44 protein-coding genes (1 of these 44 running past the window's edge) are annotated in these 57,671 nt (G+C 47.2%); 27 read left to right on the forward strand and 17 right to left on the reverse strand.

Features of this window, described 5'->3' with window-relative positions:
* A partial coding sequence (locus H595_RS23800) for a transposase (protein ID WP_156885935.1) occupies positions 1-217 on the reverse strand: 217 nt, incomplete at its 3' end.
* Between the two features lie 120 nt (positions 218-337).
* Between H595_RS23800 and H595_RS0106990 the strand changes: the two genes are divergently transcribed.
* The 5 genes from H595_RS0106990 to H595_RS0107010 all read left to right on the forward strand — a co-directional run bounded on the left by H595_RS0106990 (position 338) and on the right by H595_RS0107010 (position 4,485).
* On the forward strand, positions 338-715 hold the full coding sequence (locus H595_RS0106990; protein ID WP_051219769.1) for a type 2 periplasmic-binding domain-containing protein: 378 nt from the start codon (positions 338-340) through the stop codon (positions 713-715).
* A gap of 8 nt (positions 716-723) precedes the next feature.
* On the forward strand, positions 724-1,968 hold the full coding sequence (locus H595_RS0106995; RefSeq protein ID WP_027670573.1) for a hypothetical protein: 1,245 nt from the start codon (positions 724-726) through the stop codon (positions 1,966-1,968).
* Between the two features lie 107 nt (positions 1,969-2,075).
* Positions 2,076-2,630, forward strand: a complete 555-nt coding sequence (locus H595_RS0107000) for an acyl-CoA thioesterase (protein WP_027670574.1) — start codon at positions 2,076-2,078, stop codon at positions 2,628-2,630.
* Between the two features lie 303 nt (positions 2,631-2,933).
* Positions 2,934-4,076 (forward strand): porin, encoded by a 1,143-nt coding sequence (locus H595_RS0107005; RefSeq protein ID WP_027670575.1) that lies wholly within the window; start codon positions 2,934-2,936, stop codon positions 4,074-4,076.
* A gap of 10 nt (positions 4,077-4,086) precedes the next feature.
* Positions 4,087-4,485: a type 2 periplasmic-binding domain-containing protein gene (locus tag H595_RS0107010; RefSeq protein ID WP_027670576.1), complete on the forward strand. Its 399-nt coding sequence runs from the start codon at positions 4,087-4,089 to the stop codon at positions 4,483-4,485.
* A gap of 46 nt (positions 4,486-4,531) precedes the next feature.
* Here H595_RS0107010 and ggt read toward each other — a convergent pair whose 3' ends face one another.
* The 4 genes from ggt to H595_RS0107030 all read right to left on the reverse strand — a co-directional run bounded on the left by ggt (position 4,532) and on the right by H595_RS0107030 (position 9,790).
* Positions 4,532-6,256, reverse strand: a complete 1,725-nt coding sequence (gene ggt, locus H595_RS0107015) for a gamma-glutamyltransferase (protein ID WP_027670577.1) — start codon at positions 6,254-6,256, stop codon at positions 4,532-4,534.
* Between the two features lie 93 nt (positions 6,257-6,349).
* Complete coding sequence (locus H595_RS0107020; RefSeq protein WP_027670578.1) at positions 6,350-6,745, reverse strand: acyl-CoA thioesterase; 396 nt, start codon at positions 6,743-6,745, stop codon at positions 6,350-6,352.
* A gap of 70 nt (positions 6,746-6,815) precedes the next feature.
* Complete coding sequence (locus H595_RS0107025; protein WP_027670579.1) at positions 6,816-7,496, reverse strand: Fe2+-dependent dioxygenase; 681 nt, start codon at positions 7,494-7,496, stop codon at positions 6,816-6,818.
* Positions 7,497-7,582: 86 nt separating this feature from the next.
* Positions 7,583-9,790, reverse strand: coding sequence for a TonB-dependent receptor (locus tag H595_RS0107030; protein WP_037053974.1), 2,208 nt, complete (start codon positions 9,788-9,790; stop codon positions 7,583-7,585).
* A 245-nt stretch (positions 9,791-10,035) separates the two neighbouring features.
* Here H595_RS0107030 and H595_RS21775 point away from each other — a divergent pair, with 245 nt between their 5' ends.
* From H595_RS21775 to H595_RS0107070, 7 genes are all read left to right on the forward strand, one after another.
* Positions 10,036-10,854 carry a DUF3450 family protein gene (locus tag H595_RS21775; RefSeq protein ID WP_084153508.1) on the forward strand — a complete coding sequence of 273 codons (819 nt, stop codon included), beginning with the start codon at positions 10,036-10,038 and terminating at the stop codon, positions 10,852-10,854.
* Positions 10,851-12,161 (forward strand): MotA/TolQ/ExbB proton channel family protein, encoded by a 1,311-nt coding sequence (locus H595_RS21780; protein WP_051219772.1) that lies wholly within the window; start codon positions 10,851-10,853, stop codon positions 12,159-12,161. The genes H595_RS21775 and H595_RS21780 overlap by 4 nt, the downstream gene beginning before the upstream one ends.
* Positions 12,158-12,559 carry a MotA/TolQ/ExbB proton channel family protein gene (locus H595_RS0107050; RefSeq protein WP_027670581.1) on the forward strand — a complete coding sequence of 134 codons (402 nt, stop codon included), beginning with the start codon at positions 12,158-12,160 and terminating at the stop codon, positions 12,557-12,559. The genes H595_RS21780 and H595_RS0107050 overlap by 4 nt, the downstream gene beginning before the upstream one ends.
* The gene (locus tag H595_RS0107055; RefSeq protein ID WP_027670582.1) at positions 12,544-12,948 is read left to right on the forward strand and encodes an ExbD/TolR family protein; all 405 of its coding nucleotides are present in this window, start codon (positions 12,544-12,546) and stop codon (positions 12,946-12,948) included. The genes H595_RS0107050 and H595_RS0107055 overlap by 16 nt, the downstream gene beginning before the upstream one ends.
* Before the next feature lies 1 nt (position 12,949).
* On the forward strand, positions 12,950-13,579 hold the full coding sequence (locus H595_RS0107060) for an energy transducer TonB (protein WP_027670583.1): 630 nt from the start codon (positions 12,950-12,952) through the stop codon (positions 13,577-13,579).
* 17 nt (positions 13,580-13,596) lie between these two features.
* A complete protein-coding gene (locus H595_RS0107065; RefSeq protein WP_051219773.1) occupies positions 13,597-14,952 on the forward strand; it encodes a tetratricopeptide repeat protein in 1,356 nt (451 codons plus the stop codon).
* Positions 14,953-15,077: 125 nt separating this feature from the next.
* Complete coding sequence (locus H595_RS0107070) at positions 15,078-15,782, forward strand: 2OG-Fe(II) oxygenase (protein WP_027670585.1); 705 nt, start codon at positions 15,078-15,080, stop codon at positions 15,780-15,782.
* Between the two features lie 139 nt (positions 15,783-15,921).
* On the opposite strand, the gene H595_RS0107075 is transcribed toward H595_RS0107070, so the two are convergent.
* Positions 15,922-16,377, reverse strand: a complete 456-nt coding sequence (locus tag H595_RS0107075; protein WP_027670586.1) for a GNAT family N-acetyltransferase — start codon at positions 16,375-16,377, stop codon at positions 15,922-15,924.
* Between the two features lie 79 nt (positions 16,378-16,456).
* Positions 16,457-19,315, reverse strand: coding sequence for a ligand-binding sensor domain-containing diguanylate cyclase (locus H595_RS0107080; RefSeq protein WP_027670587.1), 2,859 nt, complete (start codon positions 19,313-19,315; stop codon positions 16,457-16,459).
* Between the two features lie 225 nt (positions 19,316-19,540).
* Here H595_RS0107080 and H595_RS0107085 point away from each other — a divergent pair, with 225 nt between their 5' ends.
* Complete coding sequence (locus H595_RS0107085) at positions 19,541-21,550, forward strand: PhoX family protein (protein ID WP_027670588.1); 2,010 nt, start codon at positions 19,541-19,543, stop codon at positions 21,548-21,550.
* Between the two features lie 3 nt (positions 21,551-21,553).
* Here H595_RS0107085 and H595_RS21785 read toward each other — a convergent pair whose 3' ends face one another.
* From H595_RS21785 to H595_RS0107105, 4 genes are all read right to left on the reverse strand, one after another.
* A complete protein-coding gene (locus H595_RS21785; protein WP_084153510.1) occupies positions 21,554-23,992 on the reverse strand; it encodes a putative bifunctional diguanylate cyclase/phosphodiesterase in 2,439 nt (812 codons plus the stop codon).
* A gap of 5 nt (positions 23,993-23,997) precedes the next feature.
* Positions 23,998-25,188, reverse strand: a complete 1,191-nt coding sequence (locus H595_RS0107095) for a porin family protein (RefSeq protein ID WP_240474841.1) — start codon at positions 25,186-25,188, stop codon at positions 23,998-24,000.
* On the reverse strand, positions 25,178-25,585 hold the full coding sequence (locus H595_RS21790; protein WP_037053977.1) for a type 2 periplasmic-binding domain-containing protein: 408 nt from the start codon (positions 25,583-25,585) through the stop codon (positions 25,178-25,180). The genes H595_RS0107095 and H595_RS21790 overlap by 11 nt, the downstream gene beginning before the upstream one ends.
* A 162-nt stretch (positions 25,586-25,747) precedes the next feature.
* A complete protein-coding gene (locus H595_RS0107105; protein ID WP_027670590.1) occupies positions 25,748-27,004 on the reverse strand; it encodes a DEAD/DEAH box helicase in 1,257 nt (418 codons plus the stop codon).
* A gap of 278 nt (positions 27,005-27,282) precedes the next feature.
* On the opposite strand from H595_RS0107105, the gene H595_RS0107110 reads away from it, so the two are divergent.
* From H595_RS0107110 to H595_RS0107120, 3 genes are all read left to right on the forward strand, one after another.
* Positions 27,283-28,098, forward strand: a complete 816-nt coding sequence (locus tag H595_RS0107110) for an Npun_F0296 family exosortase-dependent surface protein (RefSeq protein ID WP_027670591.1) — start codon at positions 27,283-27,285, stop codon at positions 28,096-28,098.
* A gap of 181 nt (positions 28,099-28,279) precedes the next feature.
* Positions 28,280-29,368 (forward strand): methyl-accepting chemotaxis protein, encoded by a 1,089-nt coding sequence (locus H595_RS24680; RefSeq protein ID WP_027670592.1) that lies wholly within the window; start codon positions 28,280-28,282, stop codon positions 29,366-29,368.
* Between the two features lie 136 nt (positions 29,369-29,504).
* Positions 29,505-30,869, forward strand: a complete 1,365-nt coding sequence (locus H595_RS0107120) for a hypothetical protein (protein WP_051219775.1) — start codon at positions 29,505-29,507, stop codon at positions 30,867-30,869.
* Position 30,870: 1 nt separating this feature from the next.
* Here the strand turns inward: H595_RS0107120 and H595_RS24265 are convergent, their stop codons facing one another.
* The 3 genes from H595_RS24265 to H595_RS0107135 are packed head-to-tail and all read right to left on the reverse strand — an operon-like array spanning position 30,871 to position 33,275.
* Positions 30,871-31,023 (reverse strand): DUF5989 family protein, encoded by a 153-nt coding sequence (locus tag H595_RS24265; protein ID WP_169338543.1) that lies wholly within the window; start codon positions 31,021-31,023, stop codon positions 30,871-30,873.
* On the reverse strand, positions 31,023-31,427 hold the full coding sequence (locus H595_RS0107130) for an SxtJ family membrane protein (RefSeq protein ID WP_037053980.1): 405 nt from the start codon (positions 31,425-31,427) through the stop codon (positions 31,023-31,025). Before H595_RS0107130 ends, H595_RS24265 begins: the two co-directional genes overlap by 1 nt.
* Before the next feature lie 3 nt (positions 31,428-31,430).
* The gene (locus H595_RS0107135) at positions 31,431-33,275 is read right to left on the reverse strand and encodes a carbamoyltransferase family protein (protein WP_027670595.1); all 1,845 of its coding nucleotides are present in this window, start codon (positions 33,273-33,275) and stop codon (positions 31,431-31,433) included.
* A gap of 100 nt (positions 33,276-33,375) precedes the next feature.
* Here H595_RS0107135 and H595_RS21795 point away from each other — a divergent pair, with 100 nt between their 5' ends.
* Positions 33,376-35,094, forward strand: a complete 1,719-nt coding sequence (locus tag H595_RS21795; RefSeq protein WP_051219776.1) for an SGNH/GDSL hydrolase family protein — start codon at positions 33,376-33,378, stop codon at positions 35,092-35,094.
* On the opposite strand, the gene H595_RS0107145 is transcribed toward H595_RS21795, so the two are convergent.
* Both H595_RS0107145 and H595_RS0107150 read right to left on the reverse strand, forming a co-directional pair.
* Positions 35,091-36,599 carry a tryptophan halogenase family protein gene (locus tag H595_RS0107145; protein ID WP_027670596.1) on the reverse strand — a complete coding sequence of 503 codons (1,509 nt, stop codon included), beginning with the start codon at positions 36,597-36,599 and terminating at the stop codon, positions 35,091-35,093. The two genes, H595_RS21795 and H595_RS0107145, sit on opposite strands and share 4 nt — an antisense overlap.
* A 78-nt stretch (positions 36,600-36,677) precedes the next feature.
* Positions 36,678-39,692 carry a TonB-dependent receptor gene (locus H595_RS0107150; protein WP_027670597.1) on the reverse strand — a complete coding sequence of 1,005 codons (3,015 nt, stop codon included), beginning with the start codon at positions 39,690-39,692 and terminating at the stop codon, positions 36,678-36,680.
* Positions 39,693-40,139: 447 nt separating this feature from the next.
* Between H595_RS0107150 and H595_RS0107155 the strand changes: the two genes are divergently transcribed.
* The 6 genes from H595_RS0107155 (at position 40,140) to H595_RS0107180 (ending at position 52,644) form a co-directional block, all read left to right on the forward strand.
* A complete protein-coding gene (locus H595_RS0107155) occupies positions 40,140-42,710 on the forward strand; it encodes an early set domain-containing protein (RefSeq protein WP_027670598.1) in 2,571 nt (856 codons plus the stop codon).
* Positions 42,711-42,831: 121 nt separating this feature from the next.
* Positions 42,832-44,634 (forward strand): tetratricopeptide repeat protein, encoded by a 1,803-nt coding sequence (locus tag H595_RS21800; protein WP_084153511.1) that lies wholly within the window; start codon positions 42,832-42,834, stop codon positions 44,632-44,634.
* Positions 44,635-44,739: 105 nt separating this feature from the next.
* The gene (locus H595_RS0107165) at positions 44,740-48,924 is read left to right on the forward strand and encodes an alpha-1,6-glucosidase domain-containing protein (RefSeq protein ID WP_027670599.1); all 4,185 of its coding nucleotides are present in this window, start codon (positions 44,740-44,742) and stop codon (positions 48,922-48,924) included.
* A gap of 186 nt (positions 48,925-49,110) precedes the next feature.
* Positions 49,111-49,524: a helix-turn-helix domain-containing protein gene (locus H595_RS0107170; protein WP_240474842.1), complete on the forward strand. Its 414-nt coding sequence runs from the start codon at positions 49,111-49,113 to the stop codon at positions 49,522-49,524.
* The gene (gene malQ / locus H595_RS0107175; protein ID WP_027670601.1) at positions 49,511-51,649 is read left to right on the forward strand and encodes a 4-alpha-glucanotransferase; all 2,139 of its coding nucleotides are present in this window, start codon (positions 49,511-49,513) and stop codon (positions 51,647-51,649) included. Before H595_RS0107170 ends, malQ begins: the two co-directional genes overlap by 14 nt.
* Positions 51,650-51,954: 305 nt before the next feature.
* Positions 51,955-52,644, forward strand: a complete 690-nt coding sequence (locus H595_RS0107180) for an outer membrane beta-barrel protein (RefSeq protein ID WP_027670602.1) — start codon at positions 51,955-51,957, stop codon at positions 52,642-52,644.
* Positions 52,645-52,717: 73 nt separating this feature from the next.
* Here H595_RS0107180 and H595_RS0107185 read toward each other — a convergent pair whose 3' ends face one another.
* Complete coding sequence (locus tag H595_RS0107185; RefSeq protein WP_027670603.1) at positions 52,718-54,781, reverse strand: M13 family metallopeptidase; 2,064 nt, start codon at positions 54,779-54,781, stop codon at positions 52,718-52,720.
* A gap of 228 nt (positions 54,782-55,009) precedes the next feature.
* Here H595_RS0107185 and H595_RS0107190 point away from each other — a divergent pair, with 228 nt between their 5' ends.
* The 4 genes from H595_RS0107190 to H595_RS0107205 form a co-directional block, all read left to right on the forward strand.
* Positions 55,010-55,423 (forward strand): DUF350 domain-containing protein, encoded by a 414-nt coding sequence (locus tag H595_RS0107190; protein WP_027670604.1) that lies wholly within the window; start codon positions 55,010-55,012, stop codon positions 55,421-55,423.
* 10 nt (positions 55,424-55,433) lie between these two features.
* Complete coding sequence (locus H595_RS0107195) at positions 55,434-56,081, forward strand: DUF1190 domain-containing protein (RefSeq protein WP_027670605.1); 648 nt, start codon at positions 55,434-55,436, stop codon at positions 56,079-56,081.
* A gap of 6 nt (positions 56,082-56,087) precedes the next feature.
* Entirely contained in the window at positions 56,088-57,236 is a 1,149-nt protein-coding gene (locus H595_RS0107200) for a glutathionylspermidine synthase family protein (RefSeq protein WP_027670606.1), read from the forward strand.
* A gap of 362 nt (positions 57,237-57,598) precedes the next feature.
* On the forward strand, positions 57,599-57,671 hold the 5' portion of the coding sequence (locus tag H595_RS0107205; protein ID WP_027670607.1) for a glycosyl hydrolase family 18 protein. Its footprint extends 2,066 nt past the window's final position; the window shows 73 of its 2,139 coding nt (coding positions 1-73); it begins with the start codon at positions 57,599-57,601; its stop codon lies off the right edge, out of view.

Below are 57,671 nucleotides of genomic sequence, written 5' to 3' on the forward strand. Positions count from 1 at the left end.
GAATGCCTTTTTTAGACCACAAGTTAAAACGCCGGTAGATGGCGCTCCAATCTCCAAAAGTTTCTGGCACATCGCGCCATGGGCAACCGACCCGCATCCGGTACAAAATGCCTTCGAAAGTATTTCTGTGTTCCGGTTTGTCATAAATGCGGCCTGTTTTAAGCATCAATCTGATTAGCTTTGACCAGCACTCGTCTGTTAACATTGTCCTTGGCATGATGGGTTGTCATGGTTAGTTTTTGGCGAAAGTAATTGTACCAGCCCATCATGCTGTCTAATAATCCATCTCGAAAGATCAACAAGCCCTAGTCGTTTCACGTTGTTTTTTATAGCATCTATGGTGGTGTCTGGCGCAACCTCTGCCGATATCGCCATCATTGTTAACCCTTCTAATACTGCAGAAATATCCACTGATGACATTAAAAGTTTATTTTCAGGACGACAAAAAAGCTTTTCCAATGGCAAAACAGCATTGTTATTGTCTCTGGAAGAAGACAACCCAACCCGTAGTGAATTTCATGATGCCGTGTTAGGAAAATCAGACGCGCAAATGAAGGCCTATTGGTCCAAGTTATTATTTACCGGAAAAGGGACACCGCCAAAAGAAACGTCAGTGGCAGAGATGCTCGAACTTATTGCCGATAACCCAAACACTATAGGTTATATAGACGCTGCAAGTGTCAACGGTAATGTCAAAGTCATCGCAACATTCTGAGGTACTCTATGAGAATACTGATCCTTTTATTAATCAGCACCGTGTTAACAGCTTTTAATACACAAGCGGAAATTCGCGTCAGTGGCTACGGCTCTATTGTTGCGGGCAAAGTGATTAGCGGTGATCCTGACCCCAGTGGCGATGTAGAGTTCCAAGTCGATTTTTATGACTATGCCTACTACATCGAAGAGTGGGACTGGGAACAAGAGTCAATGGTTGCACTGCAAATGAGCACCGACATCAGTGATAAAATGACTGCGACCATTCAACTGGTCGCCAAAGGTGCTGATGAGTGGAAACCAGATGTAGACTGGTTCTATGTTAGCCATGAACTTACTGAGAATAGTACTTTAATGGTAGGTCGGCGCATGCTTCCGATGTACTATTTTTCTGAGTATATGGAAGTAGGTTACGCTTACCCATGGATACGCCCACCAGCAAACTTATATTGGTGGGAAATCACTCAGTTTAATGGCGCAACCTATCTACATAATTTTTATCTGAATAATTGGTCAGTAGACGTAAGTGTCTTTGGCGGACGTGAAACACAACGCAATATCAAATCTCATGATTTCTGGCGTAATCGTGGTGGCTACTATTTTCCGCCTGAAGGCACCTACATAGCTGGTACAGCCGATGTAACCTGGAGTGAAATTATGGGGTTAAATGTAGCCGTGTCTAATGACTGGCTAGATTTGCGCGCGTCGTACTTCAAAACACACTATTCCACGACTGCCAATGTCATGTTTTTCGATGAGATTGATGTGGACAATGATGGTATCCCTGATAACGTTATTGAACGACGTACCAATCCGGATGGAACCCCTATTCGGTCAGGTAAATCGTCGCTGACGGACTTTGATCTCAGTTTTATCGGTCTTGGCGGTAGTATGACGTTTGATTACTTTACTTTCTTATTCGATTACAACTATGTCACGTACGATGACGGCTACGGATCTGAATTTCCAACCTATTATATAAGTGCGGTATACAACCATGAAACTTGGCAGCCATACATTGGTTTATCCAAAGCTAAATTGGAACTAACAAAGGATTATGAGGGCTTTGGTGTTGGTGATGCTGAAGAACATCAAATACTTACGTTAGGGCTTCGCTACAACGTAATGAACAACGCTTCACTTAAATTCGAGTGGAATAAGTTTGAAGATCAAGGTGATCGCTCACCCTGGTATGATTTTAGCTATCACAACGACGCTACCCTGTTCAGTGTCGCGCTAGATTTTATCTTCTAAACAACGACACATCCGGACCAACTTAGCAGCGCCGTTAAATCACGGCGCTGCCAAGGTCAAAATCCTGCTACACTAGGCTAAATTCAGTCTTCACAGGCAAAGAATCTATGAGCGACCTGTACAGAAAAGGCAATACTTCCCGCGTAACGCTATCGCAATTGATGCTGCCGTCACATTCTAATTTCAGTGGCAAAATTCATGGCGGGCACTTGTTGTCGCTTATGGATCAAATCGCGTTTGCCAGTGGCTCTAAATTTAGTGGTAAATACTGCGTTACGGCATCCGTTGACCGGGTAGACTTTCTTAACCCTATTGAAGTTGGCGAACTGGTTACGTTAAAGGCGTCCGTTAACTTTGTCGGCAATAGTTCGATGGTGGTTGGTATTCGGGTAGAGGCACAAAACATTCAAACCGGCAAAGTAAAGCACTGCAACTCGTCTTACTTCACAATGATCGCCAAAGATGAGCAGGGCAACAATGTGCGGGTACCGCGGCTGATATTAACCAGTAAAGAAGAAATTTTACGATTTGTGAAAACGACTCAGCGCTTAAAACTGCGCCACAACTATGCCGAATTGTGTGCAGACTTTGACGGCGATATGCATCAAGCAATTCATAATATACAACAGCACTTTGAAGTTAAATTTGAACTCCCCAGTTAACAGCACTTTAATAAATCTGAAATCTTAGCTATACCTAGTTGCAGGTTCTTTAAACTATTCAAGTCAAAATAGCTTTCGACGACAGCTGGCCTATTTTTTCAAGAAAAACAGAACGTTAATTTTAAGTTGGCCTTGGGCATGCCCGTTTTATTGCTCTGAGTACTTTTACTATCCCAACATATAACCATACCAAGACCCATGTCTCAAATGAAACAAATGTCGCATATGTCTTGATGTGTTTAAAAAATGCCCTATACTGTGCTCAAATTAAGTTTCAAATAACACAACCGAACTGAGGTCAAGATGAAAAAAACCTTACTAACCATTGCAATGGTGACTGCATTAAGCACCACCTTTGCACATGCAGACACAACGATTAATGGCTTCGCGTCAATAAAAGCGGGGATGACGACATCTTCAGATGAAAGTTTGTATGAATACTCTGATGAACTGGACTTTAAAACCGGCAGTTTATTTGCACTACAAATTAAATCAGACCTGGGTGAAAAATTATCGGTTACCGGTCAGCTACTTGGTCGAGGCTCAGATGACTTTGATGTCCAGTTTGAATGGCTATATCTGTCCTATCAACTTAGCGACAATTTAACCTTGAACGCTGGCCGTATTGGTGTGCCATTTTTTAAATACTCTGATTTTAAAGATGTAGGTTATGCCTATGCATGGAATATCGCGCCACAGAGCGTCTATTCGGGTGTAGGCTTTACCAATGTTGAGGGTATTTCATTGTACTACACCACAGCACTGGGTGATTTTGACACTTCTATTCAAGTTCTCTATGGTTCGTCGTCAAATAACAATCCAATCTTTGATCAGCCTGCATCAACAGACCAGAACAACGTTGTTTCAGTCAACGTAGAGTTAAGCCGTGATTGGTATTCGTTCCGTGCAGCCTATGTTCAAGGTGATATTTCTGTAACATCAAACGCTTTTAGTCCATTGACGGCAGCATTATTTAACACCAATGTCCCTGGTTTTCAAGCGCTGGCTTCAGAGCTTGATTTTGATGAAGACAAAGGCACTTTTTATGGCGTCGGCGTTACACTTGAACCTGGCAATTGGAATATTGTATTTGAATACAATGATATAGGCATAGAAAATTCTTTTTACTCAGACAGAACAAACTATTACTTATCAGCAGGCTACAGACTAGACAACATTCAACCTTATGTTGTGTTCGAACGCGAAGACCATAAAAGTAAAGACAGTATTTATCAGCCTTACATCGATATATTACCACCGCAGTTACTGCAACCCGTTATCGGTATTGTAGCGGGGCAAGAATTTGATGCAACGACCGTAAGTGCCGGATTACGTTATGATTTTCATCCGTCAGCGGCCTTCAAAGTCCAATACAGTTCACAGAACAACAAAACTACCGACAATCGCATTGGCTTGATCACTGTTGGCGTTGATTTAGTATTCTAGGAGAAGCAACATGAAAAAATTAACACTCTTTTTAGCGACAACCAGCATGATGTGTTTTTCAACCATCGCACAGGTAGTCGTTGTGGTAAATCCGGCGATGAATGAAACTATTACTAATGATGAAATCGCCCGCATTTATACGGGACGGTCGTCAGCATTGACCCCGGTCAACCTTCGTGATTCCGACACTAAACGGGCAATATTTGATGAAAAAGCAGTGGGTCGCTCATCTTCACAATTAAAAGCCTATTGGTCAAAGCTGGTTTTCACAGGCAAAGGCAATCCACCAAAAGAGCTAGCCAGCGATGCTGATGTTGTCTCTTTTGTTGGCTCAAATGAATATGCTATCGGTTACATTGACGCAGCCAATGTAACTGATCAGGTAAAGGTTATACACACAATAAACTGATAAACGAAAAGGTATACCTGTTTTCACGGGTATACCTTTAATCTGTCTAGTACCCTGCAGCCTGACCATCTTTACGAGATTCTGACGCACCAATCCAAACGCCGTTTTTATGATCTCGCATGATAGCCTGATAGCCGCCGTAGCCACCTAAGCCATAACGTACATCATGGCCTTTTTGCATCAGCGCGCGCACAGTGTCATAAGGCACACCACGTTCCACTTCAGTATAACCCCCGTTCTGCAGATACATCTCGCTACCGTCAGTGGGCTCAGTGCTACCTAAGTGTTGCCAACGTGCCGCGTCACCGGCTTCTTGCAGGTTCATACCATAGTCGACCATATTAACCAGAATTTGCACATGACCTTGTGGCTGCATTGCACCACCCATGACACCAAAACTGATTAAAGGCTGATTATCTTTTGTCACGAAGGCGGGAATAATAGTTTGAAACGGCCGCTTACCGGGGGCATAAACATTGGCGTGCTTTTTATCTAAAGAAAACAATTCGCCACGGTCCTGAAACACAAAACCTAACCCCGGCACAACAACGCCTGAACCCATACCCCGGTAGTTACTTTGGATCAGTGACACCATGTTGCCGTCTTTATCGGCAGTGGTCATATAAATGGTATCGCCTTGGTATAACGCCGGATTGCCGGCATCAACCCGTTTTGCCGCCTTTTCACCGATTAACTTTGCGCGTTCACGGCCATACTCTGCAGAAATAAGACCGGCAACAGGGGCTTTATTAAAATCTTGATCGGCATAAAATTTTGCCCGGTCTTCAAATGCCAGCTTTTTAGCTTCAATAAGCCAATGCAGGCTTTGTGGTGTATTAAAACCAGCGGCTTTTAAATCGAAATTTTTCAGAATCTGTAACATTTGCAGTGCTGCAATACCCTGGCCGTTGGGTGGCAATTCCCATAATGTATAACCTTTGTAGTCTACCCCAACCGGCTCAACCCAGTCAGAGCGGTGTTTGGCAAAGTCGTCATAGCGCAAGTAACCACCATTCTCGCGCATAAAACTATCAATCTGTTTAGTAAGTTCACCCCGATAAAATGCATCTCGCCCATCTTTCGCTAACATCTTTAATGTATTCGCCAACGCCGGATTTTTAAAAATTTCGCCCTTTGCCGGGGCCTTGCCGTTGATGGTAAAAGTACCGATAAAGTCACCAGGTTGTTTGCTTAATACAGGGACACTGCGATCCCAGTAATAGGCGATTAACTCACTTACCGGAAAACCAGTTTCGGCATAACCAATTGCTGGCTGCAAAATGTCGCGCATTGGCAAACGACCAAATTTGCTGTGTAGCTCAAACCAGCCATCCACGGCGCCAGGCACACTAATAGGCAGCATGCCGTGTGGCGGCAGGTCTTTACGGCCAAGTTTGTCTAACTCTGCTTGTAGGGTGTCGTAACTTAAACCTAACGGTGAGCGGCCCGACGCATTTAAACCATGCAGTTTCTGGCTTTTTGCATCCCAGACAATGGCATACAAGTCACCGCCAATACCATTGCCCGTTGGTTCCATCAGACCCAGTGCTGCATTCGCCGCAATAGCCGCGTCAATGGCATTGCCACCTTGCTTCATTATATCCAATGCAATTTGCGTTGCTAACGGCTGGCTGGTTGCGGCCATCGCTGAAGGCGCTATCACTTCGGAGCGGCTGGCGAAATCCTCTCCGGTTATCCGGTCAAAACTGTAGACGGCACCAGAAAATGCCAGGCTAACGCCTGCAGCAACTGCAACTATAAGGCTTTTCATTACACACTCCATGCTTTGGGTTTAGTACGACCTTACGCAGACGGCAATATATCTGCCATCGCTTTACGACCAGACTCATTCTGGTTGCGATGGTTATGTCGGCAACGCGTGCAAACTAAGCTGATGTTTTTGCTCTGCAGAGATTGGCACAGCAGCGCTTGTGGCGTAGTTAAAGTGCACCATTACCGCGGTGCCCGATACCGTTTTCACGCCGTTCTGCCAGGCTTCTTGGTACACATCAAACGAACTATTTCCCATACGGCTGATATAAGTCCGTAGTTCAACTTCAGCGCCGAAGTGGGTTTGTGCATGATAATCGAGCTTAATACTGGCAATAATCAGAGGCCATTGCTGCAAATTTAGCGCTGGGCTAAAAATTTTAAAAACGTTCTGCCTTGCCCCTTCAAACCAGACAGCAAACACTGTGTTATTGATATGGCCCAGCGCATCGGTATCAGAAAAACGTGGGTAGAAACATTCGCTAAACATAAACAGTTCCCTGAAAAAAACAGGCTGGTATCATGCTTCAGCGTGTTAAGGGATACAAGCAGCCTGTTTTTTAAGTTTGTGCCCATTGACGTAGCAAATTGTGATATACGCCGGTCAATTGTACAATTTCGTTACTGTCCGCAACTTTTTGTCGCAACGCTTGAATAGCCATGTCCATATCAAACAACAAACTGCGTTTCTCATCACTGGCAACCATACTTTGAAGCCAAAAAAACGATGCTAGCCGCCTACCACGGGTAACCGGGGTAACTTTATGCAAGCTGGTTGACGGGTACAGCACCATATCTCCTGCCGCCAACTTAACCTTATGGGCACCAAAGGTGTCTTCTATTACCAGCTCACCACCGTCGTAGTCTTGCGGTTCTGATATAAACAATGTCATCGACAAATCTGTCCGCACCTTTACCGGTGTCCCCGGAACTTGACGAATTGCATTATCGACATGCACGCCAAACGACTGCCCACCCTGATAACAGTTAAATAAAGGCGGGAAGATTTTCAATGGCAACGCCGCTGACATAAACAGCTTGTTACCAGACAATGCCTGCAACACAAGTTCGCCCAGTTGCAGCGCATCCTGGCTCTGCTCAGGCAGCTGCAAATTGTGTTTAGCCTGTGCTGATTGATACCCGGCTGTACTGCTTCCATCTGCCCAATCGGCAGCCAGTAATACATCTCTACAGGCCGCAACCTGCGCCTGGTTTAATACTTGTGGAATTTTTAACAGCATAATGAGTCCTGTGCAATTTAACCTTACCTAAGGCTAAAAGCCCCGCCGGCATTGCTGCTAGCGGGGGTCTTTATCTATTTAATTTATCAGAAGTTGTAGTGTGCCGTTACGCTAACGTGCCGGCCTTCACCAGGGATAAAATGTCCACCGCCAAGCTGTTCAATGTAACGTTTATCGCTTAGGTTTATACCGTTTAACTGCATTCCAATTTTGTCTGTAAGCTGGTACGCCAGCATCAGGTCGTACGTGGTGTACCCCGCAGCGGTTTTACGGTTTGCTGACGAGCTATTGAAACGCTCTCCCACATACTGCGCTCCTGCACCAAACGCCAGCTGATCGTTAAAATCATACCGGGTCCAAACACTGGCTGAGTGCTCAGGCGTTCCAGACAACGGCATACCAATTTGGCTGGCATCATCGCCCTCGGCATGAGTAATTTCGCTGTCTTGATAAGTGTAAGCGGCAATCAGCGTCCAGTTCGGCTTAATATAACCCACTGCACTTAGCTCCAGCCCCTGTACCCGCTGTTCACCGTTTAAGGTATCAAAACTGCTCTGATCGCCAGAAAAATCCGGGTCATCAGTGCGGGCATGATTTTTTTCAGTACGAAATATTGCCGCACTGGCGAGCAGCCGACTGTCAAATAAATCCCACTTTGTACCAAACTCATAACTTAGTGTTTCTTCCGGCTCCAAGTCCACCAGATTACTATTGCTGTTGGTCGACACGGTTAACCCCTCTGCTGACGGGTTAAAGGAGTTACCCAAAGCAAAGTAAATGCTGCCATTGCTGGCTGGTTTAAACACCAATCCTGCATTCCAGCTAAACACGCTATCGCGGGTGTCTGCTACTAAGGCAGCATCGGTGTAGCTATATTGGTAATCTGTTTCAAACTTGTCCCAGCGCCCACCCAAGGTTAATTCCCACTGCGGGGTTAACGTTAACGTATCAAACAAATACACCGCGATGTTCTTACCTTCAGCTTTGATACTGTTACCATCACGGCCATATTGGCCGGTAAACGGCACATGCGCGTCGGGGTGATACAAATCGACCAGTGACGGTGTACTGTCCAGATTATCGTCTACCAGATCGACCATGTTCCAGCGTTTGAAAGTTTCAGCTGCCCATTCAATACCGCTGACAACATTGTGCTTAACACCACCGGTTTGATATTCGCCAATCAGATCCAGCTGCACAGCCTGAAGCGAGTTTTTGCTGTCGCGGGTTTTCTCATCGCTTTGACGCACTTCGGTGCCGGTTTTTTGATTGTAGAAACGTGGCGCAGTTACCACCCCTTCACGTGCCACCGATCCTAACCGAGCCTGCATCCGCAATGTTGTTGTATCACTGATATCCTGCTCAAAACGGCCGGTTAATGACTGCGCGCTAATGTCTTCGTAATCACGAAATACATTGCCATAAAAATTGTCAAAGCTAACCGGCGGCGCCTGATAAAGGTAATCTGTCAGTTCCGGCACCGCGGCCGGATCGGACACCCAAGGAATACCGTAGTCTGGCATATTGTCTTGTTTTTGGTATTCCGCATTCAGGCTAAAACGTTGGGCCGAGCCAATACCGGTAGCCAGTGACATCGCAGCAGCATTTTTACTGTTGAACACGTTATCACGCCCGGCGACATCGGCATCATCAGTGAGTAAGTTAAGCCGCAACGCCGTGCTATCCCCCAGGGAAATATTGCTATCTAGCGTAGCGCGGTAATCAGACTCCGAACCAATACGCAAGCTAACATCAGTAAACTGATCCAGCTTTGCAGTCTTCGACTGTAAATTGATACTGCCGCCAGTCGCACCTCGGCCAGATACTGCAGATCCCGGGCCTTTGGCCACTTCAATGCTTTCCAAATTGTAAGTATCGCGGCTGTAACCCGCGATATCGCGAATACCATCCACAAAAATATCCGTTGCAGCCTTGAAGCCTCGAATTGACATACTGTCACCACTAGGGGCACCACCTTCGCCAGCCGCCAGAGAAATACCAGAGACATTACGCAAGGCATCACGCAGGCTATCAACAGCCCGATCTTTCATTACCGCTTGTGGAATGACCGTAATAGTTTTAGCCGTGTCTAATAAGGGCTGCGTAAATTTGATATTGGCCGATTGTTCAACTTTTACATCATCCTCAGTAGTCGTTTTCGCTTTCGCAACCGCCAACTCCTGAACGGCTGTTGTTTGCTGTGCAACGGCGTGGCCGGTCCAAACGGCACATGCAATTGTTACTGCTAACGCTAGTGGGGCTTTGTGAAAGGCATTATCCACAACTCGAGTCATTTTCTGCTCCATAGTATTGTCCGGCGCACTAGCAACTCATGGCTTAGCTATCAGCTATAACTATCAGCCATATACATCAGCTTTAACCATCAGTGCTGTAGTCTGCTGGAAATTAAAAATTCGGCCAAATGCTAGCACCACATAAAAGCAATGTAAATGATAATAGTTATCAGTTGTATTTAATGTATTGATTTGCCATAATGCACTCACCGTTAATGTTGTGAACTTCCAAATTTTGGCGAAGCATGAAAAAACGATCTTTTCACTTCACTACTTTGATTTTAACGCTGGGTTGTATGGCGTTTTCTGCGTTGGTAAATGCCACTTCTGAGCAACCTTCTGCGCAGCAGCTTGACGCTTTGGTGCAGCAATGGCTGGCGCTTGAGCAACAGCAGTTAAACCAACAAAAAGACTGGCAACTACGCAAGCAAAGCCTGCAGCAGGGTATTAGTTTATTACAGGCTGAAATTAAACAATTACAGCAACTTCAAACGCAAAACACACAGCAACACAATGCTGTTGATGAGCAGCGAACGGCTCTGCTGGCACAGCAGCAGCAACTAGAACAACAGCAACAACAAGGCGCAGAGTTTATTGACACCTTGCTGTTGCAGGTAAGTAGCATGCAGTCTCAGTTACCACCACCATTGCAGCAGCTGTGGCAGCAAGAACTCGCTAGCTTGCCAGAGCAAGCTGAACCGTCAGTAACATTGCAACGCGCACTACTACTGCTAAGCAAGCTGGCAGAATTTCAACACAGGCTAAGCCTGGATGAAATGACACTTACTACAGATCAAGGCCAGCCGGTTAGAGTTCGTCAATTGTATTTAGGCGCAAGCCAGGCTTGGTTTAGCAGTGCCGATGGCAGTTATGCCGGTATCGGCCTCCCTGACAGCAACGGCTGGCAATGGCAGTTCGACAGCAATATTGCTGGTGTGCACGTGCTACAGGCTATCGCTATGGTAGAAAAAAAGGTGCAAGCTGAGCTGATTAGTCTGCCAATACAGCTTTCTGTACAAACCGCTGCAAGTTCTGCCTCGGCAATGCAGGAGCCATTACCATGAAGCCCAGCCACCAGGCGTACCCAATTGCACTACAATCATTAGCCGCTTTTTGGTTGCTGTTATTACCTGCATCAATGGCATTCGCGGCCGATGTGCAAACGTCGGTACTACAGGACATTAAACAGGCGCAGCAGGCATTAAAAGCCATCGAGCAACAGATTAGCCAACAGCAACAGCAGTTGGTCACCCAATATCAAACCTTGCAACAACAAGTGCAGCAGTTACGCCATCAAACGGCAATATCGCGTCGTGCTGAAGATGAAAGCACATTAGGGCTTACGCAATTAACTGAAAGGCTGAAAAGCTGGCAAGATCAACAACAGTATCAGCAAAACCAACTGGCAAGTTTTATTCGTCAACATAAGTTAAGTGCCAGTAACAATACGCTTACCGCACAACTTAAAGCCGCAACCGGTTTTGCCAGCAGCCTGCAACGCAACCTTTACCCGCAATGGCACACGCAGGATATTATTCAACAAAATGGTGAGCTGACGAAGGCGCAAGTACTTAGCGCCGGGCCAGTTAGCTGGTATTGGTTAGCACAGCAGCAACAAGGCGGCTTATTACAGCATCGTCAGGACACAACAGACACCTGGAGCGTTGCACTGCCGTTTACTGACAGCAGTTCGCTGGCACAACTACAGCAACAGCAACGAGCAAAGCTACTGTTCGATCCTAGCCTGAGCAAAGCGTTGCTGCGCAGCAACCAAGATGAGTCAGCATTGCATCACATTAGTAAAGGCGGTATCTGGGCGCTACCTATTCTGGTATTTGCCTTGGTTGCATTGGCCATTGCATTGCACAAAGCCTGGCAACTGTGGCGCCTACCCCCGGTGCACGTCGCTAAGTTGCCGCAAGCGCGTATGGCAAAGCACAGCGGTTATGCGCGGGAACTGGCCGCTTGCAGCGTAAGCTTTGCGATTGGTCAGCAGCGTGATGACGCACTATTTGCTGTGCTGCAGCAGAGTAAACTGGCCCTTGAGGCCCGTCTTGGCGCCATAGCGGTAACAGCCGCCGTTGCCCCGTTACTTGGTTTGTTAGGTACGGTTAGTGGCATGATTGAAACCTTTAACATGATGACCTTGTTTGGTTCCGGCGACCCACAAGTGGTGTCTGGCGGTATTGCACAAGCATTAATTACCACCGAACTTGGGCTGGTAGTGGCAATACCCGCTTTGGTACTGCACGCGTTACTATCACGCCAAGCACGTCGCTATTATCACCAGTTGGAAGCACTGGCCCTAAGCTTATCACAAAGCGTTACCGGAGAAGCCGCACCAGGCTTCACTACGGAGCATGCCGCATGATCAACCTGCTACTGGACAATGTCGTGTGCTGGCTGATACTAGCCGCCGCTTTGGGTAGTTATCAGCTGCTACTGCAGGAATGGTTACTACTGCGATCTGGACACTGGCAGCAATGTGGTCAATGGCAGCCATTTAACACAGTCTTGATTGCCAGTATGCCACTGTGTGGCTTGCTGGGCACCATTATCGGCTTGTTAAGTGTATTCGCCAACCTGGCCTCTGGAAGCAATGGCGCGGCAGAACTTAGCAATGGTATTGGCCAAGCTCTTTTTACCACCCAATTGGGGTTGACCTGTGCTATACCCGCCTGGCTGTTGCAGTCGATGGTTAACAGCAAGCTGACACGTGCACGCGTTAACGACATGGCAGTGCAGGAGGCCGCATGCAGCAACGTTTAAGCCAACGAATTGAACAACAGCAGCAAACTATAGATATGTCACCGCTGTTGGATGTGGTGTTTATTCTACTTATTTTCTTTATTGTCACCACGGTGTTTGTGCGTGAAACCGGGGTTGAAGTTGATAAACCACAGGCCGTATCAGCCAACCAGCTACAGCAAATGGTCATTCTGCTGGCAATTACGGATCAGGGTAGTGTGTATTACGATAACAGCAATATCGGTGTGGCAGGTGTCAGACCTACGGTTGAACAATTGCTTCGCGAGCGCAGCCGCCCCGTGGTGTTGCAGGTTGATAAAAATGTATCAGCTGAACTGTTGGTCAGCGTGTTGGATGCGGCTAAACTCGCCGGTGCTCCCCAAGTTAGCCTGGCGACGGTAGCACAATAATATGCATTCACGCCTGCGCTTACTTGCATTCGCTTTAAGTTTACTTTTACTCGCTGCAGCACTGGGTATGATGTGGTACGCCCGCCAGTTTGAACCACAACAAGCGCAATTGCTGGTGCGGCCATTAGATGTCGCGATGTTGCCGTTACCGCCGCCACCTCCACCGCCCAGTCCGCCTCAACCCGTTACCCATGCCGCGGCGCTGGATGTAAAGATCAGTCACTCTGCTGCAGTGAAAATACCCACCCACCAGATCAAGGTGCCGCAGCCGAAACTCAGCATAAATGCACCGCAACCGCAGATAGAGCAGCTTCAGTGGCAATCACTGGATTTGCAGATCACCGCGTTTAGCTTAGCGCAATTAGACACCTTGCCTGTGTTGCAAACACCGTTAAACGTCACATTCCCCAGAAGCTTAACTCGCCAAGGTGTGACAAACGTGTTGGTAAAACTCGACATTCTGATTAATGAGCAAGGCCGGCTTACGCTGCTTGATGTATTGGAAAACCCTTACCCTGAACTACGACCAGAAATAGAACGCCTTGTCCGCAACAGTCGCTTTAGTATGCCAACCAAAGGCAATGCTGCGGTAAGTGCACGTTTTATCTGGCCAATAGAATTTAAACCCTGATGCGGAAGTGTGACGCGATGAACCCTTTGTTAAAAACAACCTTAGCCGGATTAATCTTGTTTAGTGGCGTCAGCACTGCCGATACCTTGCAGGTTAAGTTGGCGGATCCAACATGGCAGGTTGTGCTAAACAACAACGCCATTGCCCAGCGCACAACCGCCATTTCACCCACAGAGGCCAGTTTTGCCCGTCAGTTACAGCCGTTACTGCAGCAAAAAGACTATAACGCCATTGCAGATTTATTTGCTAAGCGCCCAGAAGCGCAAGATAGTAGTGCGTTACAGGTATTACGTGGCCAGGTGCTGCTGTCATTACAACATTACGAACAGGCCGCTACCGCATTGCAGGCGGCGTTGAGACAGCAGCCCGACCTGGCATTAGCGCATCAGGCTATTAGCTTAGTCTTTATGCAGCAACAACAGTATCAGAAAGCCAGGCCACATTTGGTTGCCGCGATTAATTTGGGCGTTGCCGATGCACAAACCTATGGCCAACTGGCCTTTATTAACTTGCAAGCATCACAAGCCGCCAGCGCCATAGCAGGGTATCAGCAGGCCTTGTTACTTGAGCCCGATAATATGCAGTGGCAACAAGGCTTACTGTATGCGCTAATTCAAAGTCAGGCCTGGCCACAAGCTCAGGCTATGCTAGAGCAGTTACTGCAACAGCAGCCAGATAACAAAGCACTATGGCTGCAGCGCAGTCAGTTGGCTTTAAGCCAAGAGCACCAGCAACAAGCACTAGCAAGTATCGAAGTGGCGCTGCGCCTGGGTGAAACCGCTGCAGAAAACCTCTTGCTCGCAGCACAGTTACATTTTGCCAACGGTAGTGCCGAGCGTGGCGCCAGCCTGCTACAACAGGTTATCGTCAGCAACAAAGACAGTACTGCCTGGCACGCCCCCTTGGTGCAAGCAGCACGTTATTTAAGCTATAAGCAACAATGGGCAGCTCTGCGACGCTTATTACAACAAGCTGAACTGCCTAAGCAGCAATTAACACCGCAACAGCAATCGCAACTTGAGCTGGTCAAGGCCGAACTGGCTAATGCAGATAACAAACCCAAGCTAGCTCTTAATGCATTGCAACAGGCCGTCGCACTGGATCCCTTAGCGGGTGATGCACTGCTGGCATTGGCACTATGGTATGAAAATAAGAATAATGTTGAATTGGCTAGCCTCACTTACAGCCGTGCTGCCACCATTAAAGACGTGCAAATACCGGCGTTGCAGGCACAAGCACAGCTGGAAATAAACCGTCAGCAATATCAAGTGGCGCTGCAATTGTTGCAACAGGTGCAGCAACTGGCCCCACATCGGCAGGACATTTTGGACAATATCCGTAGCCTACAGCAACTCGTTCGTCAGCAACGATAAACCGATGCGGGTTTACCGGTTTTGCTGCTTTTACCTCAGGGCAGAATGCAGTAAGGTAATTAGCATTCTTATAAAAGATACCTAAACAGGTATTTGACAGACTTCTTGCTGACTGAGTGACAAACATGACTGACTTTATTGAAATTTACGACGATGCTTTATCAGCAGAGTTTTGCCAGCAACTTATTAAGACGTTTGATAGCAGTCCGCACACCACGCAAGGACGCACCGGTGGCGGCGTTGATTTGACAAAGAAAAACAGTACCGACTTATACCTTTATCAGCATGCCGAATACCAGCCGTTGCTGCAGGTGATCTGGCAGGCAACCACGTATTATGCCGCAGAGTATTTCAAAAAATACCATTTTGCGTTAATTGGCCCGGTTGGCTTAACCATAGCACACCCACAAACTGGCCAGCCAGTTGCCATTACCCAAGACAACTATGCTGAGCTGGGTGCAAATAAAGCAGTAGATTTTATGCGTACGCTTTATCGGTTAGGGCCAATACAAGCGCAGAAATACCAAGCAGGGGTTGGCAACTACGGTTATTGGCACAGCGAAGTTTACCCACAACAAGGCAGCACAGAGCCATTGCATCGCACATTACTATTTATGTTCTATTTAAATGATGTCGCTGAGGGCGGCCAGACCGAGTTTTATTATCAGCAAAAAAGCATTCAACCCAAAGCGGGCCGCATGGTGATTGCCCCAGGCTATTTTACGCATACACACCGCGGTTGCGTGCCTGTATCAAATGACAAATACATTCTTACCAGTTGGATATTATTTAACAGCGCAGAACAGATCTACGGCCCAGCTGTACGCTGACCATAATGCTAACCAATAAAACGCCTCTATTGCAGTACAAAGCGTTTTTTAGACAACGTGTAGGGCGATAGAACTAATACTGTGCGCCGGCTGCAAACGATTCAGTTAACAAAGCCGCATACATCGCGGCTTTGTTGGTTTATTGCACCGGTTTTATCATTTTCAAATGCGGAATATCATCTTCTAGGTAAGGTTCACTTGCCGGTTTAAAACCTAAATCCTGATAAAATTGCTGTAAATAGCACTGGGCAGAAATGTGAATGTCGGTATCTGGCCATAGCTCCGATGCAACCGATAACGTTCTTTCAACCAATACTTGCCCCAGCCCTAAACGACGTGCCGTTTGCGATACACATACCCGCCCTACTCCAGGGAAGCCATCAAAACTTACACCCGGCGCCAACACGCGTGAATAAGCAATCACCTTGTCACCTTTCTTCAATATGATATGACGGGTTTCTGGGTGTAAATCTTTGTCATCCAATTCCGGATAAGGGCAATTCTGCTCCACTACAAACACATCTACCCGCAGCTGCAACAGCGAATACAAGGTTAACGTGTCCAGCTCGGCAAAGGTCTGCACTTGCCATTGCATAGTTATTTATCCCTAATAGCCAACTTTATCAGCACTATAACAGAGCCGGGCAAGGCTTCGCCAGAGGCGTGTTATTCAACTACTCATCAAGCTGATAATAGCACCAGGGTTGTTGTTGCTGCTTGCTGATATACATCGCCTGATCGGCCTGACTCAGTAGCGTATCGGCATTAACCTGATTGCCATTATTAAAGATACTAATACCAATACTGCAACTGAGTTTTAGCCTGGTTTCTGGCGCTAGCTGGTATTCCTGGCACAAGCTTTCACTAATTCGCTTCACCGTTGTATCAAGTTCCGGCTGATGCTTAATATGAGATAAAATCACCACAAACTCGTCCCCCGCTAAACGGGCGGCAAAATCAGTCTCACGAATTGCGTGCGTTAACCGCCCGGCAACCTGAATAAGTAACTGATCACCTGCTTCATGCCCACAGCTATCGTTCAGTTGTTTAAAGTGGTTTAAGTCAAAAAACATTAGCGCCAGTTGATGCTGACTGCTTCGACTTTGCTGCAACCGACGCTGCAGTTCATGTTTAAAATAGCGCCTGTTTGGCAGATGCGTTAACGCGTCATGGTTTGCTACCCTTTTTAATGCGCTAAGTCGCCACAGTAAAGACCATAACGCCAGCATTAATAAGCTCATAATGCCAAGTGCATATAGCCATTTTGCCACACGCGTTAAATACCAGGGTGCAGTAAGCGTTAACTGAATGTCTGTACTTTGTTCACTCCACAAACCGTCAGCATTAGTAGATCGAACCTTTAACACATAATCGTCATACGACAATCCACTTAGGCTAAGCTGATTACTTAACATGGGTTGCCAGTCGTTCATCAATGGCTGAAGTTGATACTGATAACGGATACGCTCAGGACTAAAATAGTCTAATGCAGCAAACTGGAACGCATAATAGCTGGCCTCTGGCGGTATAGTAAGTTGATTATTGTTCACCACAATCTGTTCAGTCATTAACTGAGCAGCTGTTAGATGCAGTGGCGGAAAAGCTGCATTATCAACCAGAGCATCTTGCTGGAAGAAAATCAGCCCCTGATTACCGCCGAACGCCTGTAAGTTACTGATTTGCTTTAGAGATGCATTGGCATGAAACTCCATATCAAGCCAATGCAAGTGACGTGACAAACGCCGCACGTGCAAGTTTGCAGGGTTTATTTCACTTAGCGTTTTCATGCCGGTTAACCACACTCTACCATCAGGTGACATAGCCAATGCCCGCAGTTGGTTTTCTGGCAAGCCATCACGGTCAGTAAGCTGTTTGATTAGCTGCCATTGTGTTTGATACTGTTTAAGTACCAGTAAACCATGGTCCTGAGTGCTGGCCCATATTTGCTTATCCACCTGTAGTAAACTGGTGATATGTAGTGGCTGAGCAGCCAGCTCCGGTAATTGTTCTGCCAACGCCGTAAGCTTGCCATCGTCAAGCTGGAACAAACCATTGTCGGTAGCGATCAAGTAACCCTTAGCCAAAGGCAGCATGTCGGTAATGTAGTCTGCATGATCAATTTGGCTATGCAGCAAATACTGCTGACTGGCTAAATCGTAAACGGCAAAATAACCACCATAATAGCCCATTAATAGCTGCTGCTGATGTTGCCGCAAACTATATAAAGCACTAGCCCTGCCCGTTTTATGCCATGGAGGTGAAGGCCAACTGCGTACCTGAGCGGTATCGGGTGAAAACACCAGCAACCCAAGATTAGTGGCCAGAAGGATCTCATCAGCCAGCACATGCATGCCCCAAATCACCGTACGAGGCAACTGCCCTGGTGCATCACCACTGTTATAAACCGTAAGTTTATGCTGTTGCAAATCATAAAGATTAAGGCCGTTCTCGCTACCGAACCACAGATTATTTGCGTCCAACGCCAATGACCAAATATGTTTGTTGCTAATTTGCTGATACTCGCCAATGTGGCGAATGGCTTGGTCAGATAAATTCGCGATCGCAAGGCCGTTGGTGGTTGCAATCCACAATTGTTGCAGATTATCCATGTAAAGCTGGCTAATGTTATCGTGCGGCAAGCTGTATTGGATTTGTGCATGATGCTGATAATGCTCAATTTTTTCATACTTTAAAGATAAGCCACTGATACCGTTATAAAAATAGCCAATCCAAAGTGTTTCACCTTGTGTTGCCAAGGACCAAATACTATTACTCTTTAGTCCATCCGTTTTTAACCACTGTCTAACAACCTGGCCTGTGGCAGGATCAAACGATAGAAGCCCATCTCCGTCAGTTGCAAGATAAAACCTATCGCCGATCACAAGCGCATCAAAAATACGTTGCTGACGAACGTCAACATCTGCGCCTCCTTCCAGCTCTACTGCTGTTGTATCACCAGTTACCGGATCGACGACAAACAACCCCTGCTTGTTACCAAGCCACAATTTTCCCGCATAGCTCAGTACTACTTTCACCTCCAAGTCACTGGCATAATGCTGCACAACACTGCCGTCCTCTGCAAGCCGGAACAGCCCCTGATCGGTGCCTACCCATAGCCCAAGCGTAGGATCTTGAAATAAATATAATACCGCAGGCGCAACCGCCATTAATGGCACATGCTTAAACTGCTGTTGGTTCTCATCGAATAAAAACAGCCCTCGAACAGTACCAACCCATAATTGTTGCAGCTGATCTTCGAGTAAACTCATTACGTCATTGCTAATCAGGCCGATATCCGTTTCGATTTGATAATTGCTAAAATTTTTGCCGTCAAACAGGCTAAGGCCGCCTTTAGTCGCGATCCAGATAAAGCCATCATGGCGTTGTAAAATACGATTTATATAGGCGGAGGGAAGGCCATCTCTTACTGTGAGACGCCTTAGGTGTAACTCGCTCGCCGCCAGTTGCACAGTATCAGCAAGGGCACTGCAAAACGGCAAACTACAAAGTAGCAGAACCAGAGCAATTCTCATTGATGCTCAACGTCAGATTACAGATTACATCACCTTAGCAAAGGCCACGGTTTTATTCAAAATAATGCCGTTACTATACTTATGAAATCACAGTACAAAAGTAAAAGAAAGCAGTGCAAAAACGCATCACAAATCACAAAAATGCTATTTTACTGTAACTAAACTGCCATTAATTACCGGTTAAATGGGGCCACCTAATAATCCGTTTTATTCCGGAGCATAATAATGTCAGACCAAAGCAAGCACGTAAGCATCGACAACTCAGGCGTGGACCCACAAACAAACTTCTCACTAAACCCTACTTTTGCCGCCATTGTTGACAGCCGCATGGCGCGTCGCAATTTTTTAAAAGGTAGCGTTGGTGCTGCCGTTGCGGCCTTTATCGGCGGTTCGCTAGTGGGTTGCAGCAGCGATAATGATGATGAACCGGTTGCCGTTGTACCACCGGTGACAGCAGCCCCCTTACTGGGTTTTACAGCCATTGCCACGGGCCGCGCCGACAGCATAGTAGTACCAGAAGGCTACACCGCGCGCGCATTTTTACCCTGGGGTACCCCGCTAACTGGCAGCTACCCCGCGTTTTTAGCTGACGCCAGCAACACAGGCGAAGATCAAGAGCAACAAGTAGGTATGCATCATGATGGCATGCACTTTTTCCCAATTGATGCGCGCAGTAACGGTGAAAGCTCAACAGAGGGCTTGCTGGTATTTAATCACGAGTACATCGATAACAACCTGGTACACACTAACGGTATTGAAACTGTGCCGCGTATTGCCGATGAAGCACGGAAAGAAATTGCTGCTCACGGCGTGTCTGTTGCTCACATACAACAGCAAGCTGATAGCAGCTGGGCGTTAGTAAATAACAGCCCATTTAACCGCCGCATTACCGGAGCCACACCAATGGAACTGGCTGGCCCCGTGCGTGGAAGTGCTAACGTTGTCACTAAATACAGCCCGGATGGCAGCCGTACCCGTGGCACGCTAAATAACTGCGGTAATGGTTATACGCCTTGGGGCACCTATTTAACGTGTGAAGAAAATTGGGCTGGTTATTTTGTCAATACCGACGCTGATAAGCCTCGTGAGCATAGCCGCTATGGCGTATCTGGTAGCAACGGTCGCTATTTCTGGGAAACCGCAACTCCCACGGCAGATCAGTACCAACGCTTTAATGCCAGCAAGGTTGGTGCAGATGCTACAGAAGACTATCGCAACGAACCCAATACTTTTGGCTGGATAGTGGAAATTGACCCGTTTAACCCAGACAGCGTACCGCAAAAACGTACAGCATTAGGTCGCTTTGGGCATGAAGGTATCATTTTTGGCAAACTGGAAGAAGGCAAACCAGTAGTACTGTATTCCGGTGACGATTCCAGGTATGAATATATATATAAATTTGTTTCCAGCGCGCCATATTACAAAACCACGGCCGGTGGCCACCTACTAAATGATGGCACCTTGTATGTCGCACGCTTTAATGACGACGGCAGTGGCGAATGGCTACCACTTGATATCAATAATACCGACTTTGCGACTAAAGCGGCTGAGGCTGGCGTGAACTTTAACGATCAAGCCGATGTGTTGCTTAATACCCGTTTAGCCGCAGATATAAGCGGTGCAACCAAGATGGACAGACCTGAATGGGGTGCCGTTCACCCAGAAACCGGCGAAGTATATTTCACCTTAACTAATAACAGCCGTCGTACCGAGGAGCAAACCGATGCGGCTAACCCTCGCGCTGCCAATGTGACTGGCCATATTATTCGTTGGAATGAACGTGATACGCAAGCAGCGACCACATTTGACTGGGATATATTCCTATTAGCCGGTGACGTAGGTACCGCAACACCCGGCACCGAATTAACATTAACGGCTGACAACCACCTGGCTAGCCCCGATGGCCTATGGTTTGATAAAAATGGTTTGCTGTGGATCCAAACGGACATGAGCGGTTCGCAACAAGGTGAAGGCCCTTACGGCAATAACCAAATGTTGGTTGCCGACCCGGTGACACGTAACATTAAGCGTTTTCTGGTAGGCCCTACTGATTGTGAAGTTACGGGTATCAGTGCCACGCCGGACATGAAAACACTGTTTGTTAATATTCAACACCCGGGTGACAGGTCCAAGCCCGACAATTTCACCAGTCACTGGCCAGATGGTGGTAACAGCCGCCCACGTTCAGCCACTGTTATTGTGACAAAAGATGATGGTGGAGTTATTGGTAGTTAATGCCTAATGTTCTGGCCGGCGCAATAACGCTGCCGGCCAATTTTGTTGCAGTACCTGTTCACGCACAAAGTCGGCTAACTGCGTTTCGGGTATCGGCCTGGATAAATAATAGCCTTGAGCTAAATCGCAGTGATATTGCTGCAATAACTGTAAATGCGCTAAGCTCTCTACGCCCTCAGCCACCACCTGCAAGCCAAGCTTTTGAACCATAGCAATAGTTGACACAATGATCTGATAGTCTGACGAGCTTTCAAGCATGGCCATCACAAAACTTTTATCAATTTTTATAGTATCAGCTGGCATTTGCTTGATGTAGTTTAACGACGAGTAACCGGTGCCAAAATCATCAATAGCAAAACGAAAACCCATTAATTTTAACTGATGCATCGCATCCAGCGTTTGACTGACATGGCTGACTAACGTACTTTCGGTCAGCTCCAGCTCAAAATGTGAAGCGCTTAACTGATACTTCTGCAAAATATCAGCTAACCGAAGCGCGAAATCAGGCTGCAAAAACTGATCAGCTGCAACGTTTACGGCAATAATCACGTCATGCAATCCCAGTCCCATTAGATCGAGATAACGCTGACAGCTGCGTTCAAATACCCAATACCCTACATCAACAATAAGCTGGGTTTGCTCCAGAACACTAATAAATTCGTCTGGTGGCACCAAACCTCGCGTCGGATGCTGCCAGCGTAACAATGCTTCAAAACCAAACAAACGTCCACTGCGTAAGTCGACTTGCGGCTGCAAACTCAAACTAAACTGCTGCTGCGAAATGGCCTGACGTAACTCGACCTCTAACTGCAAGCGGGCAGCCAAATCCGACGACATTTTTTCATTAAAAACAACGTAACAGTTTCGACCATTATTTTTTGCCTGATACATCGCCAAATCAGCCTGACGAATCAGCTCATCCCCGCCGTACTGCGGATTATTGGTATAGCTAATGCCAATACTGGCACTCAGTGTCACCGCAACATGTTCAAGGGTAAAGGGAGTGGTAAATTGCGCCATCACACTAACTGCCAATTCTTCAATCTGGCTTGGTGAATCAAGGTGAGATAACACAATAACAAACTCATCGCCACCAAAGCGACACACCACCTCAGCCGCAGACGTTACAGCGCGCAGCCTCTGGCTGGTTTCAATTAACAACTGGTCGCCAATGGCATGACTTCGACTGTTATTAACCGTTTTAAATTTATCCAGATCAAGAAAAAGCAAGCCGACATAACCGGTGCGTTGCGCTAACGATGCCAGCGCCTGCTGGATCTGATACTGCAGCATATTGCGATTTGCCAAGCCGGTTAACGTATCGAACATCGCCATCCGTTCCAAACTTGCCGTATTGTCAGCCAACTGCAAATCAAGGTGTTCAAGTTCGTGACTTAATCTCAGCACCGAGTCATTAAATGTATTGAGTTCATCCTGAAACATACCCGGTTTACCAAGGCTTTGCTGCCTAAACTCTGCGTAACGCCGTTGTGCTAGCAAAGGTAGTGCAGCGGCGAGCTTCAATATCCGGCGGCTGATACGCCGCGTGATATACAAAATCAGTAATAGCACGGCAATAAAGCAACTACCGGCAACAGTGAAAATTTGTTGCTCATAGCGTTGTTTGTCTTGCATTCCCTGAGTAACATCTTCAACCATCAGTAAAAAATGCGTCTCTTCAGCTTGTTGATTTAGTGGAATAAGATGCAAAAAATAACTACTGTTATCGAAAAAGATAATAACGCCATCACGTAAAATCGTGTCAACGCTCATATCATCTGGCACATATTGCGCAATACGTCTCATCTGCTCATGATCGGAAGCCTGCAACACTGCGAATTGCTGCGCCAAAGTATCACCTGGTCGACGTTTTAGTATTGCCACTTCAGTGCTTAGCGTTCGATGCAAGCTAAACAGGACATCCGTTAACGTGGTTTCCAGTACCAAAATAGCAACATCACCGTGGCTATTGAGTAAAGGTAAGCTAAGCGATTTAGTACAATGCTTATCGCAATGGATGTTAGATATTGGCCTCTGTTCAAGCAGGGTTTGTTGCACCAACGCGTGCGCATCATCTTGTGCTATATCGCCTTGACGCAGCTGTACTTGCCCATCGTAAAATAGACTAAACCCTTGAACGGCATAATTCATTTGTAAAGAGTCAGCTTGCAAAGCTAAAGCGTGCGAAAAGTCGCCGAAATGTGCTGCTTCATGTAAATTCTGTAAATCAGCAAAGCTTTGCATCCAGCTTAACAACTGCTGGTCAACTGACTGATTATAAAGTTGGAAGTACTGCTGTCCTTGAGCTTTACGCTGCGCTTGCTGCCGGTTAAACTGCTGATTCATATGTAGTAATGACAAACTGGTAAACCAAGTAATCAATACCAGCAATATACTCAGCAGCAAAATGAGCATTTTCCACGACAAGCTTAGATAGCGCATCGCTGTTAGAACCTATACATCAACTGCACAGCATACAGCTGCCAGTACTCTCGGGTGTTCACCGCTAAGTTTGGTATCACTACCGGGGCAACACGGCCAGTCCCTTCCATCCAATGTATTTCGGCACTTAGCTGTAGCGTCGGGGTGAAGTCGTAACTTAAACCTGTCCCTACAGAATACTGATAGGCAAAATAAGCCGGTACTGTTCCACCGCTGTTTTGACTAAACAGGGTTCCACGACGGTCATCTTTATTGAGCACCATATAATCCAGCGCCATAAACCACTTTAACTGTGAAGTATGGCGATACTGAGCCAACAAGTAGGCCCCCTGCCCCATTTGATCTTGATGAAATTGAGGTGCAAAAAAGCCATCAATCAGCAAACGTTCTTGCTGAAGCTCAGTGGAGAACTCCCATTTTTCTAACTGGTAGCGCACATTTGCCATAACACGCTGCACTGTAAAATCTGCTGGCGCAAAAATATCATCAACAAGCGCTGTATAGCTAAAATTTGAATCTAACAAAGACACACCAAAAGTAAGTCGGCTCATAGCAGGCTGCCAATACACGCTAGCTTGATGTACAAAATCTTGTTTAACTGATCCCCGTACCGCAGCCCCTAATAAAGTTCGGGTTTGTTGATCAGAAATAGGTGCAGAACCCCAACTCCAGTTGAACGTAACGTCACCTACATCGCCGTTATGGCGGGCTTGCATGGCAATACCATCACTACCAACGGCAATATCGCGAAAAGCATCAAAGTAAACTGATTGTGGCAAAACAATAGAAGGGCGGGTAAAAGGGACATCGCGTGTACTGGAATATAACCAATGCTGATTTTTAAACCGACCTATATAGATATTAGCTTGCCAATCTAAAGAGTTATACAGGTTCCAATCGGCAAATAAATAATCTAACCGCATCCCTGGCGGATAGCGGTTACCGCCATTTAAATACACTACCTGACCGGCAAGGCTAAACGATGGCGACAACGAAATGCGACTATTTAGACCCAGCTCTGTCAATTCCGCAGACCAGCCTTCATCGTTATTTACAAAACTACTGTGCTTAGCATTAATGAGCCCTTGGGCAACAAAACCATTCCATTCAACATTGGCATCCTGTGCCCAGCTCAATTGCAGTAATATAGACATGCAACTGGCCACTGCAGTTGCAAAAGCATACTTAGTAGTCAATGCGAAGCTCCTTTAATCCAGCGTCTGGGCTTTGTTGCTCAATGTAGCCAATGCTACCCGGTGTGTTGGACAAGATACGCAGCATGGCATCGAAGTCTTCGGCGACTACAGGGCGATTACCGATGCCAGAAAAACTCAATTTGTCCCAGATATTGTTCAGCTGATAAGGAAATAGTCGAAGTTGCTCCCGACTAAAGCGCTGATGAAGTTCATTGGAAGCTGGCAGGATAACAACCGTGATTGGCGAGCCATCCGGCCATTGCGTCTGGCGCATAGTAAAAATACCACGGAGCTGCGGTTGAGTAAGCGCATCCAGCGGTACTGACGTATTGACAACAACCGAAGTGGCGCTAAGCCAACACGGTGTTAAAAGGCATAATAACAGCCAACTTTTCATGTTTTTACCAAGGTAACTTGGTTAAAACGCTGTATACAGTGCGCTTCATCGTTAATATGATACTCGAATTAACGCCCACGAAAACCGCAGGCACTTTTACGAAATATCATTCTAGCAGAGCTACTTAGATTATGCCGTGCTAGTGCTGAAACAAATTAATGATTATTTTACGCGCTGTTGCAACCGGCCATTTACAGGACGCTGCCCATCGCGGTGTCCAGTCTTAGCAATCTTTGGTTTTTTGGGCTTGTAAGGTTTAGCATTCGGCTGTGATTGTACCAAAGCATTTACTGGTGCAAAGCCTTCCATCACTTGCCGCGGGATCTGTTGTTTAATCAGGCGCTCAATACCTATCAGCTCTTTGGCTTCGTCAGCACACACCAGTGAAATGGCATGCCCGGCGGCCCCCGCGCGTCCGGTACGGCCGATACGGTGCACATAATCTTCGGCTACATTAGGCAATTCAAAATTTACTACCTGTGGCAATTGATCGATATCCAAACCTCTGGCGGCAATATCGGTAGCAACTAAAGCTCTGATTGTACCGGCTTTAAAGTCCGCTAATGCTTTAGTGCGAGCGTTCTGGCTTTTGTTACCGTGAATAGGGGCAGATTTAATTCCTGCGGCATCCAGGTGCAAGCTCAACTTATTCGCCATATGCTTTGTTTTAGTAAAAATAAGCACTTGCTGCCAATTATTGTCACTTATCAGCTTAGTGACTAAAGCCGCTTTACGGTTTTTATCAACCGGGTATATCAGCTGCTCAACACGCTCAGCGGTGGTATTAGCCGGACTTACTGAGACCTCTAACGGGTCATTCACCAAGCCTTTCGCTAATTTGCGGATATCATCAGAAAAAGTGGCTGAAAACAGCAAGTTTTGCCGTTTCTTTGGCAGCAAGGCCAGCACTTTTTTAATGTCATTAATAAAGCCCATATCAAGCATACGGTCGGCTTCATCCAAAACCAGCACTTCAAGCTGGGTAAAACGCACCGCATTTTGCTGATACAAATCTAACAAGCGCCCTGGCGTTGCAACTAAAATATCTACACCGCGACGCAGTGCCATCATTTGGGGGTTAATTTTTACACCACCAAAAACAACAGCACTTTTTAATGTTAAATACTTACCGTACATGGCAACACTTTCAGCCACTTGCGCCGCCAACTCTCGTGTTGGCGTTAAAATAAGTGCCCGCGCCTGATTGGGTTGTACTTTAGGGCCATCTGTTAGCATGTGTAGCAGCGGTAAGGTAAAGCCAGCCGTTTTGCCGGTTCCTGTCTGCGCTGCCGCCATAAGATCGCGCCCAGCCAGTACGGCAGGAATAGCTTGTTGTTGAATAGGAGACGGCGTGGTGTAGCCTTTGTCAGCAATGGCCTTTAACAGCGCCGGTGCCAGGTTTAAATCAGTAAATTGCATGCGATATCCCGCAGTTATTGCTGCGAGCGAAACCTGCCGCAGCTGCAGTTGCCTCCTGTACGAAGGGCCGCGCAGCTTACAGCAAATACCCTATTACTGCGAGAGATAATCGCTTTTGCCGTTGATTTTGTGTCAGATTTGTTTACAGCCACAACGCAGTCAATCGCTTAAAAATTGACCATTTCTCGTATATCCATGCACTTATAGACACTGGCACCCTTTATGCTTTCTCAAATTGGTAAAGTTGTAAATTCGATCTAAAAATTGAGGTGGTTCTTATGAAATACTCTAAACGGATTTTACTTTCATCCGCTGTTTTTGCCTGTTTTTCGTCACAGGCAGCACTAATCGTAAGCTACGGTGGTCAAGCTGCTACTGATGGTTCCGGTCTTACCAGTAATCTGATCGATCCCTCTAACTTGCTTAATCCCGCTAACGGTTTCTTTATTGAAACCTTTGATAATGCTACACAAATGATTGGATTTGGCGTTGGCAGCTCTGCATACAATGACCCAACACAAAACAATCAAATGGGCTGCACCGTTAATGCTCTGTTTGCTGGTTCTGCTATTCAGGTTAACACGTCAGGTTCTGATGCTTTTAACGTTAGAAAAGGCAGTGCTGGTTATGCTGCAACCCCGGCCAATGATACAACATGCTTTGGTTATACCCCGGCACAAGGCGGCACACTGCCATCTTGGATCACCATTGACTACAGTAATATCCTAACTGCAGGTGTTGGTATTAATTACCTTGGCGTTTATTTCGGGTCCATTGATACCTATAACTATATCGAATTTTTTGATGCCGAAGGTAACCTGATAGAAACGTTAACCGGCCCACAAATCTTAGGCAACAATGGTGGTAGCAGCGGTAATCAGGTGCAACCAGGGTCAAACGTCTACGTTAACATTTCTAATTTTGCCGGCACTGGATTCTCCAGTTTTCGCTTTACATCAACAGGGGTAGCCGCTGAGTTTGATAACATTGTTGTAGGCTTATCTAACCGGCCGTCTCAAGTACCAGAACCAGCTAGCTTGTTGCTGTTAGGTTTAGGTTTACTTGGGTTAAATCGCAGAAAAATCAAACATTAAGCAAAAAGCCTAAAGTAACAAAAAGCCAGCACCGCTGGTTTTTTTGTTTCTGGATATCGACCACCGTAATGAATAATGTAAAACATTAATTTCGTTCGCTATTATCAATACGAGTATGGCAGGATAAGCTATGTTTTATCATCCGCAGTATTTAGTCAACGCGAGTAGTTGAGGTGCTTTTATGTTTGGAATAACCACTGGTCTAAAAACCAGAATAGAACAATTAGAACAGCAGTTAGTGCAACAACAAACACTGCATCAACAGGACAAACAACAATGGCAGCAAGAGCTTAACACTTTACAGCAACATATCACCGAGAATGAGGCAGCATATACGTTAAATGTTGAACGCTCGAAGATACAGCTATTAGGTGGCAATATGCTTAATGCTATCCGCGACGCCATCCTGGAAAATTCCGGCGAGTTGGACAACGAAAAACTCGTTTTATCTGAATTGGACGGCTTATTTAACCAAACTCGGTCAGCAATTGGCAATTTGAAAAATCGAGCCAGTCATTTAAACGACCATGCTGAAAAAAGCATGGCAACAGCAGATGCACTTAATGAGTCAGCAACAGGCATCAGCCAGTTAGTTTCCTCAATTCAACAAATTTCAGAGCAAACTAACTTATTAGCACTAAACGCTGCGATTGAAGCGGCAAGAGCAGGAGATGCAGGTAGAGGCTTTGCCGTTGTTGCCAGTGAAGTGCGACAGCTTGCCATTAATGCACATGATGCCAGTGCAAACATTGAACAACTCGTTGCAAAGGTCATCGCTCAGACCGAGCAAATAAAGCAAGTCGTGCTAACCAATCAGCAATGCTCATCAGACATTGGTACATCGTCTGAACAAATAGACCAAGTAGTGTCCCATGTACTAAAAAGTTCCGGCAACATGCAACATGTTATTGGTAATGCCGCTGTCACAGCATTCTTAACTACCGTCAAGCTTGATCATGCAGTATGGAAAAATAACGTGTACCGTATTATCGATAGTAACGACCACACCGCCACCATTGACAGCCATACAGAATGCCGTTTAGGTCGTTGGTATCAAAGTGAAGGCCAGAAATTTGCCAGCCTACCCGCATTTCGTTACATTGAGGAACCCCATAAAGCAGTGCACATAGCGGGTAAAGCAGCTGTACAAGCACTAATGAATAATGACAACGTAAGTATGATTGGTGCTTTACAGCAGATGGAGCAAGCCAGTTTAAATGTGGTGCAAGCCATCGATAACTTGCTACAACAAACTAACAATTCAATTTAGCAGTTTAAACCAGATAGCTTAGGCAATGTCGTTCACGGTTATTGATCGACATTTTTGCTATGTCAGTTTTTATACTCCATCACTCTAGCTTGCGCGGAAGTCACTTTATTCATTATAAAGAATCAGGTATGGTAAAATGTTTTATTTGGGAGAATTACGCTTGCGCACGTCAAAGTTGTCCGCTGATAGCAGTTTTATGCGCGAATTAAAACGCCTGCTGCAAGCATTAACCTCGGTATCTGCCTCTGACAGTCTGGTTAGTCTCCTTAGTGACACCCACCGTTTTTTGCGTTTTGCCAATAATACGCCTGATAGTAATGCGGTAACAACCAAACCAGACTTAATGCAGCAACTTTGGTTTCTGGCCGAGAAGATATTGCGCCTCACTGAAGGCAATAACCCAGCAGATAGCTTGATCCGCTCAGCACGGGTGCTGGGCAGTTTACAACTTACTTCGCCTGAATCGCCCAGACGTTGGCGCGAATTGCAATTTGGCTACAAACTACTCTATCGTGCCGCACTGAGTCTGCGGTTACTTGATCATGCAATACAACACAAGCTATTAACTGACCCTGAGCTTTACCAGCATGAGGCTGTTCGTCGCTATGCCGATGACAACTGCCCTTATCGCTTAAATGTACAAATGCCGTTGGTCGTAGCAGTAATGTTACTGGATAGCGGCCAACTTGATGCTGATGCTATTGCGTTGCTTACCGGCAATGCCGGAGAGCAAGATGCCAGCCGGAGTATGCAACCGAATGAGCGCCAGCAATACCTTAGTTTAAGTGGCGCAGCAATGCACCAGCTGGTTAATGGTGCCTTGCAACTGATACCTTATCGTGGCAATAGCCGGGAGGAAAAACAACAACACCAGTTGCAACAACAAAATAAGATAAATCTTATTAAACAACTACTTAAAGAAAAGAAAACCGGAGATATAACACTTTCTCCCTTATTGGGTTTGCCACAAGTGTACAGCTCTATGGTGTTACCTGGTAGACAACGTTACCAATATGAAGCCCTGCCTAAAGCCAGTTTGTTGCTTAGAGACAGTGTAAATCGTGGACAATTCCCAGCCATCTGGGTAAAGCATTTTTTAACCATTACCGGCATTTTCCCACAAGGTTTTGGTATTACTTTTATACCGATGCAGCACGACAATGCCTTTGCCGGTAAGTACGAGTTAGCCATTGTTAACCAACTCTATCCGCCTACCCCGGCACAGCCACTATGCCGTATTGTTAGCCGTAACTTACAGTATCGCCGAGGCGGTAATAACTGCCATGTAAGCATAGAGCATAACCTGTATTTTAAACCCGCGCGCGTACGCCTATCGGTGATTCCAGAGCAACGCCTGCAGGCGATTCTTGCTCAGCTTAGCGCAGACTGGGAGCCGGGTCAGGTACGCCGCTTTATACCGCGTTGTTGGCAACCACAGCAGTTTTTTAGTCAAAGCGAGCACCAAAACTTGTGGAACAACGCGCTAAATCAAACGTACTGAACTAGAACAGGGTATAAATAAACCCTGCCAGCGCCGATTGCTGACTGGCAACCACTAAGGCGCCCAGTAACGCCAGCAGCACAAACACCGGCAACAGCCAGATTTTTTTCCGCACACGTAAAAATGCCCATAAATCCTGTAAAAATTCACCCATTAAAACGGATCCTTCATATTATCAGCCGAAATATCTTCACTTTGCCGCCAATAGGTATCGGCATTAGATAGCTGAGGTTTGTAATCCAGCTTACCTAACAGACGCAGCACCAGCCCAAGCGGAGTAATAACAACGAAAAATAGCAATGCCAAAATCAGCCGGGTGTTAACCCAACCCATAATATGCGCAAAGCTAAACCAGAGTCGCGCAGGCCAATACAACAACTGAGGTACTAAAATAGCAAAAACAGCAAAGACTCCACCGAGCAACCAAGGCCAAAGTGGCCAGTCGGCGTTAAAAAGCCATGGTAGCACTAAGCCAAACATAACAGGCCAGGCACACATCATTTGCCAGCCAAAACGGCGTAGTGCTTGCGTATCGTTAGCGGCAATAGACATTGTCATTCCTTAATCCGGGCTAAACTGACGCTGCAGAGCCTGTGCGATGGCGTCCTTTGGCTGATCAGCTTTGGTTAACAAGAAATCTTCTAACAATAAATAATCCATATCGGTAGCTAAAAAGCCCGCAATAGCATCAGCTGGCGAACATACCGGCGGCTCGCCACGCACATTAAATGAGGTATTGATCAGCACCGGGCAACTCGTTAGTTGGTAGAACGCTTGCAGCAAGGCATAGAATGCAGGCTGTTGCTTTGCGTCTACCGTTTGCACTCTTGCGCTATAATCGACATGCGTAATGGCAGGCAATGTTGATCTGATCTGGTTGCGCTTCACTAAACCGGCAATCGTGTCGTTAACCGGCAGTCGTTGTCCCTCGGCAATTGCCGCTACCAACAGCATATAGGGGCTTTGCTGACGCAGGTTAAAATAGCGCGCTGCATGTTCTGCCATCACCGCAGGTGCAAAAGGTCGAAACGACTCCCGCTGCTTTATCTTTACATTTAACACGCGCTGCATATCGATGCTACGCGCATCAGCTAAAATTGAGCGGTTTCCCAGTGCGCGCGGGCCAAATTCCATCCTTCCCTGAAAACAGCCAACTACTGCGCCTTGTGTCAATAACTTAGCGACAATATCATTGCGTGTGTCTGCTGCAAGTTGTTGATACGGCAACTGCTGCCGGTGCAGCTCCTGCTCTATTTCTTCATTGCTAAACGCAGGCCCTAACATAGCGCCTTGCATCTGATCAGGTAACATAGCCGCAGAACGCGGCTGTTGATAATACTGATGCCATGCCAACATTGCCGCGCCCAAGGTACCACCGGCATCACCTGCTGCAGGTTGGATCCATAGCGCGTCACACGCCTGCTCGTCGACAATACGGCCGTTGGCGACGCAGTTTAGCGCAACACCGCCGGCTAAACAGACATTACGACAGCCGGTAAGTGACGTGGCATGACGGACAATTTTTAACACCACCTCTTCGACAACCTGCTGTACCGAGCGAGCTAAATCTAGGTGCTTCTGTGCTGGTTCTGTATCAAATGGCAAAGCTGGGCCATCAAACAACGCCTCAAAGTGCCGGTTAATCATGCGCTTACCAACCGGGTAATCAAAATAGCGCATATTCAGGCTAAAACTGCCATCGGCTTTAACGTCAATTAACTCACGGTAAATAACATCAACATAACGCGGCTCTCCATAGGGCGCTAACCCCATCAGCTTATATTCACCTGAGTTGACTTTAAAACCACAGTACTGGGTAAAAGCGGAATACAGCAGACCGAGAGAATGCGGGAAATGAATTTGCTGTAACGGGGTTAATGCCTTACCTTCGCCAAGCCATACCGAACTGGTGACCCACTCCCCCACACCATCCAGACAAAGCACCACGGCTTTATCAAACGGCGAAGGAAAAAATGCTGAAGCGGCATGGGCCTGATGATGCTGACTAAACAGCAATTGTGGCAGCGCGACTTTTTTACTTTCATCATCGTCAAGCAAAGCACCTAGTTCGCGGCGCAGCACCGACTTTAAAAACAACTTTTCTTTTAACCACACCGGCATCGCACGCACAAACGCAGCAAAACCGCGCGGTGCATGCGCCATAAACGTTTCTAACAGCCGTTCAAACTTCAGCAACGGTTTGTCGTAATACACCACGGCAGATACATCAGCCAAACGGATACCAGCCTCAGCCAGGCAATAGCGAATAGCGTCGGCGGGAAAACCAGCATCATGTTTTTGCCGGCTAAAACGCTCTTGTTGTGCCGCAGCCACAATAACGCCATCGGCTAACAGCGTGGCGGCACTATCGTGGTAATAGCTAGAAATCCCGAGAATATATTTCATACAGCAGACAAATCATTTAGTCATGGCTTAACTTAGCGAAAATCCCTAGTATTGGGTAGCTTTTGTTATTGCTAAAACGCTGTTTTGGAAGGGCATACGTATGCAGGTTTGGTTGTTCCGCTTTATTGCTGTGTTATTACCGCTATTATTGCTATTAACTGCAGAATGGCTATTGCGACTCACCTTACCCACTCAAGCGGTACCCCTGTTTATCGAAAACCCGGCACTGCCAGCCTATTGGGTGACAGAGCCCGATATTACCCGGCGCTATTTTACCAAAGACGCGCCGCGCCCACCGGTTAAAATGGAGCCCGGCTTTGTACTACGTGATAAACCTGCCAACAGCATACGGTTAGTGGTTCAGGGTGGCTCTACCGCAGCTGGATTCCCTTACGGCGTAGGGGCTTCATTGGCCGGCATGTTAGAGCAACGACTTAAACGAACTTTACCGAATAAACATATCGAAGTGGTTAACACTGCGCTGTCGGCTGTAAACAGCTATACCTTGCTGGACTTATCTGACGATATTCTTGCTATTGAGCCTGACGCTGTACTGATTTACGCCGGCCATAATGAGTATCTTGGTATTTTGGGGGTAGGCTCAAGTTACCTTACTTCGCAGTCACCCGGCGCAACGCTGTTATGGTTGAAACTACGGAAACTTTACCTGTATCAGCTGTTAGAGCGTGGTTATCAGGCGCTTTTTAGCGAAGCAGAAGCTAAACCAGAACAGCGCCGTACAGTAATGGCCACAGTTGCCCGGCACAAGGATATTGCGCTTAATTCTGCACGTTACGAGGCGGGCCTGGCACAATTTGAACAAAATATGCGACTGTTACTGGGCCGTTATCAGCGCGCTGGCGTTAAGGTGTATCTGGCGACGATTGCCAGCAACCTGGCCAATCAAGCCCCGTTTAATTCAACGTCTGCCAGCACTGAGCAGCTGGCTATACTGCAGACGTTAACCCAGCAGTTAAGCCAACAACCTGATAACCGCCAGGCGTTACAACAACTGGCTGCGCTAAGTAAAGAACAGCAATCCAGCGCTAGTTGGCACTATCAACTCGGCCAGCTCTATCTGCAATTAGCACAGTACGACAATGCAAAACAACAGTTAACACTGGCACGCGATCTGGACTTACTGCGCTTTCGCGCGCCATCTGCCATCAATAATATAATTCGCCAGCTTGCTCAAGAGTTTTACGCCGTATTGGTCGACAGCGAGCAGGCTTTGGCGGCGCACTCTGCGCATGGCATTATTGGTAAAGACATGATGCTGGAACACCTGCATCCTACCATCAAAGGGTATTTTGTCTTAGCGGATAGCTTTTATCAGGCGCTGTACCAACAACGCCAGTTTGGTCAGTGGCCTAAACCGGTACCCGCGGCGCTTGCCTGGCAAGAACGGCCGATATTGCCAGCAGAAGAGTTTGCCGGGCAACTGCGAATTTTGCAGCTAACCGCAGACTACCCTTTTACTGACGCGCCAATAGCCGTGCAGTTTCCACCTGCACAAAACGTGCAGCAGCAACTGGGCCGGCGCTACATTGATGATAGTATTGACTGGCTCGGCATGCTGCAACAGAGCATTCGCCAGTATCATCAGCAAAAAGACGGCGATATGCTACTTAAAAGCCTGAAAATTGTCGCCGATGCGTTACCACACGATGGTGTCGCCAATTTTCAAGCGGCACAAATTCTCATGCAGGCCAGGCGCTACGGCGAGGCTAAAAGCTACTTGCAACGTAGCCTGCTAACACCAACAGCGCCTGCTGAGGCTAAAACCTTGCAGCAACAGCTTAACTCGCTAACACCTTAGTCAGGTTTAAACCGGCAGTGTTGCATCAGGTACTGCTCGTGTCCGGTTAACGTGCTGGCAGTATCAGCCAGATGGCGTTGCATCGCTGCCAAGGTGCGCTGCAGGTCTAGTTCAGTTTTAAATTGTGTCACCGGGGCGGCCTTTGCGGGCACAATATGCTGTCCTAGCAATACTGCTAACCAGCTGTCTTGTTTAAATAAGGCTTTATCGTCGATGCGTAAATGCCCATGGCGTTTAAATAATGCCAATTTTTGCTGCAAACTATCGGGTATTGCCATGTGCTTGCAGTACTGCCAATAAGGGCTGTCATCTCGCGTAGTGGCATGATAATGCAACACAATAAAATCACGGATTTGTTCATATTCCAGCTGGGTTGTTGCATTGTATTCGTCAATATCTTCCTGTTCACAGCTGCTATCCGGAAACAGGCTAACCAGACGCATAATGCCGCGCTGAATAAGATGCAGACTAGTCGACTCCAATGGCTCTAAAAAGCCAGCCGATAAACCAATAGCGACACAGTTTTTCTGCCAGAACTGTTGCCGGTGACCAGTTTGAAAACGAATAAAACGGGGCTCTGTTAGAGGTTTTCCTTCAACAGTTTGCTGCAATAATGTACCGGCTTCATCATCAGCCATAAAACGGCTGCTATAAACATTGCCGTTACCCATGCGGGTTTGCAGTGGAATACGCCACTGCCAGCCAGCATGATGCGCAATAGAGCGGGTATAAGGCCGCAATGAGGGATCCGCCGAGGTTTGCATAGCAACGGCACGGTCATTTAACAAATAATCGGCCCAATCAGTAAAACCCACCCCCAGCGTTTGACCCAGCAATACGCTGCGCAAACCGGTGCAATCAATAAAAAAGTCACCGCTAATTACCTGACCGTCATCCAATAGCAGGTCTTTTATAAACCCATTGTGCGCATGCTGTTGCACGCTGGCAATACGGCCTTCTATCCGCACCACGCCACGCTGCTGAGCATAGTCACGTAAAAAAAGTGCGTAGCGGCCAGCATCAAAATGGTAGGCATAGTCGTAACCGGAAAATAGTGAACGCGAGTCGGTATTGGGTGGCACAAACTTATTACGTTTAGCCAGTTGCCAGGCAGCGGAGAACTCCTGTATTGGCAATGCAAGCCCTTCTTGTTGAGCTTTAAGGTAAAAATAAGGAAACGGAATATAGTCAAAATCGGCACCAAAGCGGCCAAACTGATGAAAATAACTATCGCCCTGCGCGCCCCAGTTTTCAAACTGGATACCTAACTTAATACTGCCATTGCAACGACGGATAAAATCATGTTCATCTATTCCCAGCATGGCATTAAAGCGCTTTATTGGCGGTATGGTGGCTTCGCCCACACCTATGGTGCCAATGTCGTCTGACTCTACCAGTGTTATCTGCACATTACCCTGTAACTGCGATGCCAGCATGGCTGCGGTCATCCAGCCGGCAGAGCCGCCGCCGGCGATAACAATATGCTGTAACGGTTGTGATGTCATAAAATGCCTCAAAATCTAAACGCTTAGAAAGCAAAAAGCTGCCGCACAGGCGACAGCTTTTACAGGTTAACGCAACGATTAGAACTTAGCGTTTACACCAACATAGTACTGACGGCCATAATACTGAATGGTGCCCGTAGTATATTCTTCGCCGAAGTAAGACCTATTCGGTTCATCAGTTATGTTACTAACCGAGAACACGCCCTGAAAGGTGTCATTAAACTGGTACGATGCCTGATAGTCAACAATCAGCTCTTCCTTAAAGTAAGCCTGCTGGCTTTGCCCTAAGGCAATCTGATCGCCAATATTGTCATCACGGTAACGCACGTTTACACGCGTTGAGAAGACGTCGTTGTAGTCGTAGAACACAGCAGCCGACCACACCACCTTAGATAAACCTGGCAACGGAGACGATTCCGGGGCACCGCCCTGTACTGCCGTAAACTCGTTTTTTAACTCGCTTTCGGTGTACGACACGTTACCGGTGAAACCCAAACCATTAAACGGCTCGGGTAAAAAGCCAAAGGTTTGCGTGTAAGCCAGTTCAACACCGCGGATGTAGCCACCTTCAGCGTTATTAAACTTAGCACTGTAATCACCTGACGTTACCGGCACGCCGGTTTCAGGGTTTACCGCTGGCACGTCTATACCAACACTGGCAAAGTTAAAGTCTGGCTGAGACGTCTGCTGTACGGTCGACTTGATATCTTTATAGAACAATGCTGCAACAATAGCGCCTTCGGTTTCAGTAAAATAATGCTCGTATGACAAATCATACTGCACCGCATAAAACGGTTTTAACGCCGGGCTGGTATTAGCATTTAAATCAGCATAGCGAATACCTTGCTCTACCCGGGTAAAGTCCCATGAACCACCAACCCGCATATCCGGCATTTCAGGCCGCGCCATAACACGGGCAACCGCGAATCGCAGCTGGTCTTCATCAGTCATTTTAAGGTTAAGGTTCATTGAGGGCAAAACGTCTGTATATTCAATACCTTGCTCTACCGCATCATAATTGCAACTTTCAACACCGAAATCATCTGTAATGCAATCGCCGGTACCCGGCTCTGGCGACGACTGCAAGCCGGTACTGCGCTGCTCAGAGCGGATAACCCGTAAACCCACATTACCGTACAGCTGCATATCACCCACAGCCATATCTAAATTGGCTTGAGCATAACCGGCAAAGGTGGTTTCGGTTACTAGGTTAGACTCCAGGAAGCTCCAGGCGTTATCCCAGCTTTTACCGGCTGAGGTATCAACACCATTAGCCAGCAACCAGGCGTTTTCAATCTGTTGGTTATTCACCGCCAGAAAATCACCGTACTGCGCCAACTCACCACCAACATTCATTACGCTGTAGTCACCTGGCTGCAACTGGTAAGGCGCAAATGCCTGGCGGATTACCGGGTTGTCCGGGTCAGTTAAATCCCAGCTCGACACCCATTTACCGTTACGACGGTCCTGGAAGTCACCATCAGAGCCATAGCGATACATTTTACGGTCAAAATCGTGGGTACGTTCAGCCCAACGAACACCGGCTTCAATTGAACTGATATAGTCGCCATCAATGGCATAGTTAAAGTCCAGCTTGGCTGACGTCGCCTCGTTTTTCTCCCGGTTCGGGTATCTTTCCAACGCCGTTACCATCATCCGGTTCGGGTCAGACAAGCCAGCAAGGCTGGCAGCATCGATTGCTATCGTTGGCAGGTTAAGCCCGTTCAGCTCGTACTGCACCGAATAATCATTGGTCGCCAACGGGAAATCGGCACGGGCATCATCAAATAACGCCATCCGCACTACGCTATCGAGGTAAATAGATTTACCGGTAGAGTGCGACACATCAAACGACACCGATAGATCGTCAAGTATCAGGTTAAGGTTAGAACCTACAGACAACACTTCACTGTTAACAGTACGGTCATCTGAAGTCAGCTGGAAACCCATAGGAATATTACCGCCGGGCAAAGGTGCCTGAATTGCATTGCCCGTCGGGTTGCCGCTATAAACGCCGCCGACAATAACGTCGTTATTGGCGCCGGACAATACCGGCTTGGTAAAGCCAAAGTTAGGGCCATCAATTAGCGCGCCTAAACCATCAAAGAAAATACCACGGTCTTTACGCTCAGAATCAAACTTAGAATAAAACGCATCACCCGACCAAGTCAGGGTCTGGGTTGGCATAAAGGTAAACGTCCCTACATAGCCATCACGCAATTCCTTACCGCCACGGGCGTTAAGGTTAAAGCTGGTTGGGACAATATATTTTTTAGCGCCGCCTGCAACCGCATTGCCGTCACAATCAGTTTCAGATGTCACGGCAGGGCCGTCATAAGGTAACAGGCCACAACGTGGTTGCGAATTAACAAACTGGGTAGAAATATTCGGCTGATCAAGTCGGGCATAGCCAAAACCCAGCCCCAGAGTATTATCGAGAAATTTGCCTTGATAGGCGAAACTTAGCCGCGAACCGAATTCATCGGCATCCGGGTGTTCAGAGGCAGTATCGTTATAGCTACCACGCACCTGTACGTTAAAGGTATGTTCTTTGTCGTTCAACAACGGGTTAGCGGTTTTCAGCTCAATGGTACCGGCCACACCGCCTTCAATCAGGCTGGCTTTTTGTGACTTGTACACCTGCGCCGAGTTAATCAGTTCAGACGGATATTGGTCAAACTGTACAGAACGTCCGCCCTGGTTAGAAACCAGCTCGCGGCCGTTTAAGGTAGCAAATACGAAGTTACCAGATAAACCGCGGATATTCAGCTCGCTTGACTGTCCGCCGGTACGCACAGCGGTAACACCGGGCAAACGCGAAATAGAATCTGCAATGGAAACATCAGGCAGCGCCCCCATATCGTCTGCCGATACTGCTTCAACTACCGTATCAGCAAACCGTTTAACATTTAGGGATTCAATTAAACTGCGACGAAAGCCTTTTATTTGGATGACTTCAATATCAGCTGTTTCAACTTCTTGCGCGGGAGCTTGCGGTGCTTCTTGCGCCATTACCAGAGATGAAAAAACTGATAACTGCATTCCCCCGACCAGTAACGCTGCAGTTAGCGCGCTAGGTTTGAACGTTTTCATGTGTGTTCCTCAAACGATAATAGTTATTTTTTGAAGAGTTTCCTTTACAGACTACCGGACAACGCGACATTTATTATTATTAACACCGGTCTATAATCAGTTAAGCACTACTGAGAATAGTCCTATTTTACAAGGCAACACATACACGCATTAAACTTAATGCACAGGGGCATGCTGTGACAACCAGATGCATACGTATTCATGCATAATAACTTTCTTATTTACTATACAAGGTTCGGAGTGTTGATTAGATTTACACCGTTGATGTTTCAATCAACAGCGTTGGACCGTTTTTTGTAAACCCATACAGGCACCAAACACACACACACTCGACAGGGTTACAAAGGACTAGCAAAACCGGTTTGGAGGACAAGGCCAGACTGGACATTTATTTAAAATAGCACCTGAAAATAACCAAAAAAAGAAAGTTTTAAGGAGTTATTTGCTATGAGTTTACAATATAAGCCGCTTTCTCTTGTGGCTTTGGCGACTACTGCTGTGCTGTACGGCTGCGGTAGCGACGATTCCGTAGAGAAAACTTACGTCTACGACGACGCCACGAAAACGGGGTTGTGGTGTCCGTTGCCGCAAATCGTGCAAACGGTTGATGCAGACTATTATCCATTAAGCGCAGATGAAATTGCCGCGCTTAAAGCTGCCGCTATGGCTCGTGACGGTGCCGCCTTTGATGCTGCCGAGTTCAATGCTTACACTTACGACTACGACGGCATTAATCTATTTGATGTGTTAGGCCTAACACTGGCAGAGAAAGCGCGTCAGGTTACTGCTAAAGCAGAAGCCCGTGCATTCAAAGTGTCACAAGGACAGCAGGACATCTTTGGTGATGGTTTCGACGCCTGGTTTGACAGCTGGTTTGCCTCAGTACCCCTTACAGATTATCTGGGTAAGTCTGAGCGTTTAAGCAAAGCGAGCCGTGGTAATGAACTGAGTTTAAGTTCAGCTAATAATAGCGAAGAAATTTGTTATACACCACCAGCCGCTTGTCCGAATTATCTCGTGCCGGATGAGACAGGCACGTTCAGCTGTATTGCGCCACTGGATAACCCGTTGGCGGAAGAGCAACCAACCGTAGGCTATATGGCGCCAGCTGGCAAAGCCGCTATTTTCTACCGCAGTGCCCAACATATTACCGACGGTGATAACACTGAGGTTTATAAAGACCTAACCATACACACCTGGAACGACCCAGACTGTACTGCCTATCAAGACGAAAGCACCACTGACTGGGGCGTTGGTAAACCTGCCGCGGGTATAGACCCGAATTACGGTATGTACTGGACGATGGATCTGCTGGATTCGCCGGATCAGTGCGGCAATATGATTGTTTACAACAGAGTATCTGGCGCCAAACGGATTTCTGAAGCCGATTTACGTGTGCCGCTGGCCAATTCCGGTCATTTAGCCAACCTGGACAAAATGTCATACCTGCAGGATGGCATTACGGCAAACAACTACGACGGTAGACTGTATGCCAACCCACACCCACTGCTGGGCGCTGCTGCTGGCGGTAGCAAAGCTTGTGGCTGGGGTTTAGAGCTGGATGTTACCGGCGAAGTCTGTGTTGGTCAGGCGCTGGCGGCTCAATGTCCGGCAGGCACCATAGCAGTAGGTGAAGGCCAGGAAGAAATTGCATCAAAATGTATTCTTGAGTTCGACCCCGCAGCAACCACATTGTACTTACGCGGCGGCTTTAACGACTGGCTCACAACCAACCAACTAGCTTATACCAACGGTAAGTTCCGACTCAACTTTAGCTATGGTTCGCACCCAGTAAGTGCCACACCGGCAGAAGATGGTACGGTAAACTATGGCTTTAAAATCGCTGATGCTGTCTGGTCAGAAGCTACTACATTTGGCGCTATCAAAGGCGGTGATAGCCCGGCAGTGGGTAGTGAAGTTGCCCTGACAGCCGGTAACGGTGTTGGCCAGGATATGTTTATTGGCCTAAAAGAAGATACCATTTATCAATATGTGCTAAATGCCACTAACCCGGCAGCTGTCACACTTAAGATCAATGAAGTGCCATTGGCCGTGTTCCCGGTGATGACTATTGACGGTGAAATGGTTGAACTGGAATACAGTGGCGCGGGCCAATTTAGTAGCCGGATGTCGTTAGCTCCTGACACCTATAGCATTAGCATTGCCGACATGGATGCAGGTTTTGCTGTTGGTGCAGGTACCGACACCACTGTGGTATTGAATCAGCCTTATCCATTGGTTACTGCTGGTTCAGCACTTAGTCTGGCGGTAGGTCAACAGAATGAATACGACTTTATTCTGGATTTATCAACACCTGATATGCCAACGCTGGAAGTTAAACCAGGTAAACCATTGGGTAACACCGCAGTATTTATCCGCGGTTCATTAAATGACTGGCTTGCACCAGCATCTGATGAAATCGTATTTGACGATGCCAGTCGTTCTTATTCGGTTATCTATGGCCTGGAAGCGTCTGAGAATGCGTATCAATTTAAGTTTGCCAGTGAAGATTGGTCAACGGTTGACATGGGCTATAGCGCCTTTGATATGTCAGCAGATGCGGATGCTATTCCATTAACTGATGTTGGCGGCAATATTGGTATTAAAGTCGATAAATCAAGCTCTTACCTGTTTAAACTGGATTTTAACGGCGCGAAGCCTGTGCTGAAAGTGTCAGAACTGCCAATATACATACGTGGTGGTATGAATGACTGGCTTGAAGAGGACCAGTTGGCCTTTAACGCGACTAATGCGGCTAACAGCAACGAAGCTGGCCATGTTTATGTTAGGACCATAGCGTTAACCACTGACAATGTGTTCTTTAAAGTGGCTACCGCAGATTGGTCGACCGTTAACTTGGGTGCGCCAACTGATGATGGCTTGGCTGTTGAAATTGGCCAAGAAGTATCACTGGCTGCGTCTAACGGCAATCTGGCCATTATGCCGTCTGTGGCAGGCGATTATAAGTTCAGCTTCGACCTGACCAACAAAACGCTGGTAATTACCGGCCCTAACTAAGGCCAGCTAGCGCAATAATAAAGGCCAGAGCGCGAATATGCCTCTGGCCTTTTTTCTGTCTGTAACGTTTTGCCGTCCATATGCCGGCAGGTAACGGTGCAATTCTATAGCGCAGGAGCTAATGATGCATTATAAACGGCCACTGTTTTACTTTATTGCCCTGCTGCTGCCAATACTTATACTAGGGTTGGCTGAGCTTGGCTTGCGTGCAACAGGCTACGGCAACAGCTACCCGTTATTTATTCCAAGCCAGCATTCGAGTGGCTACATCGAACCCAATCAGCAGTTAATACAACGCTATTTTGCACCTGGTAAGGCGCCGAAACTAAGCATGGATACCCAGCTGGTGCTAGCCACAAAGCCAGCGGACAGCTTTCGCATTGTGGTACAAGGCGGCTCTACCGCTGCAGGCTTTCCTTATGGTCGCTGGGGTTCCCTGCAGGCCCTGCTGCAGCAACGCTTTAAACGCAGTTATCCTGAAAAAAATATCGAAGTGATCAATACCGCTATGGCGGCAATAAACAGTTACAGCCTGCTGGACTTTCAAGCCGAAATTGTCGCATTGCAACCCGATTTGGTATTGGTGTACACCGGACATAATGAATTTTTGGGCCTACTGGGTGCAGGCTCTGCTTTAAGCGTCGCCAGCAGCCGTGGCGGTACCTTGCTGTATTTAAAACTTCGAAACTTGCGGCTATTTCAGCTGATGCAGTCTCTATTGCAAACGTTTTCACCCACTGCTACCGCCGACACCGATCAGCGTAGCCTGATGGCAAAGATTGCCCAAGGGGCTGACATTGCAAGCGAAAGCCCGCTATATCAGGAAACACTAAAGCAGTTTCAGCAAAATTTAGCTCTATTACTTCAAGGCTATCAGCAAGCACAGATACCGGTAATGCTCAGTACGCTGGTGAGCAATGAACGCGATTTAGTGCCGTTCTCTGCAATTGGCATCACAGACTGGCAGGCATTAACGCAACAACTCAGTACATCAGCAACTCTACCGAGCGCCGTGTTACAACACAAAGCCGCTTATGCTTTTGTGCAGGGTCTACAGGCGCTGCAACAAGACGATGCTGTTGCCGCACTGGCCTGGTTAAAACAGGCTCGCGATGATGACAGCCTACGCTTTCGGGCGCCGTCGGCCTTTAACAGCATAATACGTTCGGCAGCCCACACGTATCACGCCACTCTGGTTGATACCGAGCAGTTGTTTCGCCAGCACAGCACTAACGGTATTGTCGGCAATAGCTTGCTGCTTGAGCATGTCCATCCTACTGCGCAAGGTTATAGCTTATTGGCTGAAGCGTTTTACCAAGCAATCCGCCAGAGCAATATGTTAGGCGGCGCCATCAGCGCAAACCATGCCGCTATACCAGAAGTGGATATTCCGCTAACCGAATTGGATCAACGATATGCTGCGCTGAAAATAACCAACTTGATGCGTCAGTACCCATTTCGCCAGCCCGACCTACCGCCAGTACCATTCGAAGCACGCGATGCGCTGGACAAATTAGTGCAACAAAGGTTGGCGGGGGTCGACTGGCTAAGCACGCAGCAGGCACTTATCGAGCATTATCTGCGCCAGCAAGATATCGTCAATGCCAGCAAAGCGATGGCGATGCTGGCTGATGCCCTACCGTTTGATGCTTTGCTGTGGCGAGACACCGGCATGTACTACATGCAACTGCAGCAACTGCAGCTGGCAAATTACTACCTGCACCATGCGCTACAACTGGCGCCTGGCAATGTGCGGTTTCTACTACCTTTGGCGCAGTTGTATTTTATGCAGCAACGCTTGGATGACAGCTTACTCTTGCTGCAACAGGCAAAAAAACTTGCCCCTGATGACCCACGTATTCAGCGCTTTACCGACAAAGTCACTCAAGCAAAGGTGGCAACCTTAAGTACGCATAAAAAATGACCGGCTACATACGTATTCATCACCAGTTGAATGCCGACTGGCTCTATAGTCTTAATCACAACTGGCATTAGCCAGACATAAAAAGAAAAAAGACAGGGTAAACATATGAACGCAATCTTTCTCGCTCAACCCGCCTGGCGTGGGACAGTGCTGCTCTTGGGCACCTTACTTACAGCCTGCGGCGGAGGCTCAAGTGACACAACCACTACACCAAGCTGCCCGACAGGACAAATCTATGACAACCAGCAAGATCGTTGTGTTGTTGTTAATACAGCCCCCCAAATTACGTCTGCGGCTACCCTTAGCATTGCCGCTGAACAAGTCAACGGTACTGTGGTGTATACCGCAACAGCCACTGATGCACAAAGCCAAACTATCAGCTGGCAACTTACCGATAGTAAGGCGATTTTTAGCCTGAATGCCAGCAGCGGTGCTTTAACCATTAACAGTGCTGCAAATGCATTGGCTGCGGCAGGCAGTAGTTACAGTATTACGCTAAAAGCAACTGATAGTGCGGGCGCTAGTAGCAACCTTAATGTAGAAGTGACTATTGCCGCCGCGGTAGTCGCTACAGGTCCATCAGTGGTGCCCAGTGCTAGCCAGGGTGTAATCTATTACTTTCGCCCCGACGGTAACTATGACGGCTGGATCCTGCATGCGTGGAATAATAGCAGCTGCAATGCTTACGCAAGCCTGGGTGATGATGAAGGCACCGAGTGGACAACCGGACTAACGCCCGATGGTGTTGATGATATGTACGGCGCTTATTGGCTATTTGATACCAAAGCCGGTGCCAGCTGTGCAAACTTTATTGTACATAAAGGCGATGCCAAAGAACCTGACAACAATGACCAGAAACTGACTTTCAGCACCGCACGTTGGGCCTTTGTTGTCGCCGGCGTAGGTATTTTTACTGATCCTGCCGATGTGGTATTTGAGCCTGGCTTTAGCATTACTAACGCTGCAGGACACTGGCTGGACAGCGAAACACTGTTATGGAACCAAGACAGCAGCAGCGTTAAGTTGTTAGCGTCTGGCACAGGCAACTTAGATGACAGCTTTACCGCAGATTTAACCTTGCCGTTAAGCCCCACCAGCCTGACTGCGCAACAACGTGCCCGGGTACCTCATTTGGCCGACTGGCATGCTTACGCGTTAAACGCTACCCCTGAGCAATTAACACAATTGGTAAAATCACAGCTGGTCATTGCGGCTTTCGACAACGAAGATCAACCGATTACTGCCAGCTACGTACAGCAGGCTAAAGCGCTTGATAGCCTGTACACTTCAGGCAGTAATGATGCTGACGAGCAAACGCTGGGGTTGAGCTATCAGACCGATACCATAGTGGTAAAAACCTGGGCACCAACGGCTCAGCAACTGCAACTGAAGGTCTATAACGCTGACAAAACGCAATTTGCCAGTTACCCGATGCAAGAAGGTGCCGACGGCGTATGGCAGTATGCTGCGCCAATTAGTGTTGATCGCAAATACTATCAGTTTGAGGTGGCCGCTTATCATCCGTTGACCCGCCGATTAGAAGTAATGACAGCCACCGATCCCTATTCGGTTAATACGTCTGCCAATGGTCGTTATTCACAGTTTGTAAACCTGACCGATGCCGATTTGTACCCTGCAGGTTGGAATGGTCGGGCAGTACCTACCGTCGATGCGCCAGAAGATGCGGTAATACTGGAAGCTCACCTACGTGACCTTACCATTTTAGACGATACCACCAGCGAGGCTAATCGGGGCAAATATTTAGCCATCACCGAACCAGGCACGGCGGCACGTGTTTACTTACAGGAAATGGCCGATGCCGGTGCAACGCACTTTCATATGCTGCCAGCAAATGATATTGCCACTATTGAGGAACGTCCGTCGCAACAGCTAAGCCTGCAAAATACCGTAAGCGAATTATGCCAGCGCGTGGCCGATGCCCCGGTATGCGGTTCAGTCAGTGGCAGCAGCACCTTATTGGAAGCCTTTAACAGCTTTGACCCTGCCAGCACTGATGCCGCTGCGTTAGCGCAGTCTATGCGGGGTGTTGATGGCTTTAACTGGGGGTACGACCCACATCATTTTAATGTTATTGAAGGTAGCTACGCCAGCGACCCAGACAGTGTTGCCCGTATCGTTGAATTTCGTCAAATGGTGCAAACCCTGCAAGCCATTGGTTATCGCGTGGTTTTGGATGTGGTGTACAACCATACCTCATCGTCTGGCCTGAATGACAATTCAGTATTCGATAAGTTGGTACCAGGTTACTACCATCGCTATAACGAAGTGAGTGGTGAAATAGAACGCTCAACTTGCTGCGAAAATACCGCGACAGAACACCGTATGATGGCGAAGTTTATTATTGAGTCATTAGTGCACTGGGCCGACGCGTTTGGTTTGGACGGCTTCCGCTTTGACATCATGGGGCATTTACCGGCGCAGCTTATTATTGATGCACGCAGCGCAGTAGCGGCTGTAGATGCCGATACCTATTTTTACGGTGAAGGCTGGAATTTTGGTGAAGTGGCGAATAACCGCTTGTTTGTGCAAGCAACTCAAGCCAACTTAGCCAATACTGAAGTTGGAACCTTTAACGACCGACCGCGAGATACCCTGCGCGATGCCGCGCTGTCACAAAATAGCGTTAATTTGCAAAATGCCGATCATATCCGCTTAGGTTTAGCCGGCACGCTGCGCGACTACGTTTTAGAAGACAAAGACGGCCAACGTCGCGAAGGCTATCGTTTCTCCCAGTCGTCTTATGCGGACGACCCGGCAGATATTATTAACTATGTCGACAAACACGATAACGAAACACTGTGGGACAAACTGCAATATGCCCTGCCAGATGCTATGTCAGCGGATAACCGCCGCCGTGTGCATAATTTAACCGCAGCCATACCGTTACTAAGCCAGGGCATCCCCTTTTTCCAGCTGGGTATTGACCACCTGCGCTCTAAATCTCTAGATCGCAACAGTTACGACTCTGGCGACTGGTTTAACCGTGTGCATTATGATGGCAACAGCAACAACTGGAACGTTGGCTTGCCAATGGCGCAAGATAATCCAGATCAAAACCGTATCGCGGCGCTGAACGCCAATAGCAATACCGCTGTTGATAGCAACATTATAGGTACATCACGCCAGGTGTTTGCCGAATTCTTACAGATCCGCCGTGATAGTCCATTGCTGCGTTTACGAAATGCCGCTGATGTTATCGACAGAGTAGGCTTTTACAATACCGGCCCAACACAAACGCCCGGTGTGATTGCCATGAGCCTGGATGATGGTATTGGTTTAAGCGACATAGACCCTGCAGTTGACGCTATGCTGGTGATAATTAACGGCACTAACGCAGCCATTCAACACACTATTGCTGCCGCGGCAGGTTTCGAGTTGCATCCGTTACAACAACAATCTGCTGATGCTCAAACGCGTCTGGCAGCCGCTGCCAATGGCGTGTTTAGCGTGCCAGCTTTTACCGCTGCGGTGTTTGTTAAACCGCAACAGGGCGCACAAGGCACTGGCTTGCCAGCAGATCCGGATGGGTTCAGCTCACCATATGGTGATGCTATTTTGTTTAGCCGCGGCTTTGGTGCTGATACCACTCCACTAGAGTACGACAACTCAGGCCGTTATAGCGTGTTGATAACGCTAACGTCTGGCAGCTATCAGTTTGATATCAGTGACAATGACAGCATTACACTGGGTAATGCCGAACTAGACGTTGCTGCTGGCTCAATTGCATTAGGTTCAGCTGGCAATTTGTTTAGCGTACAACTGGATACGGCAGGCAGCTATAAGTTGCTGTTGGATGTCACCACGCCAACGCCGCAAATTAGCCTGACGCTTAACAACGCTTTAGTTGACTGCGCCTTACCAGACTCTTCAGAACCAGCACCGTTTGCAGTTGCAGGTTCAGGGCAGTTATACGTACGCGGTAGTCATTCTGGTTGGGATGCCACCCCTGCGTATCGCATGAGTTACAAAGGCGAGAACAAGTACCAGGCCGTTGCAGATTTTGATGGCGAGTTTGAGTTCAAACTGGCATCGGATGATGGTAGCTGGACTACGCAGTTATGGGCTCAGGATGCCAGTGGCAACATTGATACCAGCAGCCTGACACCAGGTGCAGTTTATCCCGTGGCATACAACGACGCTGGCACCAGCAATAACCGCACAAATCTGGCCGCTGGGCGCTATAGCTTTACGTTGCAGCTAGACAGTGCTAATCCGCCTCGCGGTAGTGCGGTGGGTAGTCTGCAAATTGACCAATGCACACAACCTTAAACTGAGCAGCAACCCCGTTTACCGTGCGGGGTTGCTGTAAATTTAAGCACTAGGGCAACTATTTTAGTTGCATACGTATGCAGCAGGTTTAATAAGAATACAACGTTGATTTATGCTTAAACGGCTTCGCTGCACAGGTTAAAAAACCTTTTGGCGGGCGACCGTTTCATCGCCATAGGAGCGACAGTGAACAGCAACAGCGCAGCATCTTCGTCTGCACAATTACTGCGGGAAGTGCGTCAACATATTCGTCAACAACTGCCTAAGCAACCGTCGCTGGATATGGTTGCTACAGCATTACACATTAGTAACCGTACACTGCAACGCTTGTTGCAACAGCAGCAAACCCGGTTTCGTGATTTGCTGGCACATTGCCGCCATCAAGCCGCTTTGCACTATCTGGCTAATAGCGATCTCAGCCTGCAACAAATTGCTTATCAACTCGGGTTTGAAGAGCAAAGCAGTTTTCAAAAAGCATTTAAGTGCTGGCAAGGCTGTTCACCGGGTGTTTTTCGTCAGCACAAACAAGCAGCCGTTAACTGGTCACAACACAATAAGGCGCACCATGCGCAGTTACAGGTGAATTATGGAATTAATTAAGCAACTCGCTGCTTTAGCGGGTCTGCAAGACAGCTATGTGCATGCCCAAGGCCACACTGAAGTGATTGACCTGGACAAACAGCAAGCCATATTGCTGGCAATGGGCTTTGACTTATCCTCTGATCAAACGATTCAACAACAGATAGACCAATTGACAGAGCAGCCCTGGTTGGAGGTTATTCCGCCAGTAACCGTCTGCGAGTATGGCCAACCTGTGCAGGTGCGGTTACAACAGTTACAACATGCCGCTGTTAGCGACTGGCAATGGCAAATTACCACAGAAGATTTGCAGGTATTTAGCGGTAAGATCAGTGTCAATGCCAGTGATATTGCTGCCAAGCAGCAAACCCGTCAAGGTGTTGTACTGGCAGCAAACCTGAGCATCGATGTCAGCCTGGAGCTGGGTTACCACCAACTTGAGTTTAGTAGTGGTGTACACACTTACCAACAGCAGCTTATTGTTACACCACAGCGCTGCTTTCAGCTGCACGATAAAGCCGTACTGCACAAAACCTTTGGTCCGGCCATTCAACTGTATGCGGTAAAATCGGCACGAAATTGGGGTATTGGCGACTTTGCAGATTTACAGCAGATGGTCGCAACACTTGCCGTACAGGGTGTTGATTTTATTGGCCTTAACCCACTACATGCACTTTATCCAGAACTACCGCAAGACTGCAGCCCTTACAGCCCCAACAGCAGATTGTGGCTTAATACTGAATATGTTGCGCTGGAAATGACAGAAGAATACTCCTTTTGTCTTGAGGCGCAGCGGCTATTTGACTCTGCTGATTTTCAGCAACGCTTGCAGCAGGCCCGAAGTTGCAGCGATGTTGACTACGTTTCAGTCGCAGCATTAAAAAAACAGATATCGGTGTTACTCTTTCAGCAGTTTAAACAACAGCACTTACAGCAAGACACGGTAAGGGCCAAACAATTTCAACGCTTTGTCCAGGATAGCGGCGATAGTTTACGCCAGCTTGCTATTCATCAGGTGTTACAGGGTCAGCTGTTTGAACAAGACTGGAGCATGGCGGCGTGGCAGAACTTCCCTACTGAGCTTCGTGACCCAAGCAGTCAGGCTGTTGCCGACTTTGCACACCAGCATCAAGATGCCATCGACCGCCTACTGTATCTGCAATGGCAAGCGCAGCAACAACTGGCTGATGTGAAACGTGCATGTCAGAAACATGGTATGGCGATTGGTTTGTATTGTGATGTCGCCGTTGGCGCCAGTCGAAGCAGTGCTGAAAGCTGGGGTGCACCAGAAGACTTTCTAATGAACCTGAGTGTCGGCGCGCCCGCTGACATTATGGCGCCTAAAGGCCAAAACTGGGGATTGCTGGCTTATAACCCAAGAACCTTGCGACAAAAGGCTTACAAACCCTTTATTGACCTTATTCAGGCCAATATGCGTTATGCCGGCGCTTTGAGGCTCGACCACGTTATGGCATTGTTGCGCTTATGGTGCTGCCCTATTGGCACTGATGCCACAGCGGGCGCTTACATTCGCTTTCCAGCAGCAGATTTGTTTGCCATTTTAGCGTTGGAAAGTCAGCGCAATAGCTGTGTTGTGATTGGTGAAGACTTAGGCACGGTACCGGTAGAAATTAGTCATTTAATGGCACAGTATCAGGTGTTGTCATACCGGGTATTTATGTTAGAGCAAAAAGCCGGTAGTTATGATCATGCCGCGCAAACCTACCCGGAATTAGCCCTGGCTACCGTGACGACACATGACATGCCAACACTGGTAGGCTACTGGCAACAACATGACTTAGCCCTGCGCCATCAGCTGGATTTATTTCCCAATGCTCAGGTAGCCGATAGCCTGCATCAATTGCGTGCAGATGAAAAACAGTTGATGAGTCAACGTTTACAGTTGACTGAGGGCGATTTTGCCAGCCTGATCCATAAAAGCCACTTATTTGCTGCGCAGCAACCGGCAAAATTACTGGCTTTCCAATTGGAAGACTTATTGTTAATGGAAACACCGGTAAATATTCCGGGCACCAGCACTGAGTACCCAAACTGGCAGCGAAAACTGGTAAAAAATATAGATGAAATTTTAGCCGACACGTCAGTAAAACAATTGATTGATGCGATAAGACAAGCACGCCACTGATCATCACTGAGTGATGTAAAGGGCAGCGTTTCAGCTGCCCTTTTTGTCGTCAAATCACGGCATTATACTGCGGCAAAAACGAACCTTTCACTCGATAAATTAGAAATTATCTTACATTCACGCTTATTCATTACTAATTCATTTACAGACAATTAGTATGCTGGTCGCACATCAAATAGACAAAATGTTTACTTGGTATAGCTTATTGTTTCGAATGTAAGCTTTAAAACAAAATTATTGCCAAAAATAAGCAATCATGTGATAAAGCGGACCGCATTTTGCTGTTAAATAAAAAAGGACCTTGTATGTTATTTAAAAATGTCGCACTTCTATCAACTTTGCTGGCTTGTGGTGCTGTATATGCAGAGAATACGCCTAGTTATCAATATGTTGAAGGATCAGTTGAACGCATTTCACAATCAGGTGAAGACAGTTTCTCAGAAACAGGTTTTGGCGTAAAAACCGCTTGGCAATTTAGCGAGAACTGGTTTATCGGTGCAAAGTGGGATCGCTTTAGTAGCGACGAATCTGAAAGTGAAAGTTTTGATAACGAGCGATTTAACGAAACAACTGAACTGACGTTAGATCGTTATTATTTAGGGGCGGGTTATATCATACCAGTAAGTGACGTTAGCAATATCAGCGTGGCAGCTTATTTGGGTAGTTATCGTATTTCGGCTAAAACAACGGTTTCAGCTTTTATTGATGACCAACAAATTTTGTCGGAGTCATACAGCGGCAACAGCACTGAAAACTCAGTAAAATTGGAAACCCTATTACGCTCAAATATCAGCGAGCAGCTGGAAGTTTCGGCCAAGGTATTTTATGAATATCTTAATATGTCTCAACTGGATAATAAGAGCCAGTATGGTATTGGTGTAGGCGCGCAGTATCACCTGGGCACTAATTTAGCATTAACTGCTGACGCCACGTATGGCAAGGTGCTGGATGAAAATACGACACAACTTGGTTTGGGCTTACGTTACAACTTCTAACCTGTAACCAAAAACGATTAAAGGGCAGTAATAACTGCCCTTTTCTGCTCTTAATAGATATGTACAGCCCGCTTTACCAGATTTTTACCCGCACTTTTTCATCGCGATACATACCATCGCCAGGTTTAACGTCATACGCCTGATAAAACTGCGGCATGTTAGATAAGGTACCCAGCACTCGGTACATACCCGGAGAGTGTGGTCCGGTAATCATTTGTTGACGCAATGCTTCGTCACGGAATTTAATTCGCCATACTTTCGCCCAACCTTTAAAGAAGCGCTGCTCTGGGGTAAAGCCGTCAATATTGAGGCCACTTTCGCCATTAAGTGAGTTTTGGTACGCCTTATACGACACCGTTAAGCCGCCTAAGTCAGCAATGTTTTCACCCAGCCCCAGTGCTCCTTGTAAATGCAGATCGTCGATGGGATTAAACGCACTATATTGATCAACCATTAACTGAGCTCGTTGCTGAAACTGTGCGGCATCTTGCTCTGTCCACCAGTCGCGTAAGTTTCCATCACCGTCAGACCGGCGGCCCTGATCGTCAAATCCGTGCGTAAACTCGTGGCCAATAACGCCACCAATAGCACCGTAATTAACTGCATCATCGGCATCAACGTTAAAAAACGGCGGTTGCAAAATTGCAGCCGGGAACACAATTTCGTTCATGGTAGAACTGTAATAGGCATTTACTGTTTGCGGTGTCATGCCCCAGTCACTTCGATCAACCGGCTGACCTAGCCGACCAATAGTTCGCTGGTATTCACACTCTGCACTGCGGCGCAGGTTACCTATTAAATCGGCGGCATTAATTTCAACACAGCTGTAATCGCGCCACTTATCGGGATAGCCAATTTTAGTATTAAACTTAGCTAACTTAATTTGTGCCTGCTTTTTAGTTACCGGGCTCATCCACTCCAGCTCATCGATAGACTGGCGAAACGCCACACGCAGGTTTTCAATCATCTTATCCATACGCGCTTTCGCTTCTGGCTTAAAGTATTGCTCTACATACTTTTTACCCACCATAAAACCAAGATTGGTATCAACCAAACTAACCGCTCGTTTTTCGCGTGAACGTTGTTCTTTTAGCCCGTTTAAGGTCGCACCGTAAAAATCAAAGCTGGCGTCGACAAACGCCTTACTCAGGTTATTGGCATTGCTGCGCAGCAAGTGAAATGTTAAATACTGCTGCCATTGCGCCACTGGCGTTTCTGCTTGTAGCTTGGCAAACGCCGTAAAATAACTGGGTTGGCGAACCACCAGCTCACTAACGTCCCCAAGGCCAGCGGCGGTTAAAAAAGCGTGCCAGTCAAAGCCTGGAGCCAGGGCAGTTAGCTCTGTCACCGTTAGCTTATTGTAGGTTGCATTACGATTACGGTTTTCTATGCGTGACCAATGATTAGTGGCAATTTGCTTTTCTAATGCGACAATATTTGCCGCAGCTTGTTGAGCATTTTCCATACCTGCAAGCGTCCACAAGGTGGCAATAAACGCTTGATATTTATTCAGCAGCTCTACGGAGCGCGGATCGTCTTTTAAATAGTAATCACGGTCTGGTAAACCAAGACCACTTTGTGAAGCGCCGGTGATGTATTGGGTTGATTGCTTTTGATCCTGACCAACATACACCACCACTGGTGTACCAACACGATAGCGCTGCCAACTGCCCCACAATTCGGTTAAATCTGCATGTGTTTTAATATTTTCGATGCTGGCTAGCTCGCCACGTAGTGGGTTTAACCCCAACACTTCAGCACGCTCTTCATCGAGAAATGACTGATATAAGTCAGCAATTTTTTGTTCATCTGAGCCAGCGCTATGTTGCTCATCCGCCAGTTGCTGCACAATAGCCAAAACCTGTTGTTCTGCATTTTCGCGCAATTCATCAAAACTTCCCCAGCGGGCTTTATCGGCTGGGATCTCAGTTTTGTCGAGCCAGCTACCATTTACATAACGGAAAAAATCTTGCTGAGGCACCACGGTGGTGTCCATATTAGCCAGTTCAATACCTGAACTTAAGCCTGATGATTGCTGCTGCACAACGGTGCTGTCCTTGGTAGCCGTACTGTTTGAGCAAGACGCCAAACCCAATGCCAGCGCTATACTTAGCGCCACTGTGGTGAGTTTCTTCATGTGTTATTCCTGGTTATTATTTCTATTTGTTATATGTATTTGTTATTTCTGTGTGTTCATGGTTTTAACATTGCCCAGTGTAGGAGCAAGATTATTGCTGTAAAGCTATTAAGGGGTAATTCGGCCACCGGCTGCGACAAATAACCGATAAAAGCAAACCGATATAACTTGAACTACGCAGCGATTTTGCGCAGGATCACCAGCGAATAGTTAATTATAGGAATTACCATGCTAGACACTGCCTTAACATCTCTTACCGGATTGCCTGCATTTGCTGCCTACTTTGTGCTGGCAGTTGTGTTATTACTGGTTTTTGTCCGGCTATATACCTGGGTAACACCACATGACGAGTTTGGTTTAATTCGTGCCAATAATTCAGCAGCAGCGTTAGCATTTGGTGGTGCATTAATCGGCTTCGCCTGGCCACTCTCCAGTGCGATAACCCACTCCATGTCGTTGTTAGATTGTGCGATTTGGGGCGCAATCGCTTTAGTCGTGCAGGTACTGACTTTTCTGCTAACAAGTGCAGCACTAAAACAGCTACCTCAGCGTATTACTCAAGGTGAGCTGGCAGCGGGCATCTTCTCTGCAGCCTGTTCAATTTCGGTCGGTATGCTAAACGCCGCCTGCATGAGCTATTAAGGAGTACCACATGAGTAAGCAATTTAAACGTAGTAAAACCGCCCGTTTAATTATGATGGTGCCTGCTGCAAGTATGGTGTTGGCCGGCTGTGGCGAGAAACCTGTAGACGTTCAGGTATTTAACACGCCTGACGAATGCGCGGCTTACTATAATCCGCCGGCAGAATGCCAAGCGGCCTTTGCAGAGGCTAAGGCGCTGCACCCGCAAGTTGCCCCGCGTTACGCCAACAAGCAGGAATGCGAAACAGACTTTGGTCTCGGCCAATGTGAAACCGCGCCAGTGCTTACGGCAAATAATACGTCGTCAGCCAGTGTTAACGAGCAGCCACAGCAACAAAGCCAACAGAGCAGTGGTTTTTTTATGCCGATGATGATGGGCTTTATGGCGGGACAAATGCTAAACCGCGGTGGCATGGCCAGCGCGCCACAGCAACAAACGGCTAATGCCAGCCGCAGCCCTGTTGCCAACCAACCGCTATATAAATCCCGTGATGATCGCAGTACATTTCGTACCGCTACCAACACAGCGGTAGCCTCTCAACCTGGCGCTACCAGTATTCGCCCGTCTGCAGTTCAACCAAAGCCTGCCGCCATGGCGCGCCGGGGTGGCTTTGGTGCCCAAGCGGCGAAACGCAGTAGCAGCAGTTATGGTGGATAACCTAATATGAAGCGGATTAACAGTAACCCCAGACCCGGCTGGAAAGCCTTTGCCGAAAGCGTCGGCTTTAACTTTCATACCTTTGACGGTGAGCCTTACTGGGATGAAACCGCCTACTATCAGTTTACTCTGTCTCAAATAGAACACGATCTGGAAGCTCCAACCGAAGAGTTGCATCAGATGGCGCTGGATTTAGTCGATGATATTGTCAACGATGAGCAGAAGCTGCAACAACTGGCTATACCTCAACGTTTTTGGGATACGGTGCGCCAAAGCTGGCACAGCCAACAACCCCACCTTTATGGCAGGATGGATTTCAGCTATAACGGCACTGGCCCTGCCAAGCTGCTAGAGCTAAATTACGATACACCTACCTCCTTATATGAAACCGGCTTTTTTCAGTGGGTTTGGTTAGAAGACCAATTAATGCGAGGCGAGCTGCCACAGGGCGCCGACCAGTTCAACTCACTACAGGATAAGTTGCAGCAAGCTTTCAGCGAGCTTAGCCTGCCACAACCATTCTACTTTGCCAGCGTCACTGAAAGCATAGAAGACAAAGGCACCGTTGATTACCTAATGGATATCGCACTGCAAGCCGGGGTTAATTGCCGCTATCTGCAGCTTGAACAATTAGGCGATATTGATGGCCAGCTGGTTGATTTAGACGGTTTTCCAATTCACGGTTTATTTAAATTGTACCCGTGGGAATTTATGTTGCAGGAAGAGTTTTCCAGCACCCTACTCACCAGCCAAACCCAATTTATTGAACCGTTGTGGAAATGCCTGTTATCCAACAAAGGCATATTGCCTTTGCTGTGGCAAAAATATCAGGGACACCCTAACCTTTTACCCGCTTTTTTTGACGATGGCAGTGCATTACAAAGTGGTTGGGTTCGCAAACCACTTTTCTCACGCGAAGGCGCCAATATTGAGTTGGTTGATAGTAGCGGTAAGGTGTTAAAACAAGATGGTCCCTACAACGACAGCGGTTATATCCGTCAGGCATTAGCTTCTTTGCCGCAGTTTGACGACAACTATACGCTAATTGGCAGTTGGGTCGTGGGTGACAGTGCAGCCGGTATCTGCATTCGTGAAGATAACAGCCCTATTACCAAAGACAGCTCGCGTTTTTTACCGCATATTATTGTCGACTGATACTTAACAATGCGTAAGGCGGTATTGCATTCCCTTGCGCATTGTTAACACCTTTCCCTATAACACTTATTTTGGCCCGATCATCTGTAAAAATATCGTCATCTCTTTGTAAAAAGATTTCTCTTAATTTCAACTATTTACACTTCAATCAAATAAATATCATAAAAAAATCTTGTTGATTTTTTGACAACGCTGTCATTTTTGTCATATTCAGCATTGCTCATTTTTCAAACAGCATGGAGCAATATTGTCGGGCGGGAAATAAATAAAATGTGCAATTCAAAGCGTTGTTCGACTGCAGTAAAGTGCAGTGCAACCCCAATAAAAAAATAACTACATAAGCAACACCATTGGAGGAAGTTATGTTTAAACATGCAGTTAAAGGCTGTGGTGGTATTTCACTACTGCTGCTCGCCGCCAGTATTCAGGCCGCGA

This window comes from Rheinheimera baltica DSM 14885 (assembly GCF_000425345.1).
GTDB lineage: Bacteria > Pseudomonadota > Gammaproteobacteria > Enterobacterales > Alteromonadaceae > Alishewanella > Alishewanella baltica.

Bases quoted from the DNA above. Each gene is read 5' to 3' on its own strand.
- H595_RS0107120 (WP_051219775.1), top strand. From the start codon at position 29,505: ATGTTTTATTTGGGAGAATTACGCTTGCGCACGTCAAAGTTGTCCGCT.
- H595_RS0107200 (WP_027670606.1), top strand. From the start codon at position 56,088: ATGAAGCGGATTAACAGTAACCCCAGACCCGGCTGGAAAGCCTTTGCC.
- H595_RS0107105 (WP_027670590.1), bottom strand. From the start codon at position 27,004: ATGCAATTTACTGATTTAAACCTGGCACCGGCGCTGTTAAAGGCCATT.
- H595_RS0107130 (WP_037053980.1), bottom strand. From the start codon at position 31,427: ATGACAATGTCTATTGCCGCTAACGATACGCAAGCACTACGCCGTTTT.
- H595_RS0107150 (WP_027670597.1), bottom strand. From the start codon at position 39,692: ATGAAAACGTTCAAACCTAGCGCGCTAACTGCAGCGTTACTGGTCGGG.
- H595_RS0107155 (WP_027670598.1), top strand. From the start codon at position 40,140: ATGAGTTTACAATATAAGCCGCTTTCTCTTGTGGCTTTGGCGACTACT.
- H595_RS0107165 (WP_027670599.1), top strand. From the start codon at position 44,740: ATGAACGCAATCTTTCTCGCTCAACCCGCCTGGCGTGGGACAGTGCTG.
- H595_RS24680 (WP_027670592.1), top strand. From the start codon at position 28,280: ATGTTTGGAATAACCACTGGTCTAAAAACCAGAATAGAACAATTAGAA.
- H595_RS21800 (WP_084153511.1), top strand. From the start codon at position 42,832: ATGATGCATTATAAACGGCCACTGTTTTACTTTATTGCCCTGCTGCTG.
- H595_RS0107000 (WP_027670574.1), top strand. From the start codon at position 2,076: ATGAGCGACCTGTACAGAAAAGGCAATACTTCCCGCGTAACGCTATCG.
- H595_RS0106995 (WP_027670573.1), top strand. From the start codon at position 724: ATGAGAATACTGATCCTTTTATTAATCAGCACCGTGTTAACAGCTTTT.
- H595_RS0107190 (WP_027670604.1), top strand. From the start codon at position 55,010: ATGCTAGACACTGCCTTAACATCTCTTACCGGATTGCCTGCATTTGCT.
- H595_RS0107135 (WP_027670595.1), bottom strand. From the start codon at position 33,275: ATGAAATATATTCTCGGGATTTCTAGCTATTACCACGATAGTGCCGCC.
- H595_RS21780 (WP_051219772.1), top strand. From the start codon at position 10,851: ATGAAGCCCAGCCACCAGGCGTACCCAATTGCACTACAATCATTAGCC.
- H595_RS21790 (WP_037053977.1), bottom strand. From the start codon at position 25,585: ATGAAAAGTTGGCTGTTATTATGCCTTTTAACACCGTGTTGGCTTAGC.
- H595_RS0107005 (WP_027670575.1), top strand. From the start codon at position 2,934: ATGAAAAAAACCTTACTAACCATTGCAATGGTGACTGCATTAAGCACC.
- H595_RS0107050 (WP_027670581.1), top strand. From the start codon at position 12,158: ATGATCAACCTGCTACTGGACAATGTCGTGTGCTGGCTGATACTAGCC.
- H595_RS24265 (WP_169338543.1), bottom strand. From the start codon at position 31,023: ATGGGTGAATTTTTACAGGATTTATGGGCATTTTTACGTGTGCGGAAA.
- H595_RS0107010 (WP_027670576.1), top strand. From the start codon at position 4,087: ATGAAAAAATTAACACTCTTTTTAGCGACAACCAGCATGATGTGTTTT.
- H595_RS0107110 (WP_027670591.1), top strand. From the start codon at position 27,283: ATGAAATACTCTAAACGGATTTTACTTTCATCCGCTGTTTTTGCCTGT.
- H595_RS0107145 (WP_027670596.1), bottom strand. From the start codon at position 36,599: ATGACATCACAACCGTTACAGCATATTGTTATCGCCGGCGGCGGCTCT.
- H595_RS0106990 (WP_051219769.1), top strand. From the start codon at position 338: ATGGTGGTGTCTGGCGCAACCTCTGCCGATATCGCCATCATTGTTAAC.
- H595_RS0107070 (WP_027670585.1), top strand. From the start codon at position 15,078: ATGACTGACTTTATTGAAATTTACGACGATGCTTTATCAGCAGAGTTT.
- H595_RS0107030 (WP_037053974.1), bottom strand. From the start codon at position 9,790: ATGACTCGAGTTGTGGATAATGCCTTTCACAAAGCCCCACTAGCGTTA.
- H595_RS0107055 (WP_027670582.1), top strand. From the start codon at position 12,544: ATGCAGCAACGTTTAAGCCAACGAATTGAACAACAGCAGCAAACTATA.
- H595_RS21785 (WP_084153510.1), bottom strand. From the start codon at position 23,992: ATGCGCTATCTAAGCTTGTCGTGGAAAATGCTCATTTTGCTGCTGAGT.
- H595_RS0107085 (WP_027670588.1), top strand. From the start codon at position 19,541: ATGTCAGACCAAAGCAAGCACGTAAGCATCGACAACTCAGGCGTGGAC.
- H595_RS0107075 (WP_027670586.1), bottom strand. From the start codon at position 16,377: ATGCAATGGCAAGTGCAGACCTTTGCCGAGCTGGACACGTTAACCTTG.
- H595_RS0107065 (WP_051219773.1), top strand. From the start codon at position 13,597: ATGAACCCTTTGTTAAAAACAACCTTAGCCGGATTAATCTTGTTTAGT.
- H595_RS0107080 (WP_027670587.1), bottom strand. From the start codon at position 19,315: ATGAGAATTGCTCTGGTTCTGCTACTTTGTAGTTTGCCGTTTTGCAGT.
- H595_RS0107185 (WP_027670603.1), bottom strand. From the start codon at position 54,781: ATGAAGAAACTCACCACAGTGGCGCTAAGTATAGCGCTGGCATTGGGT.
- H595_RS0107020 (WP_027670578.1), bottom strand. From the start codon at position 6,745: ATGTTTAGCGAATGTTTCTACCCACGTTTTTCTGATACCGATGCGCTG.
- ggt (WP_027670577.1), bottom strand. From the start codon at position 6,256: ATGAAAAGCCTTATAGTTGCAGTTGCTGCAGGCGTTAGCCTGGCATTT.
- H595_RS0107180 (WP_027670602.1), top strand. From the start codon at position 51,955: ATGTTATTTAAAAATGTCGCACTTCTATCAACTTTGCTGGCTTGTGGT.
- H595_RS0107060 (WP_027670583.1), top strand. From the start codon at position 12,950: ATGCATTCACGCCTGCGCTTACTTGCATTCGCTTTAAGTTTACTTTTA.
- malQ (WP_027670601.1), top strand. From the start codon at position 49,511: ATGGAATTAATTAAGCAACTCGCTGCTTTAGCGGGTCTGCAAGACAGC.
- H595_RS0107025 (WP_027670579.1), bottom strand. From the start codon at position 7,496: ATGCTGTTAAAAATTCCACAAGTATTAAACCAGGCGCAGGTTGCGGCC.
- H595_RS0107195 (WP_027670605.1), top strand. From the start codon at position 55,434: ATGAGTAAGCAATTTAAACGTAGTAAAACCGCCCGTTTAATTATGATG.
- H595_RS21775 (WP_084153508.1), top strand. From the start codon at position 10,036: ATGAAAAAACGATCTTTTCACTTCACTACTTTGATTTTAACGCTGGGT.
- H595_RS21795 (WP_051219776.1), top strand. From the start codon at position 33,376: ATGCAGGTTTGGTTGTTCCGCTTTATTGCTGTGTTATTACCGCTATTA.